Consider the following 57,671-nt stretch of genomic DNA (forward strand, 5'->3'; position numbering starts at 1 on the left):
TGTACTTTAAATTATACAAAAAATACCCTATAGAAAGAGCACTTTTTTTAAGTGTCTATTCTATAGGGTACATTTTATAGTAGGGGTGCTGTTTTTTTTGGAAAGTACATAAGTATAAATGCTATAAATGAATACGCGGTTTCTACCTGCATTGTAGTACCTAAGAAGCATCATGGAGAAAATATTCGGAATAGTTCTTTATATCTATTTAGCATTGGATATTTCATAAGTAGATAGATAGGTGCATACCATTTTAGAAGATTGGTATTATAAAAAACTACAACTTTATCTCACCTAATGCACATCGACAGATACTATTGTATGTAATAACTAGTCCCAAGCTAACTCAAATGAAAAGTAGTAGGCGAAAAATAAGTAAAAATACCTAGTAAATAAAAAAGGATTTTTATAGTTTTTCACGAAACAGTTATATAACCAATCTAATGAGAGGAAATGCTATATGGAGATAGGAAGCAGAATACGATTCTTTCGAATACAAAAAAATATGACGCAAGAAGAGTTAGCAAGCAAGATCATCTCAATCTCTTATCTTTCAAAAATAGAAAATAATCAAACCTCAGCAAGCATAGAAGTACTCGAATTGCTTTGTGATCGATTGGGGATTAAGTTAATTGAGAATGAAGAGTATGTGGAGTTAAAAGAACTGCACGAATGGTATTTTAGCATGATTAACCGAAAGAAAGAGGAAACTGCTAAGTTCTATGAAACATATGAGAAAAATCTTTTCACAAATGATTCTAGAGTAGCAATTCTTTTTGTATTATATGAACTTCGTTATTTCCTTTTTACCCACCAACTTGATCGTGCTGAGGAACAAATAAAAAAAATTGAGTTATTTAAAGATATATTTGATACCAAAATGAGTTACTTTTACGAAAAATTCGTAGCTCAATTTCACTATATGATAAATAAATTCACGGTAGCTGTGGAGCATTATAAAAGATCAGAAGAGATTTTAACGGGAAGTATTCATTTTGAAAACTGGGAAAAGGCTGATTTATATTATTATATTGGTCTTACCTATAACCGAATGGGCAAGCTGGCTTTAAGTATTGTCTATATTCAAAAGGCGCTTTCGATTTATAGATCTCTATATGACTTAACAAGAAGTGCAGAGTGTCAAATCATGTTAGGAATAAGTTATGAAAGAATAGATGAGTTTCAAATGGCAGAAGAAAATTACCATTTAGCTACCAAGGTGGCAGAGAGTATTAGTGATAAAAAACTACTAGGTCTAATACACCATAATCTTGGTATCTTATTTTCTAAGCAAGGGAAATCTCATGAAGCAATCGATGAATTTAAAAAGAGCTTACAATATAAAGAGGATAAAATGATAGCAAGTAAGCTCCGATCTATTCATGGATTAATTGAGGAATATTATCAGTTAGAGGATTTCGAAGCATGTCAAGAATGGTTAAATATGGGGATTGAGCTATTAAAAGAGCATAATACCCTTCGAGAATTTGAAATTCATTTCTTATATTTTAATTACTTATTAAATCAATCTGATAAACTTACAAAATTTCTTGAAAAAGATGCTTTACCTTACTTTGAAGGGTTGGAGCACCACAATCAAGTAGCCTACTATGCTGAAAAACTAGGGAAACTCTATCACGATAATCACAAGTATAAATTAGCAAGCACTTATTATTCAAAAGCAGTCTCATCCTTGAGGATGCAAAGTCATATAAAATAAAAGGAGTGATTGATTTGAAAAAGTTTTTACTATTATTCATGCTTGGTGTAGTAGTTATTTCGGGTTATCAATTATCTGAGGGTGTAACCCCGTCTGCAACAGTAGATAATGATTGGCCAGAAACAGTAGAAAAACAAGTGTAAAACAAAACGTACTGGATATCCAGTACGTTTTTGCTTTTTTGAATGGTATATTGAAATGTACATTATCTAATGAAAGTGATGATAATCAGTTTGATTACGTCTAATTTCATCTACATTGTTTTTAACCTGGCGGGAGTTGATGGTACGTTTTCTCTTTGAAATACGATCAGAAATGAACCCTAACAGGATTAACGATCCAAAAAAGACTAGTAACCAGCCCCATATTGGCATTTTTTCACCCCCATACGATAGACTATGAGGGTGAATGAAAAGAGATGATGGTATTAACAGTTATTTAATAGCAATGTAATAGGATGTTACTTCTTTGGAATAAATGTAAAAATTTCATGAGATTCGAAGCTATCAACTAAACGGTTTAACCAGAAGTAATACTCTAATGCATCTGTTAACTTTACAATATCACTTTTAGCAGCTTCTTTAATTTCTTCACGTACAGTTTCATCCTGTATAAGTGAGTTTAGTTCTGCCAGTGATTTTTCAATAGCAGTTACATTCATGGAAATGCCACTTCGCCATTTTATTGTAAAGAAGTCAATAAAGGTTTGATACCAATCCTCTTCAACCTCGTAAAAATCTTTCCGTTGTCCCTTTTTCCATACCTTGTCCACCATTTTTAATTCCATTAAATTTCGAACGGAAGTACTCATACTTGTTTTACTCATACCAAGCTCAAGCTTCATTTCATCGAGTGTCATTGCTTCGTCATGAAAGTACATAAGCCCCCAAAGTCTTCCTACAGAAGGTGTTACTCCATATAAATTCATATTTTGAGCAATTGCATCAATTACGCGTTCCCTTGCTTTCTCTAGCTTGTCTTTATCCTTATCCTGCAAAATAGATTCACTTCCTAAAATGGTTAATATCTATAGCCTACATATTTGATGAATGAAAGTAAAGTAGAGTAGTCAAAAGGATATTGGAGGAATATGGAGGAATTATAAGCATACATTATATATAGTTTGTACAGTTTTTACTTTACAAACTTTACGGCCGAATATCACGTTATTTCATCTTTGAGTAAAAAGGAAATCATTACTACAATTAAAAGGTCATAGTTATTTCTTCACATATTCAGCTACATATACACCCAAGCTCCTGGTCATTAAGGAGTATGTATTTCAGGTATTCGAACAACAAAACAGGGAATATAGATTATTTCACTAACCGATGATTGAGGTGACAGAATGGAAAATGAAAAACAAATAAAGATAAAGGCCGAAGGTGTAACAAAGATATTTGGTCGACAACAAAAAAAGGTAATCCAGCTACTTAAGGAGGGGAAATCAAAGCAAGAGATTTTAAAAAGTACAGGAGCTACTGTTGGAGTGAATCAGGCAAGCTTCGAAGTCTACGCAGGTGAAATTTTTGTAATTATGGGGTTATCAGGTAGTGGTAAATCAACGCTAGTTAGACTTCTTAATAGATTAATAGAACCCTCAGCGGGACAAATCCTAATTGACGGTAAAGATGTTGTTTCAATGAGTAAGGAAGAAATTCGAAACGTTCGTAGAAAAAAGCTCAGTATGGTTTTCCAACGTTTCGCGTTGTTCCCACATAAAACTGTACTACAGAATACGGAATATGGCTTAGAGATACAAGGTGTCGACAAACAAGAACGTTCCAAAAAAGCAATGGAATCACTAAAACTTGTAGGCTTAGTAGGTTATGAAAACCAATATCCAGATCAATTAAGTGGTGGAATGCAACAACGTGTAGGATTAGCAAGAGCCCTTGCCAATGACCCTGATGTTTTATTAATGGATGAAGCTTTCAGTGCCCTGGATCCGCTGATTCGTAAGGATATGCAAGATGAACTTCTTGAATTACAAGGATCAATGGAAAAAACAATCGTCTTTATTACCCATGATCTTGATGAAGCATTACGAATTGGTGATCGGATAGCCTTAATGAAGGACGGAAACATTGTTCAAATCGGAACTCCTGAAGAGATACTTATGAATCCTTCGAATGAATATGTTGAAAGATTTGTTGAGGATGTTGATTTATCAAAAGTACTTACAGCTGGACATATTGTGAAAAGAGCTGAAACAGTTCAGCTTGATAAAGGGGCAAGGCTGGCCTTGAAAATTATGAAGGACAGCGGGCTGTCTACTGTATATGTAGTAGACAAGCAAAAGAAACTAGTTGGTGTAGTAACAGCTGTTGAAGCATCAAGAGCAGTTGAAAAAAATCTATCATTAGCTGATGTAGTGCAGAAGGATGTCAAAACAGTAGATACAAAGACACTACTAGTAGATTTATTCGATGATGTCTCAAATGCTCAAATTCCTGTAGCCGTTGTTGATGAAGATAACCGATTAAGGGGAATTGTCATACGTGGAGCAGTAATCGGGGCTCTCGCAGGAAATGACACGTACATCAATGATTATCGCTCAGATGATCCACTCCCTCAAAGCGATGAAAGTGAGGCGTTATAAATGGGAGAATTGTTACCAAAGCTACCTTTAGCTGATTGGATTGATACATTTATTGATTGGCTCGTTTTTAATTTTGAATTCTTATTTGAAGGAATTGCTGATGGTCTTGAAGGCTTTGTTGAAGGAATTGTAACTGGACTTGATTTTATCCCTTCAATAATTTTAGCGGTAATCCTAGGGCTAGTAGCTTGGAAGGTTTGTAATTGGAAAATAGCATTATTTACATTTATAGGACTCTTCTTAATTGATAACCTAGGCTATTGGGCCAATATGTTAGAGACAATTGCCCTAGTATTAACTTCTGTAGGTATATCTGTAATTGTCGGAATTCCACTAGGGATTTGGGCTTCTCAAAGTAAGACAGTAGGAAATATTGTGATTCCTGTATTGGACTTCATGCAAACAATGCCTGCATTTGTTTATTTATTACCAGCAATCTTTTTCTTCAATATCGGTGTTGTACCAGGTGTTGTAGCTTCCGTTATATTCGCAATGCCACCAACAATCAGGCTTACCATCCTGGGACTTAACCAAGTACCTAAGGATTTAATAGAAGCAACTGAAGCATTTGGATCAACTACAAAGCAAAGACTCATTAAAATTCAAATTCCATTAGCAATGCCAACTATTATGGCTGGTATTAATCAAAGTATCATGCTTGCATTATCAATGGTTGTAATTGCCTCTATGGTTGGAGCTCCAGGCTTAGGAGCAGATGTTTACCGTGCGGTAACACAACTACAAACGGGAACTGGTTTTGAAGCCGGTCTTGCAATTGTTATTGTCGCAATTATCTTAGACCGGATTACTCAAAATATAGGAAAAAATAAACAAGGGGGAATAGTTTAATGTTTAAAAAAGTAGCAAAAGCATCTTTAGCAATTGGATTAACAATCGGACTAGCAGCATGTGGTGGTACTGATGAAGCAGGAAGTACTGCAGGCTCAGGTTCTGTAGGCGAAAGTGTAGAATACGAGATTATTGGTATCGATCCTGGTGCAGGAATTATGAAAGCAACTGCTTCTGCAATAGAGGAATATGGCTTAGAGGATTGGAGTGTTGTAGAAGGTTCTGGTGCTGCAATGACAGCGGCATTGAAAAAAGCGTATGACAAAGAAGAACCTATCATTATAACAGGATGGACTCCACACTGGAAGTTCGCATCATATGACCTAAAATACTTAGAAGATCCAAAAGGTGTTTATGGTGAAGAAGAAAATATTCATAGTATTGCTCGTCTTGGCTTGAAAGAAGACTTACCTGGGGTATACACTCTATTAGATAACTTCTTCTGGACAGCAGAGGATATGAATACTGTAATGGGTGACATTCAAAAAGGAACAAGCCCTGAGGAGGCTGCAGCAGCATGGGTAGAAGATAATGCTGACAAAGTTTCTGAATGGACTGAAGGTGTAGAAGAAGGTAATGGTGAAGAGGTAAAATTAGCTTATGTTGCATGGGATAGTGAAATTGCAAGTACAAACGTAGTTGCAAAAGTGTTAACTGACCTTGGGTATGAAGTGAAGATGAGTCAAGTAGAAGCAGGTCCAATGTGGACTGGTGTTGCAGATGGTAGTGTTGACGCTCATATCGCTGGCTGGTTACCTGTCACACATGCTGACTACGTAACAAAATTCGAAGGTAAATTCGAAGACCTAGGAGCAAACCTAGAAGGAACAAAAATCGGTTTAGTCGTACCAGCCTATATGGATATTGACTCTATCGAAGACCTTAAAGAATAGTATAACTGTACCAAAATAGTAAAAAATGAATAAAAATCACTGATACCTAAAGCTGTATACTTCTAAACAGGAGTATACAGCTTTTTTATTGTGGGATTAAAAAATATGTTCTGTCTAGGTTAAACTTGTTCCTTTTCAACTTCTGAGGGATTGTTAGATTGCTAAATATGTTTCACAGAGGTGATTGGAGCGCATGGTACGAGACTCCTCGAAAATGCTTTGCATTTTCTTCGTGCGTGGGAAAATTCAAAGGAGCTTCTCAAAGTCCTGCGGGAAAGACATAGGAACGTCTACTAAAAGCCGCCACGTCCTGTGGCTAACGTAGACGTCAGCACATCCTCGAAAATGCTATGCATTTTCTTCGTGCGATGCTTATGCTGCCGGAGCCTTCCTTGTCCTGTGCAAGTCAGGTGAGACCGGGCAGGAGCTTGCGACTTGTCTAGCTTCAGCGGCTAGAAACTCGAGAAATTTCAACTCCTCCGTCAGAGGCAAAAAACGCCTCTTTTGCAAGATAAGAAAGTATAAAATACTTTCTTATCTTATAAGGGCAACTACGGTTCTGACTCGCCTAAAGGCTCGGCAGTCACCGAGTTTTCTTTATCGGAGTCTCCGACGCACAGGATGTGCTAGTGCCCCCATCGCCACAGGACGTGGCGTTATTGGCGGCCAATTTCCTCGTTTCTGATCGAGCCGCTTCAGCATTTCAGTGAGGAGGCTCACGGTCCGCCCGCGGAAAGCGAGTGCCAGGAGCGGAAATCACCAAACTATATAATACGCACTATATAAAAAGCAAATAGAAACCCATCTTTTAGAAAAGAGCCTGAAAATATATAGAAAACAAGTAGATTAACTTTTTATAAGGTAAAGCAATTAGGGAAATAATGACATGTAAGAATGAACTGAAGTATTTAGTTGAAATGGGGAACCTTTTATGAACATAAGTAACTTTTCAATAAAACGGCCAATCTTCACATTGGTTACAATGTTTCTGGTGATTATTTTAGGATTAGTTTCTTTGATGAATATTCCTTTGAAGTTAATCCCTGATATAAATCCTCCTGTGGGAGTTGTAGTTGTCAATTATTACGGAGCAAGCCCAAATGAAGTAGCAGAAAAAGTAACTAAGCCGCTTGAACAAGGTCTTTCTACATTACCTGGATTAAAAACGATGTCCTCCACCTCACGGGAGGGTGCCGCTTTGATATTCCTAGAATTCTCTTGGACAACTCACCTTGATGACATCGAAAATGATATATTAAGTCATATTAATCAGACACCGATTACTGATGATGCTGAAAGACCACGTTTTTTAAAGTTTGATCCTTCACAATTTCCAATTATTCAGTTGTCATTAAGCATGGAAGGGGAAGAGAGAAAACTTCAGGATCTGGCTGAAGAGCTCTCAACTGAGTTAAATAAGGTTGAAGGTGTAGCGAATGTTAATCTTTCCGGAACAATAACAGAGGAAATTAAGGTAGCAATTGACCAGGAAGCATTAGAAGAATTCTTTCTAACACAGTCAGATATCGTAAATATACTCCGTGCAAATTCAATATCTTTACCGGGAAATACAATTGAATCTGAAGGACGGGAACTAACAACAAGAGTTATCTCCACATTAGATTCTCTAGAAGCGATAGAGGATTTAGCAATTACCATCGATCCGTTATCAGGAGAAGAAATTGTCTTATCTGACTTAGCTGAAGTCACACTTGCACCAGCGAATCAAAATACAATTACAAGAGCAAATCAAGAGCCGGCATTATTAGTAAGTGTACTTCAACAATCTGATGCAAATACAGCGATGGTTTCTGAGGCATTTCAAAAGGAATTAAATGAAAAATTAAAACTCGATAAATACAAAGATGTCAAAGCTGATATCTTATTTGACCAAGGGGATTACGTGAAACTAGCTATAGGTAATATTTCCAATACACTGTTATTAGGCGGACTTTTTGCAATGGTAGTGCTCTTTTTCTTCCTAAGAAGCGTAAAGAGCCCACTTATCATTGGTATAGCGATCCCTTATTCTGTCATAGTCACCTTTGTTCTCATGTATTTTTCTGATTTCTCATTAAATATTCTAACATTAGGTGGACTAGCTTTAGGAATTGGAATGCTTGTGGATAACTCTATTGTGGTTATAGAAAACATTTACCGGCATTTATCAATGGGTAAAGACCCGAAGGAAGCTGCTGCAGAAGGAACAAAGGAAATTGCAACAGCAATCATTGCATCTACACTAACAACTGTTGCCGTTTTTCTGCCAGTTGTGTTTATTACAGGTCTAATTGGAGAATTATTCACTGAGTTTGCTGTAACGATTGCATTTAGTTTATTTGCATCTCTAGTTGTTGCGTTAACAGTGGTACCTATGCTTGCAAGTAAGTTTTTGAAAAGACCAGCAGAAAATATAGAAAAGAAACGCCAGGAATCAATGGGAATGAAATTTCTCGAAAGAGCTACGAAGTGGTCGTTACGAAACCGTTTAGTCGTGTTAACAAGTACACTTCTTATACTTGGAGTTAGTTTATTTGGACTTTACGCAGTAGGAACTGAATTTATTCCTAAGAGTGATGAAGGTTTCTTCTCGATTAAAGTTAAGCTTGAAAATGGTATGGCATTAGAAGAGACAGAAAAAACGGTTAGAGCCATTGAACAACAACTTGCAGATGAAAAAGATGTAGACGTGTATGTCAGTCTTATTGGCTCTACACAAGAAGATAGCTTCAGAGGTGGAGGAAGTTCAAATGAAGCTGAAATTTATATCAAGATGCAGGATTTTGACAAACGTGAGCGGTCAACCTTCGAATTTGTGGATGAAATGAAAAGTAAGCTTGAGAAGGCTGCCCATAAGATTCATCCTGATACAGTGGTACGATTTAATTTACAATCCACTTCAGGTTCTACACCTAATACGTTGACATTTCATGTCAAGGATACTAACAAAGATAGGTTAGATGACGCGGTAGATGAAATAGCCAACTCCCTAGGGAATGTGAAAGACATTACTGAATTCTCAACCGATATCTCTAATACAATCGAAGAGGTACAGATTGAAATTGATAAAAATAAAGCATTTGAAGCTGGACTAGCTCCTGCACAAATCGCAGCAACAGTTAATGATGTAACGAGGGGGACAAAAGCAATCCAAATTACTGATAGAGAAAATAATATTTATACAGTTGATGTAAGTTATGATCGTGATTTTACGAAGCGTATAGATGGCCTAAAGGAATTACTGCTAAAGACCCCTACTAATACATTTCTTCGGCTTGAAGAGGTTGCCAACATTGAAATAGGTGAGGGACCATTAACGGTAAGAAGAATTGACCAGCAAAGTGCAGTTCAATTTACAGTGAAATATGCAACTACAACAAATCTAGGTGCAATATCTAATAAGGTTGACTCATTAATTGAAGACTTAGATCTATCTGATGAGACTGAAATTACATTTAGCGGGGATAGGGAATTATTAGAGTCATCAATGGACCAAATGATTCTTGCCTTTGTCTTAGCACTTGTGCTTATATATATTGTTATGGCTGCCCAATTTGAGTCTTTAAAATATCCATTTGTCATTATGTTCACAGTTCCTTTAATGGTTATTGGTGTTGCAGTGGGGCTATATGCAACTGGTACTCCAATTGGAATTACAGCAATCATTGGAATTATTGTGTTAGCGGGAATTGTCGTAAATAACGCAATTGTTATTGTTGATTACATTAATAAACAAAAAGAGAATGGAATGAGTACATATGAAGCGATCATAAATGCTGTTAAAAATCGTACAAGACCTGTCATGATGACTGCCTCAACGACTATACTTGGATTGTTACCCTTGGCGTTTGGGCTTGGTGAAGGATCTGAAATAAATCAACCAATGGGTATCACAGTAATAGGAGGTTTACTAAGTAGTACGCTACTAACGTTATTTATTATCCCGATTGTTTATAGCTTATTTGATAAAGAAACAAGAAAAAAAGCTAAGCCAAGCGCTTAGCTCTGGTTCAAGAATTCTAACACGGGTTCAAATGGCTGTTCATCCTTTGCTGAAAAATAAGCTGCAAAGGGACAGCCATTTTTATTTATACGTTCAACAATTGTTTCAAGTGGAAAGTTTTCAATTGACAGATTTTCATTTACTTCTTCCCAGTACAGAGGAGTTGCAACATATGCTCCTTCATTACCGCGAACGGAGTAAGGAGAAACGATGGTTTTCCCCTCGGCATGTTGAATATAATCAACATACAAACGGTTACCTCGGTTCTTTTTCATACGTTCAATAGTAAAATAGTCAGGTTCCCTTGTAATAAGGTAATTGGCTATAAACTCAGTAAATTGTCTTGTTTGGTCATAGGTAAACGTATTTTCAGGCAAGGGAATATAAATTTGTATGCCCTTGTTTCCTGATGTTTTAACAAAGGTTTTAAGTTTTAATCCATCAAATACTTCCTTTAAAATGGTTGCTGCCTTAATTGCTAACGGGAATGCATCTCTTGATGGAGGATCAAGATCAAAGACAATTTCAGATGGACCCTTAGAATATATGGTTTGAAATGGTATATGAAATTCAAAGGATAATTGATTTCCAAGCCAGGTCAATGTCTTTATATCATTACAGACAATATAATTAATTCCCTCATTCATAGAAGTTTTAATAAAGTCAGGTGCATAGTCAGGACAGTTCTTCTGGTAAAAAGATTCGCCGTACATCCCATGTGGATATCGAATAACAGTAAGTAACCGATCCTTTAAAAAAGGAAGCATATAAGGTGAAACCTCAACTAGATATTGAATATAATCTAGCTTCGTTATCGGTTTATCCTTCCATAAGGGCTTGTCTGGATGGGTTATTTCAATCTCCTTAGGCAGCAAAGGTGTATGCTTAATAAGCTTTTCCCATGTACAGTCTGCCCAACTTAAATCAAGCCGGAATTTCGAAAAACTAGGCTGACGGAGTTGTTCTTTGTAGAGTTCAAGGTAAAATAATTCTACACAAATACCTGGTGTAACTTTGATGAAAGTTGATGTTTCCTCGACTGCATTATTTTGAATTACTTGAAGTAAGGCTTGCCGTTCATCGGATCCTAGACCATGCGAGAAAAGTCCAATTTCATATACAGCCTGATTTCGTAAAACACCAACATGGAAAAAACCATTTTTCTTATCATAACCGATAATAAAAAATGCTCCGACTTGCCAGTTTTTTATTTTGTACCAATTAGTTGTTCGTCTTCCTTCTTCCCAAGTACTATCAATCTTCTTAGCAATAATACCTTCTGCTTTGTGTTCAGTCGCTGACTTCCAAATCTTATCCAACTCTGTTTCAGCACTTATTAATTGAAGTAATTGTGGGTTATCTTGATGTATGTCAGTAGTTAGCTGAAGATCTTCAAATAATGATTTAAGTTCATTCTTTCGGTCGACCCATTTCTTTTGTGTTAGTTTCTGACCTTTGTGTTCAAGAAAATCAAACACTAGAAAGTGAGCCGGCTTTTTAGAAGCGCTTTGGATTATCTTTTCAGAGCTACGCATGCGTCCACGTATCTGAATTGCTTCAAAACTGGCTTTGTAGGGTGATTCAAGTATACATAGCTCGCCATCTAAGACTAACGGTAAATGCTCAGATACCTTCTCTGTAAGTTCTTCACATTGTTTGATGATTTCAGGAAATTGTTCATTTAGAAGATTTCCATTCCTACTAATTAGCTGAATGCTTTTCTCACTCCAATGAAGCATCGCCCGAAATCCATCATATTTAATTTCGTAAACCCAATTAGGACCCGTTGGAGCCTCAAATATTAAGGTAGGTAGCATTGGTTTTAGCATAGTGTCACTCCTAGGGATTTGTTCTAGTTAAGGAATACTAACAAATGAGAGAAAATAGATAAGGTAGAGCAGGAAAGTAGCCTCGAAAAGTAATAATAGAGAAGTGAGGGGATGCAAGAGCCTGAATCATGCCCTCAAAATTGAAAAAGCGAAAAGTGAGGGTACGCAAAAGCGAGAATAGTACCCTCAAAATTGAAAAAGCGAAAAGTAAGGGTATGCAAGAGCAGCTTCTTACCCTAATTTCAAGTTCCCCCAAGAACCTACTAAGAACCAAGCTTTTTGCGTGTTGTTCTTGTCTTCGGTTTTGTGGAGGCTGCTGTGGCAGTTTCTCCACCAGCTGCTGCTGGCTCGGCTTTTTTAGGCTTAGCTGTTTTTGGTGCTTTTGTCCCAGTAGGAGAGGCAGCCGCTTTTTTTGGAGTAGCGGTTTCCTTTCCTTTTGTACGTTCAATACTAGCCTGCAATGCACTCATTAAGTCAACAACATTTGTACGAGGTGCTTCTTTTGATGTTGTTCCTTCATTATTGTTTACCTTCGATTCAATAAGTTCCATTAATGCGGTCCTGTATTCATCCTTGTATTTTTCCGGGTTAAACTCAGTTGTTAATTGATCAATTAGCATAATGGCTGTATCAAGTTCTTTATCATTTAATTCAATGTTTTCAGGTACACCGGGTACTTCTCCTACATTACGAACTTCATCGGGATAATGAATTTTTTCCATTACCAGACTATTTTTATAAACCCGAATGATCGCCATTTGTTGTTTAGAACGTATTGTGATTTCTGCGATTCCTATTTTACCGGACTTTTTAAGTGCTTCTCGGAGCAAGCCGTAAGCCTTGCTACCATTTTCACCTGGCCCCATAAAATAAGAACGACTAAAATAGATGGGGTCAATTTCCTCGAGCTTTACAAAGTCAATGATTTCCACACTTTTGTCTTCATGCTCATCTTTCAATTCCTTTAATTCTTCATCACTTAAAATGACAAACTTTCCCTTTACGTATTCATAACCCTTTACAATATCTGTATTCTCTATATCCTTTTCACAATTTGGGCAAATCTTTTCATATTGTATAGGAGTATTGCACTCTTTATGAAGGTTACGCAGCTTTATATCCTTGTCTTCAGTAGCAGAAAAGAGCTTAATTGGTATATTGACTAAACCAAAGCTAATGGAGCCTTTCCACATTGTATGCATTGGAATTCCTACCTTCTTTTTTATTACTATTCTTGCCTTAGAAGGAATCAGGAATGTTGGTAATGATATCCTATGACAAATTCGTAATAAATTTTTTCATTTACCCCCTCAAACAATCTTGAGATATCGTAAAATGTAAATGAGTCAAACATTACAAAAATTAGAGGTAACTGTAACGGAAAAGTAAGATATGTTACAAACCTTTTGCTTTTGCTAGCAAAAAGAAGTCTTTCGCACTAGTACCTTCGTAATATTTTTCTAAGAAGCCAATGGATGTGAAAAATTGTTATTGAATCTCGTGTCAACCTCTTGCTACTATTAATTGATAGTAAAAAGAGAATTGAGGTGAAACCAGTGCTTAGCCTATTGTTTAAAATTGGAAAAAAGAGAAAGAGCACTCTGGAAGAAACCGTTATCGAGATTCAAAATGGAGATACCAGACTACAAAATAAGCTTATAGAAGATTACAAACCGTTTATTGCAAAGAATGTATCATCTGTTTGTAAACGATATATAAGTGAATCTGATGATGAATTTAGTATTGGTCTTATCGCTTTTAACGAAGCCTTAGAAAAATATTCAACAGAAAAAGGGAGCTCGTTGTTATCCTTTGCTGAGCTTTTGATAAAACGCAGGGTTATTGATTATATTCGTAAGGAAGCAAGGGTACGTACTGTAAACTTTGTCTCCAACGGTGAAAGTGAAGAAGAACCTACGCAATCTAAAATTGAGGCTGCTCTGTCTGTTGAAGACTATCAAAAGAGCATAGAGCAGGAGCATCGAAAAGAAGAAATCCTCCATTTTCATAAGGTGCTAGAGGAATTTGGTTTATCATTTCAAGAGTTGTTAGAGATATCACCGAAGCATGCGGATGCAAGGCAAAACGCTATTTTAGTTTCAAAAGCAGTGGTTGAAAACGATGAATTTTTGGCAACCTTGTTTGAAAAAAAGCAATTACCAATTAAACAAATAGAATCCAAGGTGAAGGTAAGCCGCAAGACTATAGAAAGAAACCGTAAATATATTATTGCAATGGCAATTATTTTATCAGGAGACTATGTGTATTTAAAGGACTATATAAAGGGGGTGCTCTAGAGTTGAAAAAGGGGATCGTTATGGATGTAAACGATGAATATATTACGATGCTGACTCCCGAAGGAGAATTCATAAAAGCTAGACATTCAAAGTCAAGTTATGAAATTGGAGAGGAAACGACCTTTTTTCCTATCAATGAACGTATAAGTGTACCTACAGCTAAACCGAAATTCTTCCAGATGAAAAAAGTGCGATACGCAGTAGCAAGTTCGTTAGTTGCAATATTATTATTATCCTTATTTATTCCACTGTCGTCGCAGAATGAAGTGTATGCTTATATGTCAATTGATATTAATCCAAGCTTTGAGGTTGGCTTTGATGATGAGCTTAAGGTAATAAGTGTTGAACCTCTCAATGATGAAGCACGGAAGCTGTTAGAATCTATCCCAGACTGGAAAAACGCCACACTTGAAGATATTACAGATACAATTATAGAGAAAAGTAAGGAAAGTGGTTATCTGAAAAATGGGAAAGAAGTTGTCATTACGACTGTTGTTAGCGATTCACATAAGGTCCAAGTAGACAAAGAGCTCGAAAAGGACATTGAGGAATTAACTGTTGAGCTTGAAAAAGAAGATATTGCAGTAACTGCGATAGCAAGCACGGTTGAGACTAGAAATGCAGCGAAGGAAAAAGGTGTGTCAACTGGCAAACTGTTAATACAAGAAAATAAACTTCCGAAACCAAAGAAAGAAAAGGCTGCTTCTGATGAAATAGAGAAACCAGCAGAAAAACAAAAGACAGTTGAACCTGCTAAAGAACCAAGTCAAAATGCTAAGAAGAATGTGCAAGAACATATAAATCAAAATGTAAAAGAAAATGCAAATGAAGTTCGAGAAGATTTAAAACAGAAAAAAGAAGAAGTTAAAGAAAAGGTACAAGAAAACATTAAAAATTCCAATATGCCTGATCATGTTAGAGAGAAATTAGAAAAAAAGTTCGAACAAAATAATTGGAAGAAAAACGACAAAAATAACGGCCGGAATGACGATAAAGACAACAGAGGTAACGGCAAAAATAATCGTGGTAAAGACCGAGATGATGATTAATAGTAAAAGCCGAGGAGGTTTCCTCGGCTTTTCGCCATTTTTTATTAAGTTTTTTATTCGCCTCTTAATTGGTGTTGAGCTTGAGAAACCAAACGCTTTGTAATTTCTCCACCTACTGAACCATTTGCTCTTGAAACTGTATCTGAACCGAGTTTAACACCGAATTCCTGTGCAATCTCAAATTTAATTTGATCTAATGCTTGTTCAATTCCAGGTACAAGTAATTTGTTACTACTTCTAGCCATTTATCTCATCTCCTAATTTAAGATAACAACGAATAAAACGTTGTATCAATAGTATTAGGAGATTATTATTTTCCATACTGGTAATGCATACTAAGTTTTTTACAAGATTATTACAAAGTCCTCCTTTTAAAAATGGGAATAATTCTATATGATAGATAAATAAAGATTATAGTACAGTGTTAGGATGAAAATTATGTGGAAAAAACTTAATATCAAATTTAATGATTTAACTCCGGCACAGCTTATATTTGCGTTTTATCTATTAGCTGTAACGGTTTCTGTATTATTACTTAGTTTACCTTTTGCTCATAAGGAAGGTGTCGAAATTTCTTTTATTGATAGACTTTTTACAGCTGCAAGTGCAGTGAGTGTTACAGGTCTATCAGTTATTTCAATAAAGGATAGCTTTAGTGTTGCAGGTATTTTTATTTTAATATTAGTCCTACAGGTTGGCGGTATTGGTGTCATGACGCTTGGCACATTTATATGGTTGATCTTTCGTAGGAAAATTGGGCTCCGTGAGAGACAATTAATCATGGTGGATCAAAACCAGTCACAATTATCTGGACTAGTTAACCTTTTAAAACAAATATTAATCATTATAATTGCCATTGAAGTCTTTGGTAGTCTTATCTTAAGTCTCTACTTCATGCAGTACTTTCCAACTTGGCAAGAGGCATTTATTAATGGCATTTTTGCTGCAGTGAGTGCAACAACTAATGCAGGCTTTGATATAACAGGGAATTCCCTTATCCCATTTGCAAATGATTACTTCGTACAATTTATTACAATCGTTTTAATCATCTTAGGAGCAATAGGATTTCCTGTCTTAGTAGAAATTAAGGATTTTCTTCTACATAAAAAAGGAAGGTACCGCTTCTCTTTATTTACAAAGGTCACAACTGTAACCTTTGCTGCTTTAGTTGTTTTTGGAACGTTGATTATCTTACTATTAGAAGCAAATCACTTTTTTGTAGGGAAAAGCTGGCATGAAACCTTCTTTTATTCATTATTTCAATCCGTTACCACCCGAAGTGCTGGTCTAGCTACTATGGATGTGAATAACTTTTCGGAGTCTACACTGTTATTTTTGTGTGGAATGATGTTTATTGGGGCATCACCTAGTTCTGTAGGTGGTGGTATACGAACAACTACCTTTGCGATAAATATCTTATTTTTATACAATTTCGCAAGAGGAAACAAAACAATCAAGATTTTTAAAAGAGAAATACACGAAGAAGACATTACAAAATCTTTTGTAGTTACGATATTTGCATTCTTTACTTGTTTTGTTTCAGTTTTGCTATTATCAATCACAGAAAGCTTCAGCTTACTTGAAATAGTTTTCGAAGTATCTTCCGCATTTGGAACAACGGGATTATCGATGGGAATTACACCAGACCTTAGTGCCTTTGGAAAAATACTTATTATGGTATTAATGTTTATTGGAAGGGTAGGCATTCTTTCATTTATCTTTATTATTGGTAAAAAAGAAAAAGACGTAAATTACCATTATCCAAAGGAACGATTAATTATCGGTTAATTGTAAAAGCACCCTTCATTGGGTGCTTTTACTCTTTGAAGAAACATTGTGTAACTTTAATCTTTTCCGTAGCTTGTATCTCTAGTAGGGTGCATGAAGGGGACGCCCTTTGGAGCTTTCTTAGATTCGAGTAATTCTCGATTCTCACTTGTATTCCAGCCTATATCATTTGTAGGATGTACCCATTCGTCACCAGCCATTACAGAAGGATCCACTTCATCACTCCAGTTGTTTAGTGGAGAATTCGGTGAGTCATAAAAACTGTCCCCGATGACAACACCGTGCTCATTTACAAAGGGTTCTTGCATTTTAATGCCAGTTCCTTTGAAGGATGGAGCAGCTATTTGATGAGGTTGGGTTTCATCTAATATAGGCGATTGTATCTCTTCATTGTCATTCTTATTAGTAGACATGAAAACACACCTCTCATACGTATTTCTCCTTTATAGTGTTCGCAACATATAAAAATTTATAATAACGGGGAAAAATGCGTGAGTGGGCGATATATCTATCCTAGCGGGACAAATATTTAAATAAATGGGTCATATGTCTGGAGGAACGGTACAAATAGTAGAATTAACGGGACATAAGTCGAATTTATGTAATAAAAAAGTTACTTTCTTATTGCATTAACTAAAATTTGCGCTGCAAAAGTCACTCTTTTAAACAAATTTTTCCGTTTATATATGAACGCTGTTTAGTTAAAACTATCTTTAGTGAGAATATGCTCACATCTTTAAAGGGGGATTTAACATGAAACGCAAACAAAAATTTAATGCTGCTTGGAAAAGTTCTCATACGCCTACAGAAAGTCTACCTGATACGGAGTTTTCTGCAGAAGCTGGATATGAAAACCCAATGAAGGGCTTTAATCGGAATTCAAAAAAAGGTAACAAAACAGGAGAATAAAACAGTAAAAAGAGTCAGCGAAAATTTGCTGACTCTTCCTTTTTTATGATACTGCCTTTGAGAAAACCTTTGCTTTATGATTAATCGGGTCAAAATAAACAAGTAGATAGCTTTCCTGTTGTTTAATTTCCCCAGTTTGAGTATAAAGTGTAAAATCAAACGGGATCTTTTCAACTACAGTATGTTTATACAAGTCTTTTTCATGTAGTTGAAGTTTTTCGTAGTCTTCACCGAGAGACTGTGGATTCTCCACAATATCCGAATAAAATGCTGCACGCTCCTGTTTATCTACTAAGTCATCCCACCACGGTTTCCGTGGTTTGTATTTTTGATTACGTAAATAATCATACTTCATAATCCCAACGATGGTGTCTATCGAGTCTCGCTTCCCTGACTGAAGGAATTCAAGAAGTCGTTTAAATAAATCTTCTAGCTGATGTCCAATTCTTGACCAACCCTGTTTATCCCAAAATGTACCGAACTCTTGGAAAAAGTCAAAAGGAGTCTCAAAGCTTTTCGTAACTAGGTATTCAATGGTTTCATTCATACGGTGGTCGTTCCAATATTTCTCTAAAACATCCTCAACCTGTTTAATTCTCGTGATGTCATCAAAGCTTAGTACATTATTTCCAAGAATCTCATATGGAGAATGATCCATATAAATATAATCATGTTCCGCAGCTCGTATGCGAACGCCTGTCCCACGTAACATTTTTAAGAAACCTAATTGAAGCTCCTCTGGACGCATTTCAAAGACATCATTAAACGTTTTACGGAAAGAATTATAGTCCTCTTCTGGTAAACCGGCAATTAAGTCTAGGTGCTGGTCAATCTTTCCGCCCTCTTTAACAAGTCTGACTGTTCGTTCTAGCTTTGAGAAGTTCTGTCTTCTCTGCACCAACTCATTTGTGGCATCATTTGTTGATTGCACGCCTATCTCAAATCTGAATAATCCTGCTGGCGCATTTTGGTTCAAGAACTCAATAACTTCAGGACGCATGATATCAGCGGTTATCTCAAATTGAAAAACAGTACCTGGCTTATGCTCATCAATTAGAAATTGGAACATTTCCATTGCGTAGCTTCTACTTATATTGAACGTCCGGTCCACAAACTTAATAGTCTTCGCACCATTCTCCATAAGAAAACGAATATCTTCTTTAATTTTTTCTCTATCAAAATAGCGAACTCCCACTTCAATTGAAGAAAGGCAGAATTGACAATTAAATGGACAACCACGGCTTGTCTCAATATAGGTTACACGCTTTGACAGGTGAGGAAGATCCTCTTCAAATCGGAAAGGAGATGGAAGTTCCTTCAAATCAAGCTTATTTCGTTGAGGATTAATAATTACATTATCATCCTTTCGAAGTGCAACTCCGCTGATTTTTTCAGTACTTTGGCCGTCGCGAATAGCAGTTAACAGCTGTTTAAAAGTTTCTTCTCCTTCGCCAATCACAAGAAAATCTACTTCAGGTATGCGTTCTAACCATTCCTTAACATCATAGGTCACCTCAGGGCCACCTAAAACAATAAGTAACTCTGGATTGATTTTTTTTAGCATCTTTATAACTTTAATGGTTTCTTCTATATTCCAGATATAGCAGCTAAATCCTACTATATCAGGTTTTTTACTGTATAGGTCAGTTACGATATTCATTGCTGGATCCTTGATTGTATACTCTGCTAGTGTTACATCAAATTCCGGTGCAGCATATGCCTTTAAATAGCGGATCGAAAGACTGGTGTGAATGTATTTTGCATTTAGTGTACTTATAATAATGTTCATTATCTTACTCCTTAAATTACTTCTTTAACTTATATATTTTATCACACCTGGGAAGGACCACCAAATATATTCAAAGATGCACCTGTTACAATACAAAATACTATCTGTTATATATTTTTGTTAACGTTAACAACATGTTCATATAAGTATTAAATTTAAAAATATTTCTTCTGTATTACTAAAAGTTATGATATTTGTCACAGTAAATTTTTTTTGTTTTCTTTAAAATAGGAAGGGATATTGTTATTGCCAAATTTTGATTTGGCTAAAAAGGAACGGGGGAAGGCCATGTCTATTTTACCTAATAAGAATCAATTGGGTTTTTATGAAATCAGACTAGAATCAATTGGAGGACTTGGAGCAAATCTTGCTGGCAAAATGCTTGCAGAAGCAGGAGTACTCGGACTTGGATTGAACGGGTCTAATTTTGCATCCTATGGATCAGAAAAAAAAGGCTCGCCAGTAAAGAGTTTTGTACGTTTTAGTGACGGAGATGTTGAAATTCGTGACCACAGTCCGATTGAACAACCACATGTAATTGGTGTATTTCATGAGGCGTTGTATAAGACAGTTAATGTAGTTAGCGGGTTAAATCCAAATGGCATTGTCCTTGTTAATACGACAAGAAATTTTGACGAAGTAAAAACAGACTTACAACTTGAATATGGGACATTAGCAATCGTCGATGCTTTGGGAATCGCAGTTGAAGAAAAAACAAAAGTAAACACAGCCATGTTAGGTGCATTATTTAGAATTTGTAATTTTCTTGACCCTGAAGCGATGCGACAAGTAATTAGAAGAACTTTTGAAAAAAAGTATCCTCACTTAGTTGAACCAAATATTAGAACTTTTGACCGTGGGTATAACGAGGTTACCTTCAAAACATACCAAAAGCCTGAAAATGCAGTAGGGAAAACTTTTGCGAGAACGGAATCTCTTCTAGGTTACGAAACACAGGAGATTGGTGGAGTGATTACAGCTAATGCAAATAGTATTCTTAAGGATTTGAGTGGTTCTCGTCAAGGCTTTCTGCCACAATTCGAAAAGGAGAAATGTATTAATTGTGCACAATGTGATACGGTTTGTCCGGACCTTTGTTTTGTATGGGAAGAGGGTGTTGATAAGCGCGGGCGTAAGCAAATGTTTTTACAAGGAATTGATTATCAATATTGCAAGGGCTGTTTAAAATGTGTAGAGGCTTGTCCAACAGATGCATTATCAGACATGAGAGAAATGATAGGTTATGCAGAGCAAAATCGAGTACCGCAGAAGTTTCCGGTCTTTGCAGGAGGGATTCAATAATGGCAGTGTTAGAAGAAGAAGTAAGTGCGAAAAAACTAGCTGAGCAAGTAGTTACATTCGAATCAGGAAATGAAATGGCTGCAATGGCCGCAGCTCAAATTAATTATCATATCATGGGGTATTTTCCAATTACTCCATCGACAGAGGTTGCACAATACTTAGATCAAATGAAAGCTCGGGGCGAGCATGACATTAAATTAATCCCTGCAGATGGAGAACATGGTTCAGCAGGAATATGCTATGGAGCTGCCGTAACAGGTGCGCGTGTTTTTAATGCAACAAGTGCAAATGGATTCCTGTATATGATTGAACAGCTCCCGGTGCAATCAGGTACCCGTTTTCCAATGGTGATGAATCTTGTTACACGAGCAGTAAGTGGTCCACTTGATATACGTGGAGATCACTCTGACCTTTATTATGGTTTAAATATTGGCTGGGTAATTTTAACAGCGAGAACTCCACAAGCTGTTTATGATATGAATATCATGGCTTTGAAAATTGCTGAGCATTCTGATGTTCGCCTACCTGTAATTGTTGCATATGATGGTTTTTTCACATCTCATCAAAAGCGAAAGGTGAACTATTTTAAAGATAGAAAAGTAGTACAAGATTTTGTAGGAGAGTGTCCAACAGATTACCCACAGGTTAGAGATCCGAAACGACCTGTTGTTGTAGGGGCACATATGGATGGAAACGATCTTTTAAATAATAACTACCAGCAATCAGAAGCACTTTATCGTGCCGGGGATGTATTTGAGCAAGTTGCGAAGGAATATGCTCTCTTGTCAGGAAGAGAATATCCTGTATTAGATTTATATAAAATGGAAGACGCAGAAGTAGCATTATTTTTATTAAATTCTGCGGCAGAGTCAGCAAAAGATGTCGTTGATAAACTACGCGAGAGAGGTATTAAAGCAGGTATAATTAGTCCAAATATCATACGTCCATTCCCAGCAGAACATATTCGTAAGGCACTGAAAAATGTGAAGGCGTTACTTGTAGGTGAGCGTGCTGATTCTTACGGAGCAAATGGGCCAAACCTGACACACGAAGTTAAATCTGCGTTGCAGGATGATAAAGAAAATAAAACAATCGTTCTTAGTCGTGTGTTCGGAATCGGTGGAAAAGACTTTTATGCAGATGATGCTGAAAACTTCTTTTCAATGACAATTGATGCGATGGAAAAGGGCTATGCAGAGAAACCGTTTGATTACTATGGGCATAAGCCAGGTAAAAAAGAGAATAAAATAAAACCTGTAATTGAACCACAATACGGTGATGTATATAAAACCGGATTAATTGAAGTCAAACAGGATGAGGAAACCAAGAAACTCAAGGTTAAAATTCCACCAATGCGGGCTTTAACAACTAAACCAAAACGAATTTCGTCTGGCCATGGTGCATGTCCTGGTTGTGGGATCTTCCCAGGTCTTGAACTGTTTTTTAAAGGAATAGAAGGGGATGTTGTAGTTCTTTATCAAACAGGTTGCGCGTATGTTACAACGACCGGATACCCTTATAATTCCCATAAACAAACGATGGTTCATAATCTTTTCCAAAATGGAGCGGCTACACTTTCCGGTACTGTAGAAGCATTCTTCGAATTGAAACGTAGAGGAGAAATTGATGTTCCGGAAGACCCTACATTTGTGATGGTAACAGGGGACGGTGGAATGGATATAGGTATGGGCTCTGCTATTGGAACTGCCCTGCGGAATCATAAGGTTATCATGCTTGAGTATGATAATGAGGGATATATGAATACAGGATCTCAAATGTCTTACTCAACACCACTTGGACATATGACAAGTACATCAGGTGTAGGGAAAGCACAAAAAGGGAAGGCGTTCCATCATAAAGACACGCCGCAAATTATGGCAGCTACCAATATACCATATGTCTTTACAGGAACCGAAGCCTTTCCGCAAGACCTTGTAAAGAAAGCTGCAAAAGCACAATGGTACGCTCTGAATGTTGGTGCTGTATATGGGAAACTATTAATAACTTGCCCACTGAATTGGAAGTCAGAGGATCGTTACGGTGAAACCATTATGAAAGCAGCAGTAGATTCATGCTTCTTCCCACTTTATGAAATTGAACAGGGAGAAACAGCGATTACGTACAATCCAGAGGATAAAAATAAGCGAATCCCATTAAGTGACTGGTTAAAATACATGGGTAAAACAAAACATCTGTTAAAAGAAGAAAACATAGATATGCTTACAGAATTTGAAGAAGAAGTTGAACGAAGATGGCAACGAATTAAAGCACGCCATGAGAATCCGTTTCTATAAAATAGTAGGAGACCTGCATTTGATGTGGGTCTCTTTTTTTACAATAAGGAGGTAAGGATTCTTTCTTAACGAATTAGAGGAAATACATCTCTGTGTTCTCCTTTACAAGACTAGTCAACCGACGAGTTTCTGATATGTTCACAGCTTTTTTATCGGATAGGAGTGCTCTAATGGACATGCGCGTTGATCAAATGAATGTTCTTCGAACCACTTATTAAGTATAGGGGAGGCTAGTAACAAATCAATATTCTAAAAGAACGAGGGGAAAATAAGCAATAAATGACATAAAGCGAGGAGTTTTTATGAAAAAGTCTTTACTATGTCTGTTACTATTACTGGTTCCTTCACATGCTTTTGCACAAGGGAAAGTACCGATTTTGGTATATCATTTCATTGACGAGTATAAAGGAATGGGTTCTAGGGAGTTATATGTAACACCGGAAAATTTCGAACAGCAAATGATGTATTTGCGAGATCATGGCTTTACCTTATTAACGTTTGAACGTTGGCAGGACATTGGTAAAGTAAACAAGCCCATTTTTATTACTTTTGATGATGGCTACAAAAACAATCTAAAGGCATTTGCTATCTTTCAAAAGCTGAAAACAGAACAATTTCAACCAACAGGGACTATTTTTGTCATTTCAGACTTCATTGGACAATCGAACCGTTTATCACAATCGGATATAAAAATGATGGCAAATTCCGGCATTATTTCTATACAGTCTCACACCGCGACTCACCCCGATTTAACAAAAATAAAAGATTATGAATTTGAACTGAAAGTATCCAAGAATAAGATTCAAAAAATAACGGGTAAACCGGTGATTGCTATTGCCTATCCCTATGGAACATGGAATAACGAAGTGGTAGAAAATACGAAGAAATATTATATGTTTGGGCTCACCACTACACCTGAGGCATTTTCTAAAAAGGGGATAAAAGATGAGATTTATTTATTACCGCGAATTTATGTGAAGTATTCGACTAGGCTGGATGACTTTGCAAAAATTGTTGAAGGAGAATAATTCTACAAAACATCCGTATCACCCTTTCAAACGTCAACATATTGAAGATACTTGTTTAAGGTCTGATTTTATCTTATCAGGGTGTTCTTCAGAGGGGAATACAGGCTAAAGAATTCGCGTATGGTATACGTGAAATTTGCTTCAAGATAACAATTACCTCAGATAGGGGAGAGTGAGAAATAAAAAGTATTTAGACAAATTCTCCGAATTTATTTCATTATCCGACAATTTACTCTATAATAGTAAGAAAAAAAGAAATATTTCCTTTCTTTAGTATATTATAGGGGGCAAATACATGAAGGGGTTTAAGCTTAAAAGTAAAAAGAATAAGATAAAAACACCTAGTAAAACTACTAAATCACCAAGAAAAGGATCATCTTGGTGGCATAATCTAAAAATTGGTCACAAATATGGAATCGCTTTTGCAGTGACAACGGTATTATTTTGTATCTCAGCTTTTATTATCTTTATACAACTTTATACATTTAGTAAGGATATGAACGAAGTTGAAAAAAGTGGTGAAAACTCGATACTCATAACGGAAATGGCAGCTGTTTTTGAACAACTGGGCAGTGAAATTGGTATTTACATAACAGATAGTAATGGAAAGCATGTGACAGCTTTCAAAGAGTTAAGTCAGGAATATGATGCTTTATATGAGCAATTAAAACCAGCAATCAACACTACAGAACTTGATCAATTATTTAAAACAGTTGATAAAAATAAGCAAGACTTAACTCTTTTATTTGAAGAAGAGGTAATGCCGGCGGTTATCGCTTCAAGTAAGCTAGATTCAGTAGCAGCAAGTCAAAAAGCTGATAAACTAATAAAAGAATCAGTAGGTAATCTTGACCAGCTTAGGGTTATTATGAAGAATAATAGCCAAGCTTCAGTTGCATCTGCAAATGATAGTATCACAAGTACAATTATGGTACTCCTTATCTCAATTGTAGTTTCTACACTAGTTGCGATTATAAGCGTAGTATTGTTAGGCCGTTCAATTGGTAAACAACTAAAAAAACTTATTAGTATATCTAATGATATTGCTGATGGAAATTTAGGTGTGGAGAACATCCAAGTAAAAGGTAATGATGAAATTGGATTACTCAGCCGTTCACTTAATGTGATGAGCGAAAGTTTACGTAATATGATAAGTGAAATATCTACCGTATCAGCTCAGGTTACATCAAAAAGTACAGAGTTAATGCTTTCATCAAGTGAAGTGAAAGCTGCAAGTCAGCAAATAGCTTCTACAGTACAGGAGCTATCAACTGGAGCAGAAGAGCAAGCATATACATCTACACAACTAGCAAAAATGATGGACGAGTATGCAGAAAAAATTAAGACTGCTAACGAAAACGGAAGTCAAATCAACTCATCTTCACAGAATGTATTAACGATGACGAAAAAAGGTCATGATTATATGACTGCGTCCACTGACCAAATGAACAAAATTAATAACATCATGGAATCTTCTGTAGGTAAAGTAAAAGGACTTGATGAACAGACGAAACAAATTACGACTCTCGTAAAAGTAATTCGTGATATTGCAGACCAAACCAATTTATTAGCATTAAATGCTGCAATTGAAGCTGCTCGTGCAGGAGAACATGGTAGGGGATTTGCCGTTGTTGCGGATGAAGTTCGAAAGCTAGCCGAGCAGGTTTCGCATTCCGTTGCTGATATTACCCAAATCGTGACTAGCATACAAAAAGAATCAAACACAGTTGCGGAATCACTCCAAAATGGTTATTTACAAGTTGAGGAAGGTACAAAACAAATTAAAATTACAGGTCAAACCTTTGAAGACATTTATGATGCTGTAACTAGTATGGTTGAGCGAATTCAATCTATATCAGTGAATCTTGACACGATTGCAAGTAATACAGTTGAAATGAACCTATCTATTGATAATATTGCCGCAGTATCTGAACAATCAGCAGCAGGAATTGAACAAACATCAGCCTCAGTACAACAAACAAATAGCTCTATGGAGCAAATCTCTGATCACTCAGAGCTATTATCAGATTTAGCCGTGCAATTGGATAAAATGATTAGTAAGTTTAAATTTTAATAGACAATGTGCCAGTATCCAAAATGATACTGGCTTTTTACTATATCGCTCGACACACAAAATTGTGTAAAATAGTAGTACTATGAAAAAGTGAGGGACTTAGATGAAGCTCAAATACGGTGTAATGGATACTGAGATATTCGGAACTATTTATATACTAGTTAATGAAAAAGAGTTAATAGATATTTCATTATCTGAAGACGATTGGAAGAAAGCATTAAAAAAATATGAGGTAGAATACTGTCAAGAAAATACGCTCATTAAAGAAGTTTGTAATCAACTAACGGAATATTTTAAGGCTGAAAGAAAGGAATTTTCCTTTCCGATTTTGTTTAGTGGCACTCCTTTTCAACAACAGGTGTGGAATGAGTTATTGAACATACCTTATGGTGAAACACGCTGTTATGCAGATATTGCAAATGCAATAGATAATCCGAAGGCTGTCCGAGCAGTGGGGCAAGCAAATCGAAAAAACCCAATTCCCATTGTAGTCCCATGCCATCGGGTTATTGGGAAAGACAAATCACTCACGGGATATTCAGGAACTAGGACGGACTTAAAAGAAAAGTTACTTGAACTAGAAGGTATCACAATATAGAAGGTAGGTAGAGGAATTGGAATACAAGCTAGTTGCATTAAATGTAGGTAAGGTGAAATCTGATATTTATAAAAGAAAAGAGCTTTTAACTGGGATATACAAAACACAAATTCAAGAAAAAGTTTTTGTTTCTTCTTTGCAAATAAGTGGCGATGAACAAGCTGACTTAGTAAACCATGGTGGACCTGACAAGGTAATTTGTGTTTATCCACATGATCATTATCCATATTGGAGTAATGAGTTGGGCATTGAGATGAAGCCGGGTGCGTTTGGAGAAAATTTTACAGTTGAGGGACTTACCGAGGACATAGCTTGTATTGGTGATATATTTGCAATTGGTGAAATTGAAGTACAAGTGAGTTTGCCAAGGCAGCCTTGTTTTAAAGTAGCTCACAAGCTAAAAAAGGATGAGTTACCTGTCATGATCCAAAATACTGGTTATTCGGGGTTTTACTTACGGGTACTTAAAGAGGGGCACATTGAACCCGGTCAAAGTCTCCGCTTACTAAAAAGACATCCAAAAGAGATAACTGTATCCTTTGTAAATCAAATTAAGTACCATGACAAATATAATCGAGAAGCACTTGAGATATTAAGTGATTTAACAGAGCTATCACAAGGGTGGAAAGATACCTTTAGAAACCGATTAGCAGAATTATAATGGCGTTTGACTGAAACAGTATCCTTAGATTATTATCTAATTAGTTGGATACTGAAAGAGGTGTACACATGCAATTAAATAAATTAGTAGATTTTCATAAAGTGATGGGTGACCCAACACGTATCCGAATGTTAGTGTTACTTGCAAAAGGGCCACTTCACGGGCAAGCACTAGCAGGAAAATTAGGAGTATCGCCACCAACAATTACTCATCACATCACAAAACTTAGAGAAATTAACCTAATTACACAAAAAAGAGAAAAAAACACCATCTATTTTAGTTTGAATGAAAACATGCTGAAACAACAAACCAAAGCAATCACAGATGTTATTTTTGGCGATGAAACCATTTCAGAGGATTCAAAGTTGGAAGAAAAACAAATCGTCTTACATAATTTCATTACGAAGGATGGAAGACTCAAAAATATACCGGCACAGCGCAAGAAACGATTAATTGTACTGGAGCACATTGTGAAAGGCCTTCAAATTGGAAAAAAGTATGAAGAAAAAGAACTAAATGAGTACATAAAAAAGTTCCATGAAGACTACGCAACCATTCGTAGAGAATTTATTATGAATCATTACATGTACCGTGAAAATGGTATATATGAAGTTAATCCACCAGAGATGTGGGCTAAAATTGAATCATTGTAAGAGAGGGGGGACTAGTGAGTCTCCCTCTTTTATATTGATGAAGGACTAACTCAAAGGGTATGTCTTTTATAGTGATGATGAAGGACAAATCAATTCAGAAATAGAAGGAAATGTCTCTCATACCGCTAATGAAGGACAGATTACCACTGAATCACAAACGAAAAGTTCGACATTAACTCCATTGTAAGTGAACATCTTATTCTGAAGTGGGGTCTCAATAATTTAGTTTATTTTTTCGAAGAATTACCCCGGAAAAAACAAAAGCCCCAGGAATACTTATTCCGAAGAGCTCCTTAAATTCTTATTCTCCAAATATCCTTCTAATCTCGGCTTCTAAATCCCCTTGCAGGATCCCATCTTCTGTGATGATAGCAGTAATTAACTCATTGGGTGTTACATCAAAGGCGGGATTATAAACCTGAACTCCTTCAGGGGCAACGCGAATACCAGCAATATGAGTAACTTCATCAGGATTTCTCTCTTCAATCGGTATTTCTTTTCCTGTTTGAAGGGAAATATCGAACGTAGATCGAGGTGCTGCAACATAAAACGGAATGCAAAACGCCTTAGCAAGTAACGCAAGATTGTATGTTCCAATCTTATTTGCTGTATCTCCGTTTGCAGTGATTCGGTCGGCACCTACGATAATAGCATCAATTCCCTTTGCAGCAATAGTATGTGCAGCCATGTTATCCGTAATAAGTGTTACATCAACACCAGATTGCAGGAGTTCCCATGTAGTTAACCGAGCACCTTGTAAAACAGGTCTTGTCTCCGATGCATATACTTTTAGATTGATATTTTTTTGTGCAGCAAGGTGGAAGGGTGCTAATGCAGTTCCATATCTAGCAGTTGCGATTGCCCCGGCATTACAAATAGTTAAAACCTTGTAGTCCTCATTAAAGAGGGAAAGTGCATGCTCACCGATTTGACGACAAACCTCTTCATCCTCGACTTGGATTTGAATTGCTTCATGCACGAGTGTAGTCTTCGCTTCATTAACTGTCTTGCAATCTTCAATACTAGCAACTAACCGATTAACTGCCCAAAGTAAATTAACTGCTGTTGGGCGTGAACTGGCAAGGTACTCCTTTTCTTCATTCAATTTTAGTTTAAATTCAGATAGAGAGCAGATTTCATAACTTTGTGCTGAGAGTGCTAAACCAAAAGCAGCTGTAATGCCAATTGCAGGTGCACCTCGTACCTTTAAGGCAACAATGCTGTCCCAAACATCCTCAATCGTAAAGAGGTCAATAAACACTGTTTCAAGCGGCAGCTTTGTTTGGTCTAATAGGGTAATATAAGTATCTTTCCATTCCACAGATTGTGGAACTGTTTTTGTGTAACTCATGATGTCACTCCTTACGCTGTCTCTGTATGTCGGACATAAGTTCTTAATTCAGATAGACGAACGATATTTTTCCGGTTTTGGATCAGTTCCTTACCTAGACGTAACGCATGTTGTTTTGCTGCAATTTTTCGGTCTAAATCAGTTATGCCATCTAAATCTGCTACATGTGCCAAGCCTATCGTTCTACGAATAATTTCACATCCTGCAAAACCAATCGCATCTTCAAAGGCTTGTTGTATTGCATAGTCTAGATAGCCATCCACGTCACGGTATAATTCTACACCTTCATTTTTCCATAATTGAGTAAAGGTTGATGAAAAGACATCCCAGGTTTTTTCGATATGAGCAAACAAAGGCTCACGTTTCTGTTCTTCTCTCGAAATTGCATTTAATAATAGATTAGCAACAAATTGCCCGATATCAAATCCTAATGGGCCGAAAAAGGCAAACTCTGGATCTATTACCTTTGTTTCATTTTCATTTGCAAAGATACTGCCTGTATGAAGATCACCATGCAATAATGCATCTGCTTGTGTTAAAAATTTCTGTTTAAGTTTTGCAACCTCGAATTTTAAGGACTGGTCACCCCAAATCTGTTCAACATCTTGTTGAAGTTCAGGTTCATAGCTATTTGTATCAATATCAAAGAAAGGATCTGTAAAAACAAGGTCCTCTGTAATTTTACAAAGATCTGGATTAATGTATTTCTGTACCAATAGTTTTTTCTTTGCTGGCTCAAGACCAAAATCGGACGTGTAGAAAAGCGTTTTTGCTAAGTATGTACCAATATGCTCTGAGAGAAGTGGATATGTCTCGCCTTCAATCAACCCAGCTCTAGAAATCCGTAAATAGGAGAGATCCTCCATTACTGTGATTGCAAGAGTTTCGTCTGTGTAAAAAACTTTTGGTACAAGATTAGGCACATGTTCAGCTGCAGCAAGCAGTGCGTTTGCTTCAATGGTTGCGCGCTTGAGCGATAATGGCCAGCTTTCTCCAACCACTTTTGCATATGGGAGTGCTTGTTTGATAATAATTCCTTTGCTACTTTCTTGCTCGGTAATGTGGAAAACAAGATTTAAGTTACCATCTCCAATTTCTCTGCAAGATAATACTTGCCCTTCTTCAAATAAACGTAGACGAACAGCCAGTGCAACTGCTGTACTCTCTGTTAAAGGTTCATAGATTGAATGTTTTGAAATCGCCATTTGTATACCTCCATAGATTCGTAGTTAATGGAGGCTTTTCTATGTGTGATAAAAAATAGAAAAGCCTCTTTCCAGTTTGAAAGAGGCTTGAAGACACGGCTTCGCACCTCTTATCTGCCAGAAAGTGAAACAACTTTCTGTTGGAATTAGCACCGTGCCTTGCGGGTTTCCCCGGCGCATTATATGCGCCCCACCTTGCGATGGTATTACGGTCGGTTGCTGGGCTTCATCGGGCCAAATCCCTCTGCCTACTCTTGATAAGAGATCAACGTAATTGCTTTTGCAATTATTGAACTATTAAATTTTATTTTTGATACTGAAGTGAATAATACCAACCTAGACATGTAATTGTCAATAAATTTTTTCGATTCAATTAACTAAATTCATTTCTTAAAGTACGAGATTAATTATTTGTAAAATGCTGGACGTCTGTCTTGAAAAATAGGAATTTGTTTTCTTACCTCTTGCACCTTAGCGAGATTGATCTCACCAACAAGAGTGGTTGGTTCTGTTCCTGCTTCCACAATAATTTCACCCCATGGATCGATAATCATGGAGTGACCAGCAAATACATTGTTTGGATCACTGCCTGAGCGGTTACAAGCAACAACATAACATTGATTTTCAATAGCCCGGCTTAGCAATAATGCTCTCCAATGCTCTAATCGTGGGAGCGGCCATTCGGCTACTACAAACAGAATTTCTGCTCCATCTGTAGTATGTGCACGAATCCATTCTGGAAACCTGATATCATAACAAATCAAGCCGGAAGCCTGGATATTTTCAAGTGTGAAGTGGCCTTTACTCGCCCCAGCTTGCAAATATAGGTGTTCATCCATCAGTTGAAATAGGTGGAGTTTACTATATTCTCCAATTAATTCGCCTTCTCTATTAACGACAAACATTGTATTCGTAACACCATCATCCGTTTTTTTAGCAACAGAGCCTGCAATAATATTTACTGAGTACGATGTTGCAAGATCTTTTATAAATGACTTTGTTTTATCACCATTTTCATCCGCAATTTCATCTAGTCTAGTAAGGTCATATCCAGTTGTCCATAGCTCTGGTAAAATAATGACATCAGGGGTATGTTGTTTCATAGTTTGTTCGATTTCTCTAGTAACATTGTTAAGGTTACTGACCGGATCTCCGAATACAATGTCCAGTTGAATACATGCAATTTTTAGATTCATAGTTGGGCCTCCTGGAAAAAATAATACTTTACAATTTGTTTTTAACAATATATGATTTGTCACTAGAATTTCAAGTATTTTTAAGAAGGTGAATCCATGAAAAATTTTCAACAGTCTGACATACTTAAGAACTTACCAAAACAGTTCTTTGCTTCTCTTGTAGGGAAGGTCAACAGGGTGGTGGCGGATGGCCATGATGTAATAAATTTAGGCCAGGGTAATCCTGATCAACCAACACCATCACATATTGTAAAAGCATTACAGAATTCTGCTGAAAATCCAAGTTATCATAAGTATCCTCCTTTCAGAGGACAACCTTTTTTGAAGGAAGCTGCCGCTAAATTTTATGAACGAGAATATGGAGTTACGTTAAATCCCGAGACAGAGGTTGCAATATTATTTGGGGGGAAAGCGGGCCTTGTTGAAATTCCACAATGCCTTTTAAACCCTGGAGATGTTGCGCTTGTTCCTGACCCGGGGTATCCAGATTACTGGTCTGGTGTTGAACTGGCCCGTGGCGTTATGGAGTATATGCCGTTAAAAGAAGATAATGCCTTTTTACCTGATTATTCGGAGCTTAATCCAGAGCAATTAGAAAAAGCCAAAGTTATGTTCTTAAATTACCCAAATAATCCCACAGGCGCAACTGCGACAAAGGAATTCTTTGAGGAGACTGTTGAATTTGCGAACAAACATGATATTTGTGTAGTTCATGATTTTGCATATGGAGCAATTGGTTTTGACGGGAAGAAGCCAGTTAGCTTTTTACAAGTAGAAGGTGCGAAAGAAATTGGAATTGAAATCTACACACTGTCTAAAACTTATAATATGGCTGGATGGCGAATAGGTTTTGCGGTTGGAAATCCAAGTGTGATTGAGGCGATCAATTTATTACAGGACCATTTGTATGTTAGCCTATTTAGTCCAGTACAGGAGGCAGCAGCTGCTGCTCTGCTTGAATCTCAAGATTGTGTAGATGAACTCGTAGCACTATATGAATCTAGAAGAAATACATTTATTCAATCATTACAAGAAATTGGCTGGGATGTTAAGGCACCAACAGGTTCGTTTTTTGCCTGGTTACCTGTACCAAAAGGGTATACATCTGCGACTTTTGCTGATCTTTTACTTGAAAAAGCACATGTTGCAGTTGCTCCTGGGATTGGTTTTGGCTCATACGGTGATGGATATGTACGTGTTGGTTTACTGACGGACGAGGCTCGATTAGTCGAGGCTGCAAATCGAATTAAAAAGCTCAACTTGTTCTGATTTTTTTCTTCCAAAAAATATTTGACAAGAAAAAGTATTCCTGTCATAATCCAAATTACATTCCGTTTCGTAATTTAAATTTTAAAAATTTATAGATTATATTTTCTTATCAAGAGCAGGTGGAGGGACTAGCCCTATGAAGCCCGGCAACCGACTTATGCGTATAAGCACGGTGCTAATTCTTGCAGCTTTATTAGCTGAGAGATAAGGAGATGTTACTAGTTAACCTCTTCTTATGAAGGGGTTTTTTGTTTATTTGACACTGATTTTTACAGAAATGAGGTATCAACATGAATGAAATTATTGCCAAATATTTAGTTCATGACTCTGGTAATTTAGAGAAAAAAGCAGAAGGTATCGCACTTGGATTAACAGTAGGTTCTTGGACTGATTTACCTCAGTTAGAACAAGAGCAGCTATTAAAACATAAGGGTAGAGTAGTTAGTATTGAACAATTCGATGAAGATCCAAATGCTAGTACATATTTAGGTAAAACAGTTAAGAAAGGCATCATTAAAATAGCCTACCCATCAATGAATTTTAGTCCTGATTTACCAGCTATTTTAACAACTGTCTTTGGAAAACTCAGTCTGGACGGAGAAATTAAACTACTAGACTTGGAGTTTTCAGAAGATATAAAGTCATTTTTTCCAGGTCCTAAATTTGGGCTAGAAGGAATTAGAGAAAAACTGGGAGTCTACGACAGACCTCTAGTAATGAGTATTTTTAAAGGTGTAATTGGCCGAGATATTGAATATCTAAAAGCGCAACTTCGTGAGCAAGCACTTGGTGGAGTCGATATCATTAAGGATGATGAAATATTATTTGATAATCCACTTACTCCATTCGAGGAAAGAATAACGGAGGGAAAAAAGGTTCTTGATGAAGTATATTCTGAAATTGGTCATCGTTCTCTTTATGCTGTAAACCTGACAGGTAAAACTTTTGGATTAAAAGAAAAAGCAAAGAAAGCGGTGGATCTAGGCGCTGATCTACTTTTGTTTAATGTCTTTGCATACGGACTTGATGTGTTGCAAAGTCTTGCAGAGGACCCGGAAATAACAGTCCCAATTATGGCACACCCAGCATTTAGTGGCGCGCTCACACCTTCAGAGTTTTATGGCGTTTCTAATCCGTTGCTACTTGGAAAACTTTTACGATATGCAGGAGCGGACCTTGTGTTATTTCCATCACCATATGGAAGTGTTGCGCTTGAAAGAGACCAGACATTAGAGATCGCTCATGAATTAACAAAAAGCGATGATCAGATGAAAACAGTATTTCCAGTACCTTCAGCTGGTATTCATCCAGGATTAGTACCATTGCTGCTTCGCGATTTTGGAATAAACAGTATTATAAATGCTGGTGGAGGAGTACATGGTCATCCAGATGGTGCGATTGGTGGCGGAAAAGCATTTCGAGCAGCAGTTGAAGCAGGATTAACCGGCACAACACTAGTTGAATATGCAACAAAAAGCCCTGAATTAAAAAAGGCAATCGAATTATGGGGATATAAAGAGGTATAGATATGAAAAAACCAATCCTATTTTGTGACTTTGACGGCACGATAACTAATACAGATAACATTATAGCAATCATGAAAAAGTTTGCGCCACCAGAATGGGTAGGAATTAAGGATCAAATTCTTTCACAGGAAATTCCTATTCAAGTTGGGGTAAGTCAATTGTTCTCATTATTACCTTCTGACTGGAAAGAAGAAATAACAGACTATATTACACAACACGCTGTTATTCGAGAAGGATTTAAGGAGTTTGTAGAGTTCACTCAGAAGCAAGGTATTCAGCTTTATGTGGTAAGTGGAGGAATCGATTTCTTTGTTGAGCCACTCTTAGAAGGACTCGTACCGTTAGAAAATATCTACTGTAATAAATCTGACTTTAGTGGCGAGAGAATCAGAATTCTATGGCCATATACATGTGATACTGAATGTTCAAATCAATGTGGCTGCTGTAAACCGACTCTGATTCGTAGCCTTGCAGGTTCAGACGACTATAAAATTGTAATTGGGGATTCGATAACTGATCTTCAAGCTGCGAAGCTTGCAGATAAAGTTATTGCTAGAGATTTCTTAGTTGAAAAATGCACCGAGTTAGGTCTTAAATATGCTCCTTTCGAAACTTTTTTTGATGTAATTAATGTCTTGGAAAAAGTGGAGGTGAGGTAATGAGACTTTATATTAAACAATGGGATGAACTAGCAGATATTAAGGACGAACTAGCAAAACGTGATTGGTTTATGGGAACAAGTGGTAATCTTGCAATTAAAGTATCTGATAATCCAGGAACCTTTCTTGTTACGGCAAGTGGGAAGGATAAGAAAAAGAGAACAGATGAAGATTTCCTCTTAGTAGATGATAATGGATATCCGGCAACCCCAACTCAACAAAAACCTTCGGCTGAAACGTTATTACATGTAAAGATATATAACCAAACCACTGCCGGTTGCAGTTTACATGTACATACAGTCGATAATAATGTGATCTCTGAACTTTACTGGGAACAAGGAGAGGTTGTTTTTAAAGGGCAAGAAATTATTAAAGCGTTAGGGATATGGGAAGAAGATGCTGAAATTCGTATTCCGATTATTGCAAACGATGGACATATCCCAACTCTAGCAGAAAACTTTTCTAAACATGTAAAAAATGATTTTGGGGCCGTACTAATAAGAAACCACGGGATAACGGTGTGGGCAAAGAACGCATTTGAAGCAAAAAAACACCTGGAAGCCTATGAATTCCTTTTTAGTTACCATATTAAATTACTTTCGCTAAAATCCCTCGTCAAATTGTAGGGAGTTATATAAAAACTATAAAATTAGAGGTGGAGAAACAGTGGCAAATATTAAATTGCGTAACACAGGAGAAAGACTTGAAGGTCAAGAGCAGGTAGCAGCATTTTTACAAGAACAAGGCGTACTATATGAACATTGGGATACTAGCAAACTACCACAAGAGCTTCAAGGGAACTGCAAGATTAACGACGAGCAAAAAGCTCAAGTATTAACAACATATGAAGAAGAAATCAAATCATTAGCAGAGCGAAATGGTTATCACAAGTGGGACGTAATTGCATTATCTGATGCTACACTTAATCTTGATGAATTATTAAAGAAGTTTGAACAAGTACATGTTCATACAGAAGATGAAGTTCGTGCAATTGTAGCGGGTCACGGTATTTTCATTATTAAGGGTAGTGGTGATACAGGATATTTTGACGTTGAACTGGAAGCCGGAGATGTTATTTCTGTACCAGTTGATACACCTCATTTCTTTACTCTAATGGAAGATCGTGAAGTTGTAGCAGTACGATTATTTATTGATCCAGCTGGTTGGGTTGCACATCCTTACCAAGATCCAGCTTTTGCAGACGCAAAATAAGAGCTAAAACAAAGGTCGAATAGATTATCTATTCGGCCTTTGTTTATATCTAAAAATTAGAAATTTTCTTTACATTTTAATGAAAATATGTTACATTTTTGTTCATTGAAATACTTGTCAAATATGGCATAATAAAGGTAGGCAGGATATCCTTTCTACAAGATTAGGAGTGGAGAATAATGAAAATTCGCTACAATTTTGTTTCAAAATCAGAAGTGAAATATTGTGACGAAAACTTTACAGTACAACAAGCACACGAATTTCTTAATGAAACAGGCTATCGTTCTGTCCCAGTATTAGCGGAAAATGGGACAAAGTTTGCTGGTTTAATTTATAAAGTAGATCTTTTAGAATATTTATATGAGAAAAATGGAAAAGCAGATGAAAGCATTACCTCACTTGTAGAAAGCAAGGATGCATTTGTATATGAAGAAGATTCTTTCTTTAAGACGTTTTTAACGATTCGTCGTTTACCGTTTATTGCAGTGTTGAATACTTCAGATGAGTTTATTGGAATCATCACACATGCAAATGTAATGGATGTACTTGAGGATTCATTCGGTATGAGAACGGGTGGATATACATTAACGATTGCAACTATTGAGCACAAGGGAGCTATTAAAGATTTGGTTTCATTAATTGCTGATGTCAATATAGATGGTATGCTAACACTAGATAATGGCGAAAAATACCTTCGCAGAATTATCCTAAATCTACCTGGCGATCTAAGTGAAGACAGAATTCAATTCATTAAACACAAACTAGAAGAAAAAGAATTCCGTGTAACACATATTGATAGAATTAAATAATTCGTGAAAAAATGATATGCAGAGATAAAACCTATGGTTGCGACCATAGGTTTTTTGGTTTTTATCACAAAAATTCATGTCGATTCTTGGCAAGTGGAGTTGTTGCATTTAATCGACATTTGGCATGGAAACGGTTACGTACACAAATTTGTAAAAAAATTTACAAAAAAAATGTCTAATTTTGCGAATCTATTTACATAAATAGTAGATTTTGTAATAATTCATAGAGTAGCAACTCGAGATGCATCGAAAGTAGTAGATAGGGTGTACGATAAGTTGTAGGAGTAGGAGATAAGGAGAGGGATTTTTTGGAAACTGAATATAAGGAGCTACTATTAAATCAAATTAATAGAAAAAGAGAAGAAATGATATCAGTTGCTAATAGTACTGGGTTTACAAGTGAAGAAACAATAGAGTGTAGTCAGGAACTTGATGAACTAATTAATATATATCAACGCTACGAAACTGTAAGTCAAAACAATACACTTTTCCGTCAATATATTAAACGTGTAATGTTATTTTTTATGTTACAAAAGGTTAGCTATAAACCAGCTAAAACTCAATAATAAAAATCGAACAATTCACTCAAGTGGGTTGTTATTTTTTTTGTTTTTAAAAACCTTCTGTTTTATTTCAATTCATGTGATTTAAATCACAAACTTTTTAGACTCTTTATAATGTATTTACAATGGGTGAGTGAAAAGTCAATTCGATTGTTGAGAATATTCAAGTTGGAGTGTCGAAACACTAAATATTCATAAAATTGTGCTAAATATAAACTGCTATACATATAAAAGTAATATAAACTGAATTTGTATGTGAATAACTGAACATTAGTTTTAAAGCGCTTTCAATAAAAGGATTAAGGAGTGAGAGGAAATATGCACATCGTCGTATGCGTTAAGCAGGTACCTGACACAAAGATTATTAAGATCAACCCAAGAACGAACACATTGGACCGTCGAAGTGCTCCAGCTATTTTAAATCCATATGATGCCCATGCAGTCCAAGCAGCGGCGAATCTACGGAAAAATGTGGACACCAAAATATCAGTATTATCAATGGGGCCGCCCCAGGCAGTGGCAGTTATTAAGAAAAGTGTTGAGATTGGAGCAGATAAAGGATATTTAATTTCAGACAGAGCTTTTGCAGGTGCTGATACACTTGCAACTAGTTATGCCTTATCAAAGGCCTTGGAGAAGATCTCTGAAGAAGAACCAATTGATCTTATTATTTGTGGCAAGCATGCGATTGATGGTGATACTGGCCAAGTGGGGCCAGGTATTGCTCGTAGACTCGATATTCCACCTATTACAAACGTTATAGAGATAGTTGATGTAAATACCGTTGAAAAGACAGTTGTTATAAAAAGAAAAATAATTGGCGGACATGAATTAATACAAGCCCCACTACCATGTTTACTTACTGTTGAAAAAGAGATGAATGAAGTTGAATATGCACCGCTACCAAATATGATAAGTGCTGCAAGATATCAACCTATTATTTGGAGTGTTAATGACCTCGGAGAAGTAGATAGAAAACAATTAGGACTAAAGGGGTCACCAACAATTGTCGGGAAGATGTTTACCCCTCCAAAGCTTGAAGGTGGGAAAAGAATTGAAGGCACCGTTGATGAACAGGTAGCTCAGCTGCTTAATGTACTAATGGAAAGAGAAGAGTTATTTGAAGTTAAATAGGGGGGATAAACGATGTTTGATGATTACAGGGGTGTCTGGGTATATATTGAACAAAATGAGGGAGTAATCGAAGATGTTGCATTAGAGCTTTTAGGAGCAGGTAGAAAATTAGCAGATAAACTTGAAGTGCCACTATCAGGGGTGTTATTAGGCGATGAAGTTAAACCCCTTTGTTACAAATTATTCGAGTATGGAGCAGATCAGGTTTATGTAATTGATAACCCTGTTTTAAAACATTATCGCACAGAGTCTTACATGACAGGGGTAAACATGCTTTGTGAAAAATACAAGCCGGAAATATTTTTATATGGTGCAACGCCAAACGGAAAGGATCTTGCAAGTGCGGTGGCGACAGACCTTAGTACAGGATTAACCGCAGATACAACGATGTTAGATGTTGAAGTGGAAAGTAGATTACTAGAAGCCAGTAGACCAGCCTTTGGTGGAAATATTATGGCAACAATCCTTTGTAAAAAACATCGTCCTCAAATGGCAACTGTAAGACCAAAAGTGATGAAGACATTACCTCAAGAAAAGGGGAGAACCGGCACAGTTATTGAAGAAACGATTGATCTTCGAGAAGAAGATATGAGAACCAAAGTGCTAAAAATTGTAAAGGATGTTGGGAAGAAGGTTAATCTTGCAGAAGCACATATTATTGTAGCTGGTGGTAAAGGCTTAGGAGATGAAAAAGGATTCAAGCTCATTCACGAATTGGCAGAAGCAGTTGGTGGAACGGTTGGCGCATCTAGAGATGTTGTTGAAGCAGGTTGGATAGGACATGATTATCAAGTAGGTCAGACAGGTGAAACTGTAACACCCAAGTTATATTTTGCTATAGGGATATCAGGGGCGATTCAGCATGTAGTAGGAATGAAGAATTCAGAGATGATTATTGCTATTAATAAGGACCCGGATGCACCGATTTTTGATGTGGCTACGTATGGTATCGTCGGAGATGCATTAGAAATCGTACCAAAGCTAATTGAACAATTTCGAAATAGTCGTAATCAAAAAGGCGGTGAAGTAAGCTATGTCTGAAAAATTTGATGTAATTGTTGTTGGAGCAGGACCTGCTGGAACATCGTGTGCATATAAGTGTGCGCAAAATGGTTTAAATGTTTTACTCATTGAAAGAGGAGAGTATCCTGGGGCTAAAAACGTAATGGGAGGGGTTTTGTATCGAAAGCAAATGGAGGAAATCATTCCAGAGTTTTGGAAGGAAGCCCCATTAGAGAGACCTGTAATTGAACAGCGTTTTTGGGTAATGGAGAAAGAGTCGATGGTAACATTCGGTTACAAAGGGTTAGAATGGGCAAAGGAACCTTACAATAATTTCACAGTACTTCGGGCAAAGTTTGATCAATGGTTTGCTAATAAGGCAGTAGAAGCCGGTGCACTTTTAATCAATGAAACTGTGGTAACTGAGTGCATTGTAGAAAATGATAGAGTAATAGGTGTTCGAACAGATCGGCCAGATGGTGACGTTTATGCCGATGTCGTGGTACTTGCAGATGGTGTTAACTCACTTTTAGGGAAGCAGTTAGGTTTCCATAAAGAATTCAAGCCTAATGAAGTGGCATTAACTGTTATGGAAGTAATCAATATGCCAAAGGACAAAATTAATGAGCGATTTAATCTAGAAGATAATCAAGGCTGTACAGTTGAAATTTTTGGTGACTCAACAAAGGGGAATTTAGGAACAGCTTTTATTTATACGAATAAAGATAGTATAAATATTGGGGTAGGAACTACGCTCTCAAGTATGATAAAAGCGAGATTGAAGCCGTATGACTTATTAGATCAGTTGAAGAATCATCCGATGGTAAAGCCTTTTGTTGATGGTGGAGAACCTGTAGAATACCTAGCTCACTTGATACCAGAAGGAGGCTACAATTCGATACCTAGACTAGTAGGAAATGGAGTAATTGTAGTTGGAGATGCCGCACAACTAGTGAATGCCATTCACCGAGAAGGATCTAACATGGCGATGGCATCAGGAAAAATGGCCGCAGAAGCCATTATGCGTGCTAAAGAATTAGGTAAATTTGATGAAGAGGCATTAGATTCATATCGAATAAATATCTACAATAGTTTCATAGGTCAAGACCTAAAGAAATACAAAGATGCAGCACATACCTTCGAAGAATACCCACAATATTTCAATGAATACCTGCCAATGGTGAATAAAGCAATGAGTAAGTTCTTTACTGTAGATGGAACCCCAAAACGAGAGAAACAAAAAGAAATTATCCGATCGGTTGTATCTGAAAAAGGTAGATTTAACGTCTTTAAAGATATGTATCGAGCATGGAAGGTGATGAAATAATGTCAAAAAACATTGAGGATAAACAGTATTTGGTTCGTTTTAAGGCAGCAAAAGAATCACACTTAACTGTACTAGATCACGATGTTTGTATGACACAATGCCCTGATAAGCTTTGCACGATCTTTTGTCCGGCCGAAGTGTATAAATGGGAAGACATAAGAATGCATGTAGGTTATGAAGGCTGTCACGAATGTGGCAGTTGCCGAATAGGATGTCCATATCAAAATATAAAATGGGAGTATCCAAAAGGCGGACATGGGGTAGTATTTAGGCTTGCTTAAATGTTAGTTAAAAGAGGTCCTTCACATGGTAGTGGAGGATCTTTTATTTTTTTTGAATAAGTTCAGTCTACCTGAGTGTCATATCAAGTTATGGTTAACACACGATTCAATATCTTGTCCATAAGTGATTTAGTAATATATATGTAGTGTGTATATTTTTTCACAAATATGAGTAAAAAAGGGAAAGCATAGAAGGGAAGGGTTCTACACGATTTCTTCGATAGAGGTTTGTAAACTGAAAGGGTCACATTTGCATTTGCTTTCTATCTCTCTTGCAAACTCAAATGCTGAATGTATGGATGTAATTGGGTTTGAGAGGAAAAGGGGTTTGCAGTAATCAAAATATCCGTCTATATTTGATGGAAAGACAAATACCTTCCAATGATCTATTGTATTTCCGTTGTTTGACTCAAAACCTTCCATTGCAATTAACCAATGAGTTGCAAAAGGATAATCAGTAAGAGAGAGCAGATCTTTTTGGGAAATGGGTATTAAAGGTTTTTGGTAAAATTCACTAAAATTTGGAAACGTATTCATTTTTAAACACTCCTTTCAAATAAATAATTTATTTTTCTTTTCGACATGGCAGTTTCTTTATAAATACATTATATGTAAAGTTTTTAATGTGATGAAATAAATTTTTTGATTTTTCGGAAAAAGTTCATAAAGCCATGAAGATTTTCTGAACTTAAAAAAGGACGCAGCTTTGCGTCCTTTTATGTTAGAAAATATATTTTAGCACAATGCTTTACTTCAGTTATTCCTCAAATCAATTGCTCTCTGTTTATGCATTATTCCATTCATTTAGCTTATGATCAGATGGTAAAAGGAATGCGAGTAAACCTAAAATTGGTAAGAAACCAAGTAATATAATGGTTGGTGTAAGGCCAATGAGATCTGCAAGAGCACCGATAGCAATTGAACCGATAGCTCCCATACCGAAAGCGAGCCCTACAATTAATCCGGACATCGTTCCTATTTTTCCTGGCAGTAGTTCTTGTGCATAAACAACGGTTACACTAAAACTAGACAATAGGATGAATCCAATAACAGCAACTATTACGTATGCAATATATGGTCCGACAAAAGGCAAGATAATGGCAAGTGGTGCAGTACCTAAAAGTGAAACTAATATAACATTTCGTTTGCCAAACTTATCAGCTAGTGGGCCACCAAAGAATGTCCCTACAGCACCGGTTGCTAAGAAAAGAAAAATATAAACTTGAGCTAAGGAAATCGAATATTGATACTTTTCAATAATATAAAAAGAATAAAAGCTTGTAATGCTAGACATATACCAAGAACGGGCAAAAACGATAAAAACGATAATAATTAATGCTAACTTAATAGCCTTTGAGTTTTGAGAGTTTGTCTCAGCTGATCGAATTACTTTCTTCTTTCCATTAACCTTTTTTAATGTTTGTGAATACCAACGTGCTATATAAATAAGTAATCCAACAGCAAGAGCGGCTACTAATGAAAACCAAATCGCTCCAAACTGCCCAAGAGGTACAAGGATTAAAGCGGTTATGACTGGAGCTAGTGCTTGCCCGGAGTTTCCACCTACTTGATAAATTGATTGTGCCAATCCGCGTCTACTCCCAGCTGCCATGTAAGCTACTCTTGATCCTTCTGGGTGAAATACTGCTGAACCAATTCCAATACATAAAACAGAGAGAATAATGGTAGTAAATGTTGGCGAAATGGATAACCCAATTACACCAAAAAATGTAAAGGTTAAACCAATTGGCAATGCGTAGGGCATTGGTTTTTTATCTGTATACCAACCAACTACTGGTTGGGCAACTGAGGAAACGATTTGAAGTGCAAAGGAAATGAGGCCAAGTTGGGTAAAGGTTAAGCCCATTGATTTTTCTAAAATAGGAAACATTGCTGGAATTATTGCCTGTATTGAATCATTCAACATATGGCAAATACCTATAATGAAAAGTATCCCGTAAATCGTTTTCTGTTCATTAGAAGCTGAACTCGTAGGTGTTTGTGTTTTAGCTGCTAACATTTTAATTCTCCTTTGTTCGCCATTAGATGTAAAAAGTCAATTTATCAAACAAGACTTTATGAAATTTTTGAGTGAGTTCCGTTTAATCCCAAAAGTTCCATTGATATATACTCTATAAAAAACCTTTTTCTTATTTTTGTAAAGGAATAAATGATTATAATTCAATAGTTTTCTAGACAAAACTCGACAATTTATTTCCCGGGCTATACCTTTACCTTATTTGAAATTTCTGATAAATTTAAGGGTGTAACAGCATTCTTGAAGAGGAGGAAGCAGCAGATGAAGTATAGAAGATTGGGTAGGTCGGGCCTAAAGGTCAGTGAGATCAGTCTAGGAAGCTGGCTAACTTTTGGGAAAACTGTAGATGAAAGCAATGCAACGAAAACGATACATAAAGCCTACGAGTTAGGCGTTAATTTTTTTGATTCAGCAAATGTGTATGAAAGGGGAGAAGGAGAACGGATTCTGGCTAATGCGTTAAAAGAATTTCCACGAACATCTTATGTCATTACAACAAAAGCATACTGGCCAATGGGCGATGGACCAAATGATCGAGGGCTTTCAAGAAAACATATCATGGAACAAGTCCATGCTAGTCTTCAGAGAATGAACCTTGATTATGTAGATGTGTTCTATTGTCATCGTTATGATCATGACACTCCAGTAGATGAAACCTTACGAGCAATTGATGATTTAATTAGACAAGGTAAGATATTATATGCTGGTGTAAGTGAATGGTCTGCTGCTCAAATTCAGGAAGCCGTAACAATTGCTGATAAATATCTTTTAGATAGAATTATAGTTAACCAACCACAATATAATATGTTTCATCGTGACATTGAGGATGAAATTATACCTGTTTGTGAGAAAAATGGTATTTCTCAGGTGGTATTTTCGCCATTAGCGCAAGGAGTACTTACCGGAAAATATAAAGGTGGTACCATCCCAACGGGCAGTAGAGGAGCAAATGAACAGGTTAACGGGTGGGTTAAGAAAATTATAAATGATATAGTGTTAACGAAATTAGATCGACTCGAAGAACTCGCACAAGAGATTGGTATAACTTTACCTGAATTAGCGTTATCCTGGATATTAAGACAACATAATGTAGCCAGTACACTGGTTGGTGCATCTAATCCTGAGCAAATTGAAGCAAATGTAAAAGCATCTGAAATTATACTAGGCTTTGATGAGATTAAAAGAGTAGAAGAAATATTAACCATTTGATAATAAAAACGTTGCTTCGTGTCCTTATGGGATATTAAAAGTAAGACATAGCTAGTGAATATAAAATAATCACCCCCAGAGTTGCAATCTAACTCTGGGGGTGAATTTTAATCTTCAGTATTACTCTTCGGAAACTTCACCTGTACGATTGTACCTTGTCCCTCTTTACTATCTATTGCTATAGATCCGTTGTACATATCAACAATTCGTTTGCAAATAACTAAGCCCAACCCAGTTCCTGTTTCTTTATTTGTATAAAAAGGAGTGAATAGTTTCGATAACTGACGTTTAGGTATTCCCATACCGGTATCAATAAACTCGATAACACAATCAGTTGTATCTTGAGATAATACTATTCTTAATGAACCACCCTTATTTTCCATAGATTCGATTGCGTTTTTAGAAATGTTTAACACGAGTTGTTTAATATGGTCTTTTACACAAGTAATATAAACAGGGTTTGAAAGCTGTACATTAAATTCTACGTTATAATGATTTGCTTCAGATTGAATAATTGGTTCCAGGTCTTTGATAACTCTGGTAACGTCAAAAGAGTTTACTATATCGGCTGTTGGTTTACCTAAGATTAAAAACTCATTTACAATATCATTTATCCTAGTAATCTCCTGTTGAATAACAGAAAAATAAAATTGGTCAGATGGATCTTTATGTCTTTCACTTAATAGCTGTATTAGTCCCTTTATTCCTGTAAGAGGGTTTTTTATTTCATGTGCTGTACTGGCAGCTAATGTCCCAACTAATTCAAGTTTTTGTGTTTCATTCTCTGCTCGTTCTTTTCGTGCTTGCCTTTTAAGCATCATATACTTAATTAAGAGAAATAAAATATGGGTAAATATCAACACTAGAATAAAAAACAAGCCAGAGTTTATAAAAAATATTCTACGATCTTTTGTATCTATAATAGCCTTTCCTTCAATAGTCCAATCTACATTTTCAAGTCTACTTCGAATAATTGGAGCTTCAATATCATTGAAATCATTATTGGTACTTATCAGCAACTCATTATCTGAATCGGAAACTCTGATAAGATTATCCGGTGTTAAGACTTTAATAATGTTCTCTAAGTAGTCTAATCGGATACTAACAAGTAAAACGCCATTAAGATCGGAATCGTTCAAAATTGGAGTTGCAATCGTAACAATATATCGTCCTGTTATTCCCCCTGTATGTGCCGTTGAAACTCTTGTTTCTTTTGTCTGAAGTACCTGTTGGAAATACTCCCTTTCATAAACATTTACCTTGTTCTTTAAGTTCAGGGAGGTAACAAGAATGTCTCCATTAAGATTTGCCAAATGAAGCCCTGAATATCGTTTATCTTTTCCTTGTATCGTAGTAAGCAAACTTTTTATTTCATCTTCATGGTTTTTGCTCTGTAAAACAAGACTAAGAGTCTCAGCACTTGCGATAGTCTCACCCATAAAACTATCAAGGTAGTTTTTATGAAAGGTAACAATATCACTTATTTCCTCTGCATGAGCCCTTTGGGTGTACTCGTTATGTATTCTAATAAAACCAATTGTACTTAAAAGCGTTGGTAAAATTACTAAAAGGATATAAATATATATGTCTTTCGTTGCTAGTGATTTAATTTTCACTTGTAATCTCCTTACCGACAATCGAATGAATTTATTATAACAAAACGGTAGAAAAAGGAGAATATGTCGTTTTTTCTGTACAATGGTAAAATAGAGTTGACCTACATCCACAATTTGTTTACGGTAAAATAGTTAATTTTAAGGAGGGAATGTAAGTGAATTGGAATGAAGTATATCAAACGGCAATTGAATGGACAGAGAAAGCTGGTGAAATTCTTCGAAATGCAACGCAGGAGATTATCCATGTTGAATATAAGACTTCAGCTGCTGATCTAGTTACAAATAAAGATAAAGAAATTGAAAAGTTTTTTATGGACCATATTTCGGAAAAGTTTCCTTCCCATTTTCTCTTAGGAGAAGAGGGCCTAGCTAAGGATCAAGAGTATATTGCAGAGGATGAAATAGTTTGGATCGTCGATCCTATAGACGGCACAACAAACTTTGTCCATCAGAAACGAAACTTTGCAATATCTGTTGCCGTGTATGAAAAAGGCCAACCACGAATTGGAATTGTATACGATCCTATTGCGGGGGAAATGTTTCATGCACAAGATGGCAAAGGAGCTTTCTTAAACGACAAGCAATTACCTCAGATACGGGCAAAGTCTTTAGAAGAGGCAAATATTAGTATTAATCAACTCTGGCTAGTACCGAATGATAAGGTAGATCATACTCTTTTTACAGAGGTTGTTCAAAAAGCTCGAGGTACTCGTTACATTGGTTCTGCAGCATTAGAAATTGTTTATGTTGCTTGTGAAAGGTTAGATACATATGTTGATTTCCGATTATCACCGTGGGATATTGCTGGTGGTATGGTGATATTGAATGAAGTTGGTGGTGTTATGAAGGATTTGAATAACAATACTTTTTCTGTTTTTACGCCAGGAACAACATTATTTTCAAATAGTAAGGTGTTAGATGAAATTCTCCTACATGTTGAGTGTAAACTAGGAAAAAAGCACTAATTTCGTAATGTTTCTGTAAACCTTTTGTAAAATATTATAAAATTGTGTCGAAATTAGCAATATTTTAATATATAATAAAAAAGGTTTTACTTTTACTATATTCCTAGGAGGAGAGAGAGAATGAAAAAGTTTTTAGCAATGCTTTTGGCACTTGGGTTACTTTTAGCCGTTACAGCATGTGGTGCTTCAGAAGAAGGATCAGATGATGAAAAAGCAAACGGTGGAGAAGGGGAAAAGACTGAAGAAATTACTGAATTAACTATGGGCTTCATCCCTTCACAAGAAGCTGACACAATTGCAGACAATGTTAAACCGCTTGAAGAGTACTTAAGTGAACAGCTTGGAGTGCCTGTTAAGGCAGAAGTTATGATTGACTTCGTTGGTCTTGTAGAAGGTATGAGAACTGGACAAGTTGATATTGGCTTTACAAATCCATTTGGTTATGTACAAGCTAAAGAACGTGCGGATGTAGATGTTTTAGTTAAAGCGATTCGTCATGGATCAGATAAATATAAAGCACAATACGTTGCAGCTGCTGACTCTAAATTAAACTCTGTTGAGGATATAGTTGCTACAGAAGGTCTAACTTGGGCATACGGTGACCCACTTTCAACTTCTGGATTCTTATTTCCAGCTTCACAGTTAATGGAAATGGGAATTGAAAACCTTGATACATTCTTTAATCAAACAGCAGTACAAAGTCATGATAATGCAGCACTTGCTGTATTAGATGGTTCAGCAGATTTTGCTACAACTTTTACTGATGTTCGTGACAACCTAGAAAAAGATATTCCAGACGTAAAAGAAAAATTAAAAGTAATTGGTTTTACAGATGAAATTCCTAATGATGGAGTATCAGTTCGTAAAGACCTACCTGAAGATATGAAGAATAAAATTAGAGAAGCCTTCTTAGCGATTAACGACAATCCTGAAGTATTAAAAGTTATGAATGAAGTTTATACTTGGGATGGAATTGCAGAAGCTAAAGACGAAGAGTTTGACGTTGTTCGCGATGTTTATAACAAATTTAAAGATCAACTAGGTGAATAATCCTTTACCTATATAAATGTATAAAGAGAGAGAGGAGCCATCTTCTCTCTTTTTTATCAGATTGCGGAAATTTTGAGAAATAGGTCTCATTAAACTACTTTTTGTCTACCTAATTTTAGTGGGATGTAAATAAACCTACTTGTTAGATTTACTTTAAGAATGTAAAGGAGTAAGAACATGATTGAATTTAAAAATGTTTCTTTAACTTACCCGAATGGCCATCAAGGCTTAAAAAATATTAATGTTACGATTAATCCTGGTGAATTTGTTGTTGTAGTAGGTTTATCTGGCGCAGGAAAATCCACTTTTATCAGAAGCATTAACCAATTGGTTAAACCTACTGATGGAGAGTTATTGATAGATGGAAAGAATACATTGAAATATAAAGAAAAAGATCTTAAGAACTTACGAAAAACGATTGGTATGATTTTTCAAAACTATAATCTTGTAAATCGTATGTCCGTTCTTCGAAACGTATTAACTGGTAGACTTGGTCATATAGGTACAATAAAGAGTCTCCTTGGTCTTTTTTCTCAGGAAGACAAGGAATTAGCGATAGAGAACCTGAAACGTGTTGGAATTGAAGAAAAGGCTTATACACGTGCTGACCAACTAAGTGGTGGGCAGCAACAACGTGTAAGTATTGCACGTGCGTTAACTCAAAAGCCGAAATATATTTTGGCTGATGAGCCTGTGGCGAGTCTTGATCCTCCAACTTCACATATTGTTATGAGAGATTTAAAAAGAATTAACAAAGACTTAGGTATTACAACAATCGTTAACCTTCACTTTATTGATATGGCAATGGAATACGCAGACAGAATTATTGGTATGAGAGCAGGAGAGATTGTTTTTGATGGTCCCGCATCGACTGTAACAGAAAAAACCTTCGAGGAAATATATGGTCGTCCTATTAAGGATGATGATATCCGCGGGAGTGTTGAATAATGAGTAAACAAGCTGATCCAATAAAAAAGAAAATACCTGTTGTACCATTGCGTGCTAAGACCACAATTGGCAGTATTTTAACAGTTGTTATTGGTATATATATTGTATCTGCGATATTTACTGAAGCTTACCCAGATCGAATTATTGAGGGGATGCCTCACGTAATTGCCTTTGTTGTAAACGACTTATTTCCACCAAACTTAGGCTATGCTGATACGGTGTTAAAAAGTTTAATAGAAACGTGGAATATGGCACTACTAAGTACCACATTATCAGCAATCGTTGCATTACCAATTAGTTTTTTTGCAGCATCTAATATCAATAAGAAGAAGGGTTTTTATAAAGTAGTTCGTTTCTTTTTAAATATCCTTCGTACAATTCCAGAGTTAATCCTAGCTGTTATTTTAGTTGCATTAGTTGGTATTGGAGCTTTGGCAGGTATATTAGCACTTTTCATATTCTCAGTGGGGATTTTAGCGAAGCTAATTAGTGAAACAATCGAAGCAATTGACCCTAATCCATTAGAAGCAATTAGAGCAACTGGTGGAAATGTGATTCAAGTCATATGGTATGGTGTTTTACCACAAATCATGCCACACTTTACATCTTATTCATTGTATGTATTAGAAATTAATGTTCGTGCTTCAGTTGTCTTAGGATTTGTTGGTGCTGGTGGTATTGGTTTAATCCTGAAAAAACAACTAGCCATGTTTAATTTTGATAACGTCTCAACAATAGTCATCATGACGTTTATAGCGGTTACGATTATTGACTTTGTAAGTAACCGGGTAAGGGAGCGATTGATGTAATGAGTAAGCCAACAGAATTATTAAAACCGCCAGCAAAAAAAGGGAAATGGAAGATTGTTGTTATTTCTATTGTATTACTGTATTTATACTATATTGCTTTTACTATGACAGATTTAACATATAGAGGTTCTACTTTAAGTCCAGCAACCATATTTAAGAGACTTTTTTGGGATCCATTTTTCATGCCAGAAATTCATGCGAAAATACCCGAGTATGCTTACTACATGTTGGAATCTATACTAATTGCATATGCAGGTACATTAATTGCAGCTATCTTAGCAATCCCTTTTGGTTTCTTGGCTGCAAGAAATATCTCGAAGGTTGCAACGTTAGGTAAATGGATACTTAACGGAATAAGAGCATTCCCAGAAATTATGCTTGCGATTATCTTCGTTGCTGCTGTAGGTATTGGACCTTATGCAGGTGTACTAGCTGTAGGTATCCACTCCATTGGAATGCTAGGCAAGCTATACTCAGAAGTAGTCGAATCAATTGATATGAAGGTACTTGAAGCATTAAAAGCAAATGGAGCAAATCGTATCCAAGTAATTTGGTTCGGAGTCATTCCACAAATTATTCCGCAGTTCTCTAACTACGCCATGTACCGTTTCGAAGTTGACGTGCGTTCGTCAACAATCTTAGGGATAGTTGGAGCGGGTGGTATTGGTGCACCATTAATTATTGCTTCAATGCAACGTAACTGGGAACAAGTTGGTATGATGTTAATCATTATTATCGTTGTTGTTACCATCATTGACTTAATAAGTGGGAAAATCCGTAGTAAGATTGTTTAATAATATGTTGTTTAGCACTTTCTTATAGAAAGTGCTTTTTTAAATTATAGCGGTTTATGTAAAACAGTTTGGCTCTATGTTATAAATTTTGTGTATACTAAGTATGGGAATATTTATCGGCTATTAATATATAGAAGAGGTAACTTGAAATGAATTCTATTACAATTACAGTTCTTGAGACAAGTGATGTTCATGGCAACATTTTTCCTATTAATTATGGGAGTAATGAACCAGCAGAACTTGGGTTAGCAAAAATAGCTACATTAATAAAAAACGAAAGAGAAAAAAATGAAAATACGATTCTGATTGATAACGGCGATCTAATACAGGGGACTCCCTTGACATATCATTATGTACGCTCAAACAATACCGAAATGAACCCAATGATTAAAATACTAAATGGTTTAAAATATGACGCAGCAGTGATTGGAAATCATGAATTTAATTATGGAATGGACGTACTGAATAGAGCAATAGAAGAGTCTGAGTTTCCATGGTTGTCAGCAAATATTCTTGATCGAAATTCGAAAAAAGCTTATTTTGGAAAACCTTATTCCATCCTAAAAGTAGCAGAAGGTATTCGAGTAGCAATCCTTGGTGTAACAACTCATTACATTCCAAATTGGGAGAATCCTGAGCATATTAAAGATCTCCTATTTGAAGATGCTTTAGAAACCACGAAACAATGGGTACAAAAAATTAGAGAAGAAGAAAATCCGGATGTTATGATTGTTTCGTATCATGGCGGTTTCGAATGTGACCTAGAATCAGGCAAACCAACAGAAAACCAAACCGGCGAAAATCAAGGTTATCGTATTTGTCAGGAAGTTGAGGGAATTGATCTTCTCCTAACTGGTCACCAGCACAGATCTCTTGCGGGGAAAGTAAATAACATACCTGTTCTTCAACCAAGTTTTAATGGGCAAGCACTTGGAAAAGCAACGCTTACACTAAAAAAACAGGCAGGTAGCTGGATTGTTGAGGAGTCAGATGTCGAATTACTATCTTTAGATTCAATTGAACCGGACAAGAACATGATTGAGTTTGTTCAAGGATATGAAGAAAATACGCAAGCATGGTTAGATAAACCAATCGGGCGTGTGGTTGGTAATATGACAATAAACGATCCACTTGAGGCACGATTAAAAGACAATGCACTAGTAGAGTTTATTAATAAGGTTCAAATGGATGTAGCCCATGTATCCATTTCAAATACTGCTCTATTTAACAATATAACTAAAGGATTTCCAGAGAATATTACAATGAGAGATGTCGTTTCAAATTATATTTATCCAAATACATTATCTGTAGTACGTATTAGCGGAGAGGATTTGAAACAGGCTCTTGAACGAAGTGCCAGCTACTTTATGTTAAATGATGGAGAAGTAACAGTTAATCCTTCATTTACAACACCGAAGCCTCAACATTATAACTATGATATGTGGGAAGGTATTGAATATACATTTGATATATCAAAATCCATCGGTAATAGAGTAGTAAAGCTAACATTCAATGGTGAACCAATCCAGCCGAATGGTGAATATGACGTCGTGATGAATAACTATCGAGCAGGTGGCGGCGGAGATTATGTAATGTTTAAAGATAAACCGATTGTTAAGGATATCCCTTTAGATATGTCAGAGTTAATTGCGAATTATATTCTAGAAAGAGGAACAATCGAGGCAACTGTTAATAATAATTGGAAAGTAATATGGTGAAAAAAAAGGCTGCCAGATACGGCAGCCTTAATTATTTATTTGTTCACTTGGTAAAATTAGAATCTCAACTCGTCGATTAAGTTTTCGACCTTCTGCTGTATCATTCGTAGCAATCGGGTCGAATTCGCCAAGACCACGAGCACTAAAGTGGCTAGGATTTAGTTTTTCATTTTCTAATAAGATTTTCATGAAATTAATTGAGCGCATAACGCTTAAGTGCCAATTGCTTTCAAATTGCCGGTTATTGATTGGGACATTATCGGTATGTCCACTAACAATTATATTTCGTGGAGGATTCATTACTAAAAGGTCAGAAATTTCTCTTGCCAACTTTGCATCGGCAGGACGTACTTGGGCACTTGCTGAATCGAAAAATGCGCCATCCTTTAATGTTACGAGAAGTCCTTCTTCGGTAAGTCGAGTTTGAAGGCTTAAATCTAATCCATTAACTTCTATATAATTATTGATTTTTCCTTGTAACTCCTTAAGTTCCTCATGATCCTTCTCTTTCCTTGCCTTTTCAGTTTCATTTTCTTCACCAGTTTGAATACTTTCTATCTCAGTTGGTTCAGGGCTTTCATATTCAAGAAATGAAGTACCGCCACTAAAAATATTATTAAATGAGCTAGCAAGTTGATGGAATTTATTTGCATCAACAGAACTAGATGCAAATAATACAATAAATAAAGCTAACAGAAGGGTAAGTATATCAGCATAAGGCACTAACCATGATTCATCTACATGTTCCTCATGATGCTCTTTCTTTTTTCTTCTAGCCATCGATTGCTTCACCCTCTGTCATAATCCGTTTACGGTCATTACTTGATAGATATGTTGAAAGCTTTTGTTCGATTGCTCTTGGAGATTGACCTTCAAGGACAGATAATACTCCTTCAATCATAACCTCCCGAATTTTAACTTCCTGCTTGGACTTTCGCTTCAATTTATTTGCAAAAGGATGCCATAATACATAGCCAGTGAAAATACCAAGTAATGTAGCAACGAATGCTGCTGAAATTGCTTTACCTAACTCATCAGTATTATCCATATGGCTTAAGGCTGCAATTAAACCGACAACGGCACCTAACACTCCTAATGTAGGGGCATAGGTTCCAGCTTGTGTAAATATTGACGCACCTGATAAATGTCTTTCTTCCATTGCTTCAATTTCTTCTGTCATAACATCTCGAATAAATTCAGCACTTTGTCCATCTACAGCCATACTTAAACCATTACGTAAAAATTCATCATCTACTTCAGCTACTTTCACTTCTAAAGCGAGGAGCCCTTCTTTACGGGCAATTGTCGCCCAGTTGGTAAACATCGGAATTAATTCTTCGATCGACAGCATTTTTCTTTCTTTAAACAGAACACCAAATAACTGAGGAACTCTTTTTAATTCACTTGATGGAAATGCTATGGTTACCGCAGCGATTGTTCCTAGAATAATAATTAAAATAGCTGCTGGATTAATGAGCGCTGAAAGGCTTACCCCTTTCAAAACCATACCAACAAAAACTGCAATGAACCCAAGGATTACTCCTATTAATGACGACTTATCCAAATTATCTCACCTAAACTTTCATACGATTGTAATAGACTAGTAGTTATTTTTATTAATAGTTAAGGCTATTTTCGCAAATTTTGTTGCTTTTTTAATCTCTATTGGAAGGTGATTTGAACTGGAAAATGATTTCAAGACAAGTGATTGGAGCGTATGGTACGAGACTCCTCGAAAATGCTTTGCATTTTCTTCGTGCGTGGGAGAATTCAAAGGAGCCTCTCAAAGTCCTGCGGGAAAGTCATAGGATCGTCTACTAAAAACCGCCACGTCCTGTGGCGAACGTAGACGTCAGCACATCCTCGAAAATGCTATGCATTTTCTTCGTGCGATGCTTATGCTGCCGGAGCCTTCCTTGTCCTGTGCAAGTCAAGTGAGACCCCGCAGGAGCGCAGCGACTTGTCCAACTTCAGCGACTAAAAACTCGAGAAATTTCAACTCCTCCGTCAGAGGCAAAAGACGCCTCTTTTTCGGAGTCTCCGACGCACAGGATGTGCTAGTGCCGCCAAAGCCACAGGACGTGGCGTTATTGGCGGCCAATTTCCTCGTTTCTGACCAAGCCGCTTCAGCATTTCAGTGAGGAGGCTCACGGTCCGCCCGCGGAAAGCAAGTGCCAGGAGCGGAAATCACCAAACTTTGTTCAATACACTTTCAAAGAATAAACGCAAAATAGCAACAACTTTAAAGGAAAAGAGCCAAAGAAATAATGTCTATCAATTATATCGACAAAAAATCCAAATAGTTAAGAATATCTTATCAGAATGTAGCTGATTTTGACGAAGATTTAATTGTGGAAAAAAAGGGGAGTATTGGTTTACAATAAAATAGAATACATATTCTATTTCTTTAAAAGGAGAACCCTATATGAATTTTAATGATTATCAGTATGTCCGTCCTAATATGGATGAAGTCAATCAAACTTTCAACGAAGCACTAGAAAGATTTAAAAATGCAGAAAATCCTGCAGATCAAGATCAAGCAATGAAGGATATTATTGCGATCCAAAGAAGAGTAGATACAGCTTTTAACCTTTGCTATGTTAGACATACAATCGATACAAATGACGAATTCTACAAGCAAGAACAGGATTACCTAGATGAAATCCAACCATTAGTTCAAGGTCTTACAACTTCTTACTATGAGGCACTAGTAAACTCTAAGTTTCGCGTAGAACTAGAGGCTAAATGGGGTAAGCATCTGTTTAATTTTGCTGATACACAACTGAAAACCTTCTCACCAGAGGTAGTAGAAGATCTTCAGCAAGAAAACAAACTTTCTTCTGAATATACAAAACTTGTTGCATCAGCAAAAATTGAGTTTGAAGGTGAAGAGTATACATTAGCCCAGCTTCAACCGTTAGCAGAATCAACTGACCGTGACATGCGGAAAAAGGCTAATGAAGCACGTTTTGCTTTTTATCAGCAACATCAAGAAAAATTTGATGAGATTTACGACAAGTTAGTGAAGGTACGTACTAAGGTTGCTCATAAGCTAGGTTTTAACAATTTTGTAGAGCTTGCATATGCAAGACTTTCAAGAACAGATTACAATGCTGAAATGGTTGCTACCTTCAGAAACCAAGTTAAGGAGCATATCGTTCCTTTAGCTGTTAACCTTCGTAAACGCCAAGCAGAGCGAATTGGTGTTGACAGCTTAAAATACTATGATGAGTCGTTCCGTTTCAAAACAGGAAATGCAACTCCAAAAGGAGACCCTGAATGGATCATCAACAACGGTAAGAAAATGTATGATGAGCTGTCACATGAAACTAGTGAATTCTTTAATTTTATGATTGATAATAATTTAATGGACTTGGTAGCTAAAAAAGGAAAAGCAAGTGGTGGATATTGTACATATATCTCTGACTATCAATCACCATATATTTTCTCAAACTTCAATGGTACATCTGGTGATATTGATGTATTAACTCATGAAGCAGGTCATGCATTCCAGGTATACTCAAGTAGACATTATGAGGTACCGGAGTATAATTGGCCAACATATGAAGCTTGTGAAATTCATTCGATGAGTATGGAGTTCTTTACATGGCCATGGATGGAATTATTCTTCAAAGAAGATACAGATAAGTACAAGTTTGCTCATCTAAGTGAAGCTCTTTTATTCCTTCCATATGGTGTAGCAGTTGATGAGTTCCAACACTTTGTGTATGAAAATCCAGATGTAACTCCAGCAGAGCGTAATAAAGCTTGGAGAGAAATCGAACACAAGTATATGCCAAATAAAGATTATGATGGCAATGAATACTTAGAACAAGGTGGATTCTGGCAACGTCAAAGTCATATTTACACTACTGCGTTCTATTATATTGATTACACATTAGCACAAATTTGTGCATTCCAATTCTGGAAAAAATCACGTGAAGATCATGATACTGCGTGGGCTGATTATGTTCATCTTTGCAAGCAAGGTGGAAGTAAGCCGTTTACAGAGCTTGTACAAGTAGCGAATCTACTTTCTCCATTTGAAGAAGGAACTGTTCAATCTGTAGTTGGTGAAATTGAATCTTGGTTAAATAGTGTGGATGACAAACAATTATAATTAAGGAAAGGGCTGTAAACATATGTTTACGGTCCTTTTTTAATAATCAGGTTTTCGTTTATGCAAAATTATTTTTTTAAGGATATAATAAATACATAAACAAATAAATGAGGGTGTTTTTCATGATTCATCTAAAGACAAAAAGAGAAATTGAACTAATGCGAGAAGCTGGACAAATTCTTGCAGCATGCCACAAGGAAATTAGAAAATTAATTCAGCCTGGGATAACCTCAATGGAGATTGACAGCTTTGCTGAAACCTTCCTTAAAAAAAATGGTGCCACTCCTGAGCAAAAGGGTTACAAAGGATATGAATACGCAACATGTGCTTCAATAAATGATGAAATTTGTCATGGTTTTCCTCGAAAACAACCATTGAAAAACGGAGATATCGTTACAATTGACATGGTAGTAAATTTAGGGGGAGCACTGGCAGACTCTGCATGGTCTTATGGCGTTGGAGAAATATCTGACGAGGCAGAAAAGCTCCTACATGTTACGAAAACAGCTCTTTATAAAGGAATCGAACAAGC

Annotated in this window: 52 protein-coding genes and 2 riboswitches (1 of these 54 running past the window's edge); of the genes, 37 read left to right on the top strand and 15 right to left on the bottom strand. The window is 36.4% G+C overall.

Annotated features, from left to right (window positions below):
* Positions 1-460 precede the first annotated feature (460 nt).
* Together AB3M96_RS03575 and AB3M96_RS03580 are read left to right on the top strand one after the other, a co-directional pair.
* Positions 461-1,720: a tetratricopeptide repeat protein gene (locus AB3M96_RS03575; protein WP_412966202.1), complete on the top strand. Its 1,260-nt coding sequence runs from the start codon at positions 461-463 to the stop codon at positions 1,718-1,720.
* 5 nt (positions 1,721-1,725) lie between these two features.
* The gene (locus AB3M96_RS03580; protein WP_412966203.1) at positions 1,726-1,863 is read left to right on the top strand and encodes a hypothetical protein; all 138 of its coding nucleotides are present in this window, start codon (positions 1,726-1,728) and stop codon (positions 1,861-1,863) included.
* Between the two features lie 66 nt (positions 1,864-1,929).
* On the opposite strand, the gene AB3M96_RS03585 is transcribed toward AB3M96_RS03580, so the two are convergent.
* Positions 1,930-2,094, bottom strand: coding sequence for a hypothetical protein (locus AB3M96_RS03585; protein WP_412966204.1), 165 nt, complete (start codon positions 2,092-2,094; stop codon positions 1,930-1,932).
* 86 nt (positions 2,095-2,180) lie between these two features.
* Complete coding sequence (gene cudC / locus AB3M96_RS03590; protein ID WP_412966205.1) at positions 2,181-2,717, bottom strand: choline uptake/conversion transcriptional regulator CudC; 537 nt, start codon at positions 2,715-2,717, stop codon at positions 2,181-2,183.
* 351 nt (positions 2,718-3,068) lie between these two features.
* Here cudC and AB3M96_RS03595 point away from each other — a divergent pair, with 351 nt between their 5' ends.
* From AB3M96_RS03595 to AB3M96_RS03610, 4 genes are all read left to right on the top strand, one after another.
* Positions 3,069-4,322, top strand: coding sequence for a quaternary amine ABC transporter ATP-binding protein (locus AB3M96_RS03595; protein ID WP_412966206.1), 1,254 nt, complete (start codon positions 3,069-3,071; stop codon positions 4,320-4,322).
* A complete protein-coding gene (locus AB3M96_RS03600; protein WP_412966207.1) occupies positions 4,323-5,171 on the top strand; it encodes an ABC transporter permease in 849 nt (282 codons plus the stop codon).
* The gene (locus AB3M96_RS03605) at positions 5,171-6,064 is read left to right on the top strand and encodes a glycine betaine ABC transporter substrate-binding protein (protein ID WP_412966208.1); all 894 of its coding nucleotides are present in this window, start codon (positions 5,171-5,173) and stop codon (positions 6,062-6,064) included. The genes AB3M96_RS03600 and AB3M96_RS03605 overlap by 1 nt, the downstream gene beginning before the upstream one ends.
* A 931-nt stretch (positions 6,065-6,995) precedes the next feature.
* Positions 6,996-10,067: an efflux RND transporter permease subunit gene (locus AB3M96_RS03610; protein WP_412966209.1), complete on the top strand. Its 3,072-nt coding sequence runs from the start codon at positions 6,996-6,998 to the stop codon at positions 10,065-10,067.
* Here AB3M96_RS03610 and AB3M96_RS03615 read toward each other — a convergent pair.
* Positions 10,064-11,896, bottom strand: coding sequence for a DNA ligase D (locus AB3M96_RS03615; protein WP_412966210.1), 1,833 nt, complete (start codon positions 11,894-11,896; stop codon positions 10,064-10,066). The two genes, AB3M96_RS03610 and AB3M96_RS03615, sit on opposite strands and share 4 nt — an antisense overlap.
* A gap of 263 nt (positions 11,897-12,159) precedes the next feature.
* The gene (gene ku, locus AB3M96_RS03620) at positions 12,160-13,098 is read right to left on the bottom strand and encodes a non-homologous end joining protein Ku (RefSeq protein ID WP_412966211.1); all 939 of its coding nucleotides are present in this window, start codon (positions 13,096-13,098) and stop codon (positions 12,160-12,162) included.
* Between the two features lie 345 nt (positions 13,099-13,443).
* On the opposite strand from ku, the gene sigI reads away from it, so the two are divergent.
* A complete protein-coding gene (gene sigI, locus AB3M96_RS03625) occupies positions 13,444-14,193 on the top strand; it encodes an RNA polymerase sigma factor SigI (protein ID WP_412966500.1) in 750 nt (249 codons plus the stop codon).
* 2 nt (positions 14,194-14,195) lie between these two features.
* Entirely contained in the window at positions 14,196-15,242 is a 1,047-nt protein-coding gene (locus AB3M96_RS03630) for an anti-sigma factor domain-containing protein (protein ID WP_412966212.1), read from the top strand.
* A 53-nt stretch (positions 15,243-15,295) separates the two neighbouring features.
* Here the strand turns inward: AB3M96_RS03630 and AB3M96_RS03635 are convergent, their stop codons facing one another.
* Complete coding sequence (locus tag AB3M96_RS03635) at positions 15,296-15,487, bottom strand: alpha/beta-type small acid-soluble spore protein (protein ID WP_412966213.1); 192 nt, start codon at positions 15,485-15,487, stop codon at positions 15,296-15,298.
* Positions 15,488-15,671: 184 nt separating this feature from the next.
* Between AB3M96_RS03635 and AB3M96_RS03640 the strand changes: the two genes are divergently transcribed.
* On the top strand, positions 15,672-17,030 hold the full coding sequence (locus tag AB3M96_RS03640; protein ID WP_412966214.1) for a TrkH family potassium uptake protein: 1,359 nt from the start codon (positions 15,672-15,674) through the stop codon (positions 17,028-17,030).
* Positions 17,031-17,086: 56 nt separating this feature from the next.
* Here AB3M96_RS03640 and AB3M96_RS03645 read toward each other — a convergent pair whose 3' ends face one another.
* Positions 17,087-17,443, bottom strand: coding sequence for a DUF3905 domain-containing protein (locus tag AB3M96_RS03645; RefSeq protein ID WP_412966215.1), 357 nt, complete (start codon positions 17,441-17,443; stop codon positions 17,087-17,089).
* A 340-nt stretch (positions 17,444-17,783) separates the two neighbouring features.
* Here AB3M96_RS03645 and AB3M96_RS03650 point away from each other — a divergent pair, with 340 nt between their 5' ends.
* Positions 17,784-17,939, top strand: coding sequence for a hypothetical protein (locus AB3M96_RS03650; protein WP_412966216.1), 156 nt, complete (start codon positions 17,784-17,786; stop codon positions 17,937-17,939).
* A gap of 43 nt (positions 17,940-17,982) precedes the next feature.
* Here AB3M96_RS03650 and AB3M96_RS03655 read toward each other — a convergent pair whose 3' ends face one another.
* The gene (locus tag AB3M96_RS03655) at positions 17,983-19,728 is read right to left on the bottom strand and encodes a B12-binding domain-containing radical SAM protein (protein WP_412966217.1); all 1,746 of its coding nucleotides are present in this window, start codon (positions 19,726-19,728) and stop codon (positions 17,983-17,985) included.
* 288 nt (positions 19,729-20,016) lie between these two features.
* On the opposite strand from AB3M96_RS03655, the gene AB3M96_RS03660 reads away from it, so the two are divergent.
* From AB3M96_RS03660 to AB3M96_RS03690, 7 genes are all read left to right on the top strand, one after another.
* Positions 20,017-21,030 (top strand): 2-oxoacid:acceptor oxidoreductase family protein, encoded by a 1,014-nt coding sequence (locus tag AB3M96_RS03660; RefSeq protein WP_412966218.1) that lies wholly within the window; start codon positions 20,017-20,019, stop codon positions 21,028-21,030.
* Positions 21,030-23,324 (top strand): thiamine pyrophosphate-dependent enzyme, encoded by a 2,295-nt coding sequence (locus AB3M96_RS03665; protein ID WP_412966219.1) that lies wholly within the window; start codon positions 21,030-21,032, stop codon positions 23,322-23,324. The genes AB3M96_RS03660 and AB3M96_RS03665 overlap by 1 nt, the downstream gene beginning before the upstream one ends.
* A 302-nt stretch (positions 23,325-23,626) precedes the next feature.
* Positions 23,627-24,352: a polysaccharide deacetylase family protein gene (locus tag AB3M96_RS03670; protein WP_412966220.1), complete on the top strand. Its 726-nt coding sequence runs from the start codon at positions 23,627-23,629 to the stop codon at positions 24,350-24,352.
* Between the two features lie 295 nt (positions 24,353-24,647).
* A complete protein-coding gene (locus tag AB3M96_RS03675; protein ID WP_412966221.1) occupies positions 24,648-26,426 on the top strand; it encodes a methyl-accepting chemotaxis protein in 1,779 nt (592 codons plus the stop codon).
* Positions 26,427-26,529: 103 nt separating this feature from the next.
* The gene (locus AB3M96_RS03680) at positions 26,530-27,024 is read left to right on the top strand and encodes a methylated-DNA--[protein]-cysteine S-methyltransferase (protein WP_412966222.1); all 495 of its coding nucleotides are present in this window, start codon (positions 26,530-26,532) and stop codon (positions 27,022-27,024) included.
* A gap of 16 nt (positions 27,025-27,040) precedes the next feature.
* The gene (locus AB3M96_RS03685) at positions 27,041-27,685 is read left to right on the top strand and encodes an MOSC domain-containing protein (RefSeq protein ID WP_412966223.1); all 645 of its coding nucleotides are present in this window, start codon (positions 27,041-27,043) and stop codon (positions 27,683-27,685) included.
* Positions 27,686-27,753: 68 nt separating this feature from the next.
* Positions 27,754-28,338 (top strand): DUF2087 domain-containing protein, encoded by a 585-nt coding sequence (locus AB3M96_RS03690; RefSeq protein WP_412966224.1) that lies wholly within the window; start codon positions 27,754-27,756, stop codon positions 28,336-28,338.
* A 301-nt stretch (positions 28,339-28,639) separates the two neighbouring features.
* Here AB3M96_RS03690 and mtnA read toward each other — a convergent pair whose 3' ends face one another.
* The 3 genes from mtnA to AB3M96_RS03705 all read right to left on the bottom strand — a co-directional run bounded on the left by mtnA (position 28,640) and on the right by AB3M96_RS03705 (position 32,153).
* Positions 28,640-29,689: an S-methyl-5-thioribose-1-phosphate isomerase gene (mtnA, locus tag AB3M96_RS03695; RefSeq protein ID WP_412966225.1), complete on the bottom strand. Its 1,050-nt coding sequence runs from the start codon at positions 29,687-29,689 to the stop codon at positions 28,640-28,642.
* A gap of 11 nt (positions 29,690-29,700) precedes the next feature.
* Complete coding sequence (gene mtnK / locus AB3M96_RS03700) at positions 29,701-30,894, bottom strand: S-methyl-5-thioribose kinase (protein ID WP_412966226.1); 1,194 nt, start codon at positions 30,892-30,894, stop codon at positions 29,701-29,703.
* A gap of 107 nt (positions 30,895-31,001) precedes the next feature.
* Positions 31,002-31,158, bottom strand: a riboswitch (SAM riboswitch).
* A gap of 143 nt (positions 31,159-31,301) precedes the next feature.
* Positions 31,302-32,153, bottom strand: coding sequence for a carbon-nitrogen family hydrolase (locus AB3M96_RS03705; protein ID WP_412966501.1), 852 nt, complete (start codon positions 32,151-32,153; stop codon positions 31,302-31,304).
* 33 nt (positions 32,154-32,186) lie between these two features.
* On the opposite strand from AB3M96_RS03705, the gene AB3M96_RS03710 reads away from it, so the two are divergent.
* The 11 genes from AB3M96_RS03710 (at position 32,187) to AB3M96_RS03760 (ending at position 41,872) form a co-directional block, all read left to right on the top strand.
* Positions 32,187-33,359 (top strand): pyridoxal phosphate-dependent aminotransferase, encoded by a 1,173-nt coding sequence (locus tag AB3M96_RS03710; RefSeq protein ID WP_412966227.1) that lies wholly within the window; start codon positions 32,187-32,189, stop codon positions 33,357-33,359.
* A gap of 103 nt (positions 33,360-33,462) precedes the next feature.
* Positions 33,463-33,570: riboswitch (SAM riboswitch) on the top strand.
* A gap of 79 nt (positions 33,571-33,649) precedes the next feature.
* Positions 33,650-34,885 carry a 2,3-diketo-5-methylthiopentyl-1-phosphate enolase gene (mtnW, locus tag AB3M96_RS03715; protein WP_412966228.1) on the top strand — a complete coding sequence of 412 codons (1,236 nt, stop codon included), beginning with the start codon at positions 33,650-33,652 and terminating at the stop codon, positions 34,883-34,885.
* A 2-nt stretch (positions 34,886-34,887) separates the two neighbouring features.
* Positions 34,888-35,544 carry a 2-hydroxy-3-keto-5-methylthiopentenyl-1-phosphate phosphatase gene (locus AB3M96_RS03720; protein ID WP_412966229.1) on the top strand — a complete coding sequence of 219 codons (657 nt, stop codon included), beginning with the start codon at positions 34,888-34,890 and terminating at the stop codon, positions 35,542-35,544.
* A complete protein-coding gene (locus AB3M96_RS03725) occupies positions 35,544-36,170 on the top strand; it encodes a methylthioribulose 1-phosphate dehydratase (RefSeq protein WP_412966230.1) in 627 nt (208 codons plus the stop codon). Before AB3M96_RS03720 ends, AB3M96_RS03725 begins: the two co-directional genes overlap by 1 nt.
* A gap of 40 nt (positions 36,171-36,210) precedes the next feature.
* On the top strand, positions 36,211-36,756 hold the full coding sequence (locus AB3M96_RS03730) for a 1,2-dihydroxy-3-keto-5-methylthiopentene dioxygenase (protein WP_412966231.1): 546 nt from the start codon (positions 36,211-36,213) through the stop codon (positions 36,754-36,756).
* Between the two features lie 179 nt (positions 36,757-36,935).
* Positions 36,936-37,565 (top strand): cyclic di-AMP binding protein CbpA, encoded by a 630-nt coding sequence (cbpA, locus tag AB3M96_RS03735; protein ID WP_412966232.1) that lies wholly within the window; start codon positions 36,936-36,938, stop codon positions 37,563-37,565.
* Between the two features lie 308 nt (positions 37,566-37,873).
* Positions 37,874-38,131: an aspartyl-phosphate phosphatase Spo0E family protein gene (locus AB3M96_RS03740; RefSeq protein ID WP_412966233.1), complete on the top strand. Its 258-nt coding sequence runs from the start codon at positions 37,874-37,876 to the stop codon at positions 38,129-38,131.
* A 315-nt stretch (positions 38,132-38,446) separates the two neighbouring features.
* Entirely contained in the window at positions 38,447-39,262 is an 816-nt protein-coding gene (locus tag AB3M96_RS03745) for an electron transfer flavoprotein subunit beta/FixA family protein (RefSeq protein ID WP_412966234.1), read from the top strand.
* Between the two features lie 12 nt (positions 39,263-39,274).
* Entirely contained in the window at positions 39,275-40,303 is a 1,029-nt protein-coding gene (locus AB3M96_RS03750) for an electron transfer flavoprotein subunit alpha/FixB family protein (RefSeq protein WP_412966235.1), read from the top strand.
* Complete coding sequence (locus AB3M96_RS03755) at positions 40,296-41,591, top strand: FAD-dependent oxidoreductase (protein ID WP_412966236.1); 1,296 nt, start codon at positions 40,296-40,298, stop codon at positions 41,589-41,591. The genes AB3M96_RS03750 and AB3M96_RS03755 overlap by 8 nt, the downstream gene beginning before the upstream one ends.
* On the top strand, positions 41,573-41,872 hold the full coding sequence (locus AB3M96_RS03760) for a ferredoxin family protein (RefSeq protein ID WP_412966237.1): 300 nt from the start codon (positions 41,573-41,575) through the stop codon (positions 41,870-41,872). The genes AB3M96_RS03755 and AB3M96_RS03760 overlap by 19 nt, the downstream gene beginning before the upstream one ends.
* 204 nt (positions 41,873-42,076) lie before the next feature.
* On the opposite strand, the gene AB3M96_RS03765 is transcribed toward AB3M96_RS03760, so the two are convergent.
* Positions 42,077-42,409 carry a hypothetical protein gene (locus AB3M96_RS03765; protein ID WP_412966238.1) on the bottom strand — a complete coding sequence of 111 codons (333 nt, stop codon included), beginning with the start codon at positions 42,407-42,409 and terminating at the stop codon, positions 42,077-42,079.
* A 247-nt stretch (positions 42,410-42,656) separates the two neighbouring features.
* The gene (locus AB3M96_RS03770) at positions 42,657-43,892 is read right to left on the bottom strand and encodes an MFS transporter (protein ID WP_412966239.1); all 1,236 of its coding nucleotides are present in this window, start codon (positions 43,890-43,892) and stop codon (positions 42,657-42,659) included.
* 279 nt (positions 43,893-44,171) lie between these two features.
* Between AB3M96_RS03770 and AB3M96_RS03775 the strand changes: the two genes are divergently transcribed.
* Complete coding sequence (locus AB3M96_RS03775) at positions 44,172-45,119, top strand: aldo/keto reductase family protein (RefSeq protein WP_412966240.1); 948 nt, start codon at positions 44,172-44,174, stop codon at positions 45,117-45,119.
* A 107-nt stretch (positions 45,120-45,226) separates the two neighbouring features.
* Here the strand turns inward: AB3M96_RS03775 and AB3M96_RS03780 are convergent, their stop codons facing one another.
* Positions 45,227-46,735 (bottom strand): ATP-binding protein, encoded by a 1,509-nt coding sequence (locus tag AB3M96_RS03780; RefSeq protein ID WP_412966241.1) that lies wholly within the window; start codon positions 46,733-46,735, stop codon positions 45,227-45,229.
* Positions 46,736-46,890: 155 nt separating this feature from the next.
* Here AB3M96_RS03780 and AB3M96_RS03785 point away from each other — a divergent pair, with 155 nt between their 5' ends.
* The 6 genes from AB3M96_RS03785 to AB3M96_RS03810 all read left to right on the top strand — a co-directional run bounded on the left by AB3M96_RS03785 (position 46,891) and on the right by AB3M96_RS03810 (position 53,019).
* Positions 46,891-47,700, top strand: coding sequence for an inositol monophosphatase family protein (locus AB3M96_RS03785; protein WP_412966242.1), 810 nt, complete (start codon positions 46,891-46,893; stop codon positions 47,698-47,700).
* 120 nt (positions 47,701-47,820) lie between these two features.
* Complete coding sequence (locus AB3M96_RS03790) at positions 47,821-48,750, top strand: phosphate/phosphite/phosphonate ABC transporter substrate-binding protein (protein WP_412966243.1); 930 nt, start codon at positions 47,821-47,823, stop codon at positions 48,748-48,750.
* A gap of 177 nt (positions 48,751-48,927) precedes the next feature.
* Positions 48,928-49,698, top strand: a complete 771-nt coding sequence (phnC, locus tag AB3M96_RS03795; RefSeq protein ID WP_412966244.1) for a phosphonate ABC transporter ATP-binding protein — start codon at positions 48,928-48,930, stop codon at positions 49,696-49,698.
* Entirely contained in the window at positions 49,698-50,507 is an 810-nt protein-coding gene (gene phnE, locus AB3M96_RS03800) for a phosphonate ABC transporter, permease protein PhnE (protein ID WP_412966245.1), read from the top strand. Before phnC ends, phnE (AB3M96_RS03800) begins: the two co-directional genes overlap by 1 nt.
* On the top strand, positions 50,507-51,301 hold the full coding sequence (gene phnE, locus AB3M96_RS03805) for a phosphonate ABC transporter, permease protein PhnE (RefSeq protein WP_412966246.1): 795 nt from the start codon (positions 50,507-50,509) through the stop codon (positions 51,299-51,301). The genes phnE (AB3M96_RS03800) and phnE (AB3M96_RS03805) overlap by 1 nt, the downstream gene beginning before the upstream one ends.
* Before the next feature lie 149 nt (positions 51,302-51,450).
* Positions 51,451-53,019, top strand: a complete 1,569-nt coding sequence (locus tag AB3M96_RS03810) for a bifunctional metallophosphatase/5'-nucleotidase (protein WP_412966247.1) — start codon at positions 51,451-51,453, stop codon at positions 53,017-53,019.
* Between the two features lie 27 nt (positions 53,020-53,046).
* Here AB3M96_RS03810 and motB read toward each other — a convergent pair whose 3' ends face one another.
* Both motB and motA read right to left on the bottom strand, forming a co-directional pair.
* Positions 53,047-53,799, bottom strand: a complete 753-nt coding sequence (gene motB / locus AB3M96_RS03815) for a flagellar motor protein MotB (RefSeq protein WP_412966248.1) — start codon at positions 53,797-53,799, stop codon at positions 53,047-53,049.
* Entirely contained in the window at positions 53,792-54,583 is a 792-nt protein-coding gene (gene motA, locus AB3M96_RS03820; protein ID WP_412966249.1) for a flagellar motor stator protein MotA, read from the bottom strand. Before motA ends, motB begins: the two co-directional genes overlap by 8 nt.
* 861 nt (positions 54,584-55,444) lie before the next feature.
* On the opposite strand from motA, the gene AB3M96_RS03825 reads away from it, so the two are divergent.
* Positions 55,445-57,139: a M3 family oligoendopeptidase gene (locus AB3M96_RS03825; protein WP_412966250.1), complete on the top strand. Its 1,695-nt coding sequence runs from the start codon at positions 55,445-55,447 to the stop codon at positions 57,137-57,139.
* Between the two features lie 122 nt (positions 57,140-57,261).
* On the top strand, positions 57,262-57,671 hold the 5' portion of the coding sequence (gene map / locus AB3M96_RS03830; RefSeq protein ID WP_412966251.1) for a type I methionyl aminopeptidase. The gene runs 343 nt beyond the window's last position; 410 of the gene's 753 nt are visible here — the first part of the coding sequence; its start codon is at positions 57,262-57,264; its stop codon lies beyond the right edge, outside the window.

This window comes from Ferdinandcohnia jepli (assembly GCF_047246645.1).
Lineage (GTDB): Bacteria > Bacillota > Bacilli > Bacillales > Bacillaceae_L > Ferdinandcohnia.

Bases quoted from the DNA above. Each gene is read 5' to 3' on its own strand.
- AB3M96_RS03575 (WP_412966202.1), top strand. From the start codon at position 461: ATGGAGATAGGAAGCAGAATACGATTCTTTCGAATACAAAAAAATATG.
- AB3M96_RS03585 (WP_412966204.1), bottom strand. From the start codon at position 2,094: ATGCCAATATGGGGCTGGTTACTAGTCTTTTTTGGATCGTTAATCCTG.
- AB3M96_RS03595 (WP_412966206.1), top strand. From the start codon at position 3,069: ATGGAAAATGAAAAACAAATAAAGATAAAGGCCGAAGGTGTAACAAAG.
- AB3M96_RS03600 (WP_412966207.1), top strand. From the start codon at position 4,323: ATGGGAGAATTGTTACCAAAGCTACCTTTAGCTGATTGGATTGATACA.
- AB3M96_RS03605 (WP_412966208.1), top strand. From the start codon at position 5,171: ATGTTTAAAAAAGTAGCAAAAGCATCTTTAGCAATTGGATTAACAATC.
- AB3M96_RS03610 (WP_412966209.1), top strand. From the start codon at position 6,996: ATGAACATAAGTAACTTTTCAATAAAACGGCCAATCTTCACATTGGTT.
- AB3M96_RS03615 (WP_412966210.1), bottom strand. From the start codon at position 11,896: ATGCTAAAACCAATGCTACCTACCTTAATATTTGAGGCTCCAACGGGT.
- ku (WP_412966211.1), bottom strand. From the start codon at position 13,098: ATGCATACAATGTGGAAAGGCTCCATTAGCTTTGGTTTAGTCAATATA.
- AB3M96_RS03635 (WP_412966213.1), bottom strand. From the start codon at position 15,487: ATGGCTAGAAGTAGTAACAAATTACTTGTACCTGGAATTGAACAAGCA.
- AB3M96_RS03640 (WP_412966214.1), top strand. From the start codon at position 15,672: ATGAAAATTATGTGGAAAAAACTTAATATCAAATTTAATGATTTAACT.
- AB3M96_RS03645 (WP_412966215.1), bottom strand. From the start codon at position 17,443: ATGTCTACTAATAAGAATGACAATGAAGAGATACAATCGCCTATATTA.
- AB3M96_RS03650 (WP_412966216.1), top strand. From the start codon at position 17,784: ATGAAACGCAAACAAAAATTTAATGCTGCTTGGAAAAGTTCTCATACG.
- AB3M96_RS03655 (WP_412966217.1), bottom strand. From the start codon at position 19,728: ATGAACATTATTATAAGTACACTAAATGCAAAATACATTCACACCAGT.
- AB3M96_RS03660 (WP_412966218.1), top strand. From the start codon at position 20,017: ATGTCTATTTTACCTAATAAGAATCAATTGGGTTTTTATGAAATCAGA.
- AB3M96_RS03665 (WP_412966219.1), top strand. From the start codon at position 21,030: ATGGCAGTGTTAGAAGAAGAAGTAAGTGCGAAAAAACTAGCTGAGCAA.
- AB3M96_RS03670 (WP_412966220.1), top strand. From the start codon at position 23,627: ATGAAAAAGTCTTTACTATGTCTGTTACTATTACTGGTTCCTTCACAT.
- AB3M96_RS03675 (WP_412966221.1), top strand. From the start codon at position 24,648: ATGAAGGGGTTTAAGCTTAAAAGTAAAAAGAATAAGATAAAAACACCT.
- AB3M96_RS03680 (WP_412966222.1), top strand. From the start codon at position 26,530: ATGAAGCTCAAATACGGTGTAATGGATACTGAGATATTCGGAACTATT.
- AB3M96_RS03690 (WP_412966224.1), top strand. From the start codon at position 27,754: ATGCAATTAAATAAATTAGTAGATTTTCATAAAGTGATGGGTGACCCA.
- mtnA (WP_412966225.1), bottom strand. From the start codon at position 29,689: ATGAGTTACACAAAAACAGTTCCACAATCTGTGGAATGGAAAGATACT.
- mtnK (WP_412966226.1), bottom strand. From the start codon at position 30,894: ATGGCGATTTCAAAACATTCAATCTATGAACCTTTAACAGAGAGTACA.
- AB3M96_RS03710 (WP_412966227.1), top strand. From the start codon at position 32,187: ATGAAAAATTTTCAACAGTCTGACATACTTAAGAACTTACCAAAACAG.
- mtnW (WP_412966228.1), top strand. From the start codon at position 33,650: ATGAATGAAATTATTGCCAAATATTTAGTTCATGACTCTGGTAATTTA.
- AB3M96_RS03720 (WP_412966229.1), top strand. From the start codon at position 34,888: ATGAAAAAACCAATCCTATTTTGTGACTTTGACGGCACGATAACTAAT.
- AB3M96_RS03725 (WP_412966230.1), top strand. From the start codon at position 35,544: ATGAGACTTTATATTAAACAATGGGATGAACTAGCAGATATTAAGGAC.
- cbpA (WP_412966232.1), top strand. From the start codon at position 36,936: ATGAAAATTCGCTACAATTTTGTTTCAAAATCAGAAGTGAAATATTGT.
- AB3M96_RS03745 (WP_412966234.1), top strand. From the start codon at position 38,447: ATGCACATCGTCGTATGCGTTAAGCAGGTACCTGACACAAAGATTATT.
- AB3M96_RS03750 (WP_412966235.1), top strand. From the start codon at position 39,275: ATGTTTGATGATTACAGGGGTGTCTGGGTATATATTGAACAAAATGAG.
- AB3M96_RS03755 (WP_412966236.1), top strand. From the start codon at position 40,296: ATGTCTGAAAAATTTGATGTAATTGTTGTTGGAGCAGGACCTGCTGGA.
- AB3M96_RS03760 (WP_412966237.1), top strand. From the start codon at position 41,573: ATGGAAGGTGATGAAATAATGTCAAAAAACATTGAGGATAAACAGTAT.
- AB3M96_RS03765 (WP_412966238.1), bottom strand. From the start codon at position 42,409: ATGAATACGTTTCCAAATTTTAGTGAATTTTACCAAAAACCTTTAATA.
- AB3M96_RS03770 (WP_412966239.1), bottom strand. From the start codon at position 43,892: ATGTTAGCAGCTAAAACACAAACACCTACGAGTTCAGCTTCTAATGAA.
- AB3M96_RS03775 (WP_412966240.1), top strand. From the start codon at position 44,172: ATGAAGTATAGAAGATTGGGTAGGTCGGGCCTAAAGGTCAGTGAGATC.
- AB3M96_RS03790 (WP_412966243.1), top strand. From the start codon at position 47,821: ATGAAAAAGTTTTTAGCAATGCTTTTGGCACTTGGGTTACTTTTAGCC.
- phnC (WP_412966244.1), top strand. From the start codon at position 48,928: ATGATTGAATTTAAAAATGTTTCTTTAACTTACCCGAATGGCCATCAA.
- phnE (WP_412966245.1), top strand. From the start codon at position 49,698: ATGAGTAAACAAGCTGATCCAATAAAAAAGAAAATACCTGTTGTACCA.
- phnE (WP_412966246.1), top strand. From the start codon at position 50,507: ATGAGTAAGCCAACAGAATTATTAAAACCGCCAGCAAAAAAAGGGAAA.
- AB3M96_RS03810 (WP_412966247.1), top strand. From the start codon at position 51,451: ATGAATTCTATTACAATTACAGTTCTTGAGACAAGTGATGTTCATGGC.
- motB (WP_412966248.1), bottom strand. From the start codon at position 53,799: ATGGCTAGAAGAAAAAAGAAAGAGCATCATGAGGAACATGTAGATGAA.
- AB3M96_RS03825 (WP_412966250.1), top strand. From the start codon at position 55,445: ATGAATTTTAATGATTATCAGTATGTCCGTCCTAATATGGATGAAGTC.